Here is a 54251-nt window from a genome sequence, read left to right on the forward strand (position 1 = left end):
TCTCACGCCTTTCGACCAAAAAGTCCGGCCATTTCGATGTTCCAGTCGATGGCGTCAGCTTCACCGTCAAGGCCGGCGAAATTTTCGGCATTGCCGGCGTCGCTGGCAATGGCCAGAACGCCTTGCTCGATGCGCTCTCTGGCGAAGTTCTGGGCGAGGACAAGGATGCCATCACCATTGATGGTTTCCCACTCGGCCTGCTCGACACCACCGGCCGGCGCAAGCACGGCCTCTGTGCCGTGCCGGAGGAGCGTAATGGCCATGCCGCAGTGGGCGATTTCAGTCTTTCAGATAATTCCATCCTGACCGCCCGCAACCGGCTCCACATGGTCATGCTCGGGCTGATCAATTCAGGCGCGGCCAAGACCTATACCGGCAAAGTGATCGCCGATTTTGCCGTGAAGGCGCTGGGGCCCGGGTCCACCGCAGGCTCGCTCTCGGGCGGCAATCTGCAAAAATTCATCATGGGTCGCGAAATCCTGCAGCGTCCCACCGTGCTGGTGGTCAGCCAGCCGACCTGGGGCGTCGATGCGGGCGCCGCCGCCGCCATCCATCAGGCACTGGTGGATCTCGCGGCCGAGGGCTCGGCCATCGTCGTCATCAGCCAGGACCTCGATGAGCTTCTGGCGCTATGCGACACGCTGGCGGTGATCAATGCCGGGCAATTGTCGCAGGCGCAAAAGGTCGGTGAAATATCGGTGGAAGAGATTGGCCTGCTGATGGGTGGTGTGCACGGAACCAGCGAGGCGCATGATGCAATTCCGGCTTGAAAAACGCGCTGAACCCAGCCGCTTCATGCTCTATGCCACGCCGGTCGGCGCGGTGATCCTGACCATGATCGTGGGCGCCATCATCTTCTCGCTGATCGGCTATGACGGCATCGGCGCGGTGCGCGAAGTGTTCCTGACGCCGCTGACCAATGCCTATAAATGGCAGGACCTCGGCATCAAGGCTGCGCCGCTCATCATCATCGGCACGGGCCTGTCCATCGCCTACCGCGCCAACGTGTGGAATATCGGCGCCGAAGGGCAGTTCGTGGTTGGCGCACTGGCTGGCACCTGGGTGGCGCTTGCCACCTACACCATGAGCGGCCCATGGATCCTGCCGCTGATGATCCTGGCCGGCGTGGTCGGTGGCGCGCTCTATGCGGCCATACCCGCGCTGCTCAAGACGCGCCTCAACGTCAATGAAATCCTGACCAGCCTGATGCTGACCTATGCGTCGATCCAGCTGATCTATTATCTGATCCGCACCGTGTGGAAGGACCCGATGGGCATCGGATTTCCGCAGACGCGGCGGTTTGCCGCCTCGGCACAACTGCCGACCGTCATCCCCCACACCATCGTCCATCTGGGCGTGCCTATCGCCATCGTCGTCGCCTTGGTTGCGTGGTTCATCATGTCGCGCTCGGTGTTCGGCTATCGCATGCGCGTCGTGGGCGCCGCGCCCCATGCCGCGCGCTATGGCGGGTTTTCCGAGAACAAGACCATCTGGCTCGCCATGCTGGTCAGCGGCGGTCTCGCCGGCCTCGCGGGCGTGCTCGAAGTTGCCGGGCCGTTCCAGCGCATGGTGCCGGGCTTTGCTACCGGCTATGGCTTCACCGCCATCATCGTGGCCTTTCTCGGCCGCCTCAATCCGCTCGGGGTAATTTTCGCCGGCATTGTGCTGGCCATCACCTTCGTTGGCGGCGAAGTGGCGCAAACCACCATCAAGCTGCCCGATGCCGCCACCGGCATCTTCCAGGCCATGGTGCTGTTCTTCCTGCTGGCCGGGGATATCCTGGTGCGCTATCGCATCCGCCGTGTCGTCACGACGCAAGCGGGAGCCATATGATGGAGATGCTCATCCCCATCATCGTTACCCTGGTCGGGGCAGCGACGCCGATCCTGATCGCCGCGCTGGGTGAACTCGTCGCCGAAAAAAGCGGCGTGCTCAATCTGGGCGTCGAAGGCATGATGCTGGTCGGCGCCATCGCCGGGTTCGTGGCGCAGTTCTATACCGGCAATCCCTATCTGGCCCTGCTCTGCGGCGCCTTTGCCGGCGCGGCGGTATCGCTGATCTTCGCGTTTCTCACGCTCAGCCTCTCGGCCAATCAGACCGCAACCGGCTTGGCGCTGACGATTTTCGGCACCGGCCTTTCGGCTCTGGCTGGGGCGCCGTACTCGGCCAAACCCATCGCGCTGATGGCGCCGCTGTTCCCTGATATGCTTGCCCGCGATCCGTTCTGGCGAGTGCTGTTCGGCTATTCATTCCCCGTCTATTTTTCGTTCATCATGGTGGCCGCCATATGGTGGTTCCTCAAGCGTACCCGCACCGGCCTGATCCTGCGCGCCGTCGGCGAGAACGATCATTCCGCCCATTCCATCGGTTATTCGGTGGTCGGTGTGCGCTACGCCGCGGTCGTCTTCGGCGGCGCCATGGCGGGCATTGCGGGGGCCTGTTTCCCGCTGCTGCTCACCCCGCAATGGGCCGAAAGCATGACTGCCGGCCGCGGCTGGATCGCGGTGGCGCTGGTGGTGTTCGCCTCCTGGCGGCCGCTTCGCCTGCTGGCGGGCGCCTATCTGTTCGGCCTCGTCATGACCATGGAGCTTTATGCCAAGGCCGGCGGCGGTGTCCTGGCGATCATTCCATCCGAGTTGTGGGCCGCTCTGCCTTACCTCGCCACCATCGTCGTACTGGTGCTGATTTCGCTCCGGCGCGACGCCTCCACCAATGCTCCGGCCTGCCTCGGCAAGCCGTTCATGCCTGCCAATTGAGGGGCCTCAATGCTTCTCGATCAACCAAGAAAAGTCATTCAGGAGAGACACATGACCCTATCCCGCCGCGACATTCTCAAGATCGGTGGCGCCGCCGCCGCACTGCCTTTGCTCGGGGGCACCGCCTTTGCCCAGGAGAAGCTTAAAGTCGGCTTCATCTATGTCGGCACCATCAACGACAATGGCTATAACTATGGCCACAACCAGGGCCGCATCTTCCTGCAGGACGCGCTCGGCGATGCCGTCGAGACCACCTATGTGGAAAATGTGCCTGAAGGCCCCGATTGCGAGCGCGTGCTGCGCGAACTGGCCCAGCAGGGCAACAAGCTGATTTTCGCCACCAGCTTCGGCTTCGGCGACGCGGTCATCAAGGTCGCAGCCGAATTCCCGGACGTAAAGTTTGAGCATGCTACCGGCTATATGAAGGCAGACAATGTCGGCCTCTACAATGCGCGCTTCTATGAGGGCCGCGCCGTCTGCGGCACCATTGCCGGCCACCTGTCCAAGACCGGCAAGGCCGCCTATATCGGCTCCTTTCCGATCCCCGAAGTCGTCATGGGCATCAACGCTCTGGCGCTGTCGGGCCGTCGCATCAATCCCGCCTTCACCGTCAAGCCGGTCTATATCTCGACCTGGAACGACCCTGCCAAGGAAGGCGATGCCGCCCGCGCGCTGATCGACCAGGGCGTCGACATCATCGCCCAGCACACCGATGGTCCCGCTGCCCTCCAGGTCGCGCAGGAACGCGGCATCGTCGGCGGCTTCGGCCAGGGCGCCGATATGAGCGCCTTCGCTCCCGAAGCCCAGTTGACCGCGATCATCGATCATTGGGGCCCGCATTACGTCAATTCCGCCAAGGCGGTGATTGCCGGCACCTGGACCGCAGGCGACACGTGGGAAGGCCTCAAGGAAGAGGTCGTTCAGATGGGCGCCTACAACAAGAAGATTCCGGCCGACGTCGTTGCCGATGCCGAGAAAATCCGCACCGGTCAGATCGATGGCTCGTTCAAGATCTTCACCGGCCCGATCAAGGACAATACCGGCACCGAGCGCGTCGCCGCTGGCGTCGCGATGACCGATGCCGAGCTGCTGAGCATGGACTGGTACGTCGAAGGCGTCGAACAGCCAGTCTGATCCTAAGCTATGTAAATTGGAGAGGGGCGGGCTTTGTCCCGCCTCTTTTCACGAGCGGCGTTTGTCGCTTACCCTCGGCATGTAACTAGGCGGGCGGCGATGGGCGATTTCGTCATACTTTATGAGTGGCTGAGCTTTGCGGTGCGGTGGACCCATGTCATCACCGCCATCGCCTGGATCGGCTCATCATTCTATTTCATCGCGCTCGATCTGGGCCTGCGCAAGACCCCGAGCCTGCCGCCCCTGGCGCATGGCGAAGAGTGGCAGGTGCATGGCGGCGGCTTCTACCACATCCAGAAATACCTGGTGGCACCAGACTTTTTGCCCGAGCACCTGACCTGGTTCAAATGGGAAAGCTACGCCACCTGGCTGTCGGGCTTTTGGCTCCTGGCGCTGATCTATTACGTCGGCGCGGACATTTACCTGATCGACCGCAACGTGCTGGACGTACCGCAATGGGCGGGCATCCTGATTTCCATCGGCTCGATTCTGCTCGGCTGGGTGGTCTATAACCGCCTTTGCAAATCGCCCATCGGTCAGAGCCAGAACGGGCTGATGCTGGTGTTGTTCGCTATCCTGACGGCGATGGCATGGGGCTATACCCAACTGTTCACCGGCCGCGCGGCCATGCTGCATATGGGCGTGTTCACCGCTACGATCATGGCGGCGAACGTGGCGATGATCATCATCCCCAACCAGACCATCGTGGTGGCCGATCTCAAAGCGGGCCGCGTGCCCGACGCCAAATACGGCAAGATCGCCAAGCAGCGCAGCCTGCACAACAATTACCTGACGCTGCCGGTGATCTTCTTCATGCTCTCTAGTCACTATCCGCTGGCCTTCGCCACGCAGTGGAACTGGATCATTGCCAGCCTGATCTTCCTCGTCGGCGTGGTGATCCGGCATTATTTCAACACCCGCCATGCGCGCAAAGGCAATCCGCACTGGACGTGGCTCGTCGCCGTGGTGCTGTTCCTGCTGATTGCCTGGCTGTCGACCGGGCCGAAAATTCCGGGCTCGGCGGGAGATCTGGTCGCCTCGCGGGCGGCGGAACCGTTCATGGCCGCCGCCCATTTCAAGCAAGCCAGCCTGACTGTGCAGACCCGCTGCGCCATGTGCCATACGGCGGAACCGGCCTGGGACGGCATCTACGAGGCGCCCAAGAACGTCATCCTCGACAATGACATCGCCATCGCCAACCACGCCAAGGACATTGCCATCCAGGCCGGCTATGCGCATGCCATGCCCCCGGGCAATGTCAGCGAAATCACGCCCGAGGAACGCGCGCTGCTGGTGGAGTGGTATCGCGAAGGCTCCGCGCTATGATGCGGACGATCCTGCGCGGGCGGGTGCTGACCTTCGTGTCGGAGCCGCAAGGGCTCGATGACGCGGCAAGCTATCGCTATCTCGAAGACGGCGCCGTGGTGATTGCCGATGGCAAAATCGTGGCGCTGGAGGACTTTTCCGCCATCGACATCGGCGACGCACAGGTCATCGACCATCGTCCCCACCTGATCCTGCCCGGCTTCATCGACACACATCTGCACTACGTGCAGAGCCAGATGATTGCCTCCTATGCGGGTTCGCTGCTGGAATGGCTCAACAGCTACACCTTCGTCGAGGAGCAAAAGTTCAGCCAGCAGGGCCATGCCGGCTCGGTCGCCTCGGCGTTTTACGATGAGCTGATCCGCAACGGTACGACCACCGCTGTGGCCTATTGCTCCAGCCATCCGCGTAGCGTCGACGCCTATTTCGCTGAGGCCGAAAAGCGCAACATGCTGATGGTCGGCGGCAAGGTGATGATGGACCGCAACGCGCCCGAAGCACTCTGCGACACGGCGCAATCGAGCTATGACGACACAAAGATGCTGATCGCGCGCTGGCATGGCCGGGCGCGCGGGCTCTATGCCATCTCGCCGCGCTTCGCCATCACCTCTACGCCCGAGCAGATGGCGATGGCCCGCGCCCTCGTGGCCGAACATCCCGAATGCTACGTGCAAACCCACCTCAGCGAAAACGACGCCGAGATCAAATTTTCGATGGAGCTCTATCCGGACGCCGCGGACTATACCGGCATCTATGAGGATTTTGGCATCCTCGGTCCCAAGACCCTGATCGGCCACTGCATTCACCTCAACCACCGCGAAACGCGTGTACTGGCCGAAACCAGGTCCGTCGCCGTATTCTGCCCGACCTCCAACCTGTTCCTGGGCAGCGGGCTGTTCGATCGCGAACGATTGATGATGGCCGGCGTGCGCATCGGCATTGCCACCGATATCGGCGGCGGCACCAGTTATTCGATGTTGCGCACGCTGGACGAGGGTTACAAGATTTCCCAGTTGCGCGGGCAGCGGCTGACGCCGTTCAACTCGTTCTACATGATGACGCTGGGCAATGCCCGGGCCCTGTCGCTGGAGGGGTCGATCGGCACCATCGCACCCGGCTGTGCCGCGGACCTTGTGGTGCTCAATGCTAACGCCACGCCCGCCATGGCCCTGCGGATGGCAACTGTGACGGCGCTTTACGAAGAGCTGTTCCTGCTGCAGACACTCGGCGATGACCGCTCGATCGCGGAGGTCTATGTGGCTGGCGCAAGGGCAAAGTCTACTTTAGGCGGGTTGTGACACTTAAGCGCATGACTTAAGTCTCGTCAGTCCGCACAAAAAGGAAGCAGCAATGAGCGATTACCTGATGAAAGCCGGCCTGTCGGTGCACCCGCTATTGGTCGATTTCGTCGAAAAGGAAGCGCTCCCTGGCCTGCCGGTAACGGCCGAACAGTTCTGGGACGGCTTTGCGGCCCTGGTGGCCGAGCACGGCCCAACCAATGCGGCCTTATTGGCCAAGCGCGACGACCTCCAGGGCAAGATCGACGATTGGCACCGCCGCTACGGTCCGGTCGTCAATAACCCTCAGGGCTATGAATTCTTCCTCCGCGACATTGGCTATCTGGTTGCTGAACCAGCGGATTTTGTCATCGAGACCACCGGGCTGGATGCGGAAATCACTGCGCTGTGCGGCCCCCAACTGGTGGTGCCGGTCAACAATGCTCGCTACGCGCTAAACGCTGCCAATGCTCGCTGGGGTAGCCTCTACGATGCCTTCTACGGCACCGACGTGATCAGCCGCGAAGGCGATCTGGCGGTCGGCAAGGGCTTCAATGCAGCCCGCGGGCAGGCTGTGGTCGCCAAGGCCGCGGAATTCCTCGATGCAGCGTTTCCGCTGGAAACCGGCAGTCATCGCGATGTCACCTTCTATCATGTCGAGAAAGACGGCGAGCGGCGCCACTTCGTGGTCGACACGAGCGCAGGCCGCACGCGGCTTAAGGACGCGGAGGCCTTCGCCGGCTATGGCGGCACGGAGGACAAGGGCGAAATTGTCCTCCGCCACCATGGCTTGCATGTGGTTCTGGTGATCGATCCATCTAGCGCCATCGGCGCCATGCACAAGGCGGGCCTCAGCGATGTCATCGTCGAAGCCGCACTGACCACGATCCAGGATTGCGAAGACTCCGTCGCCGCCGTCGATGCCGAGGATAAGGTCGGTGTCTACCGCAACTGGCTGGGCCTGATGAACGGCACGCTGGCGGACACTTTCGAAAAAAGTGGCAAGACCGTCACCCGCACGCTCAAGGCCGACCGGACCTACAAGGACGTCGACGGCAAGCCACTGGTGCTCAAGGGCCGTTCCCTGCTGCTGGTGCGCAATGTTGGGCATTTGATGACCACGGACGCGGTGCGCGATGCGGCCGGCAAGCCGATCGGCGAAGGGCTGATGGATGCGGCCGTCACGGTGCTCTGCGCCATGCACGACAAGCTCAACAGCCGCACCGGCGCGGTCTATATCGTCAAGCCGAAGATGCACGGCCCCGAGGAAGTCGCCTTCGCCTGCGCGATATTCGCCTCGGTCGAAAAGATGCTGGGGCTGAAGCCACTCACCGTCAAGATCGGCATCATGGACGAGGAACGCCGCACCTCGGCCAACCTCAAGGCCGCCATCCATGCGGCGCGCGAGCGGGTGTTCTTCATCAATACCGGTTTTCTCGACCGTACCGGCGACGAAATCCATACCTCGATGGAAGCCGGCCCGGTGCTGCGCAAGGACGAGATCAAGTCCGAGCGCTGGATCCAGGCCTATGAAGACCGCAACGTCTTGATCGGACTGGCCTGCGGCCTGTCGGGTCGGGCGCAGATCGGCAAGGGCATGTGGGCGCGGCCGGATGACATGGCCGCAATGATGAGCGCCAAGATTGGTCATCCCAATGCCGGCGCCAACACCGCCTGGGTGCCGTCCCCAACTGCCGCGACCCTGCATGCGCTGCACTATCATCAGGTCGATGTGTTCGAGGCCCAGCAGCGCCGCCATAACGAGGCGACCCCGGTCCTGGCCGAGCTGTTCTCGATGCCGATCCAGGTGCCGTTTTCGCTCAGCCGCGATGAAATCACCCGTGAGCTGGAAAACAATGCCCAGGGTATTCTGGGCTATGTGGTGCGCTGGGTGCAGCAGGGTATCGGCTGCTCCAAGGTGCCGGATATCAACGATGTCGGGCTGATGGAAGATCGCGCCACCTGCCGGATTTCCTCGCAGGCGGTGGCCAACTGGTTGCGCCATGGCCTGGTCAGCAAGGACGAGGTGATCGCCACCTTCGAGCGGATGGCTTCGGTGGTCGACGCGCAGAATGCCGGCGATCCGCTCTATCGCTCGATGGCGGAGAATTTCCAGTCGGTGGCCTTCAACGCCGCCCTAGATCTCGCGCTGCGCGGGGCCGACCAGCCGGCCGGCTATACCGAGCCGATCCTGCATGAACGCCGCCGCATGGTGAAGGCTCGTGAAGCGGCGCGGAGCTGAGCTGCCATAAAAGCGCTGCAACCGGGACTATCGATGCGGCATGGCTGCGCGCATTGCCGAGATGAAACTACCGCTACCCAGGTTCGACGGGCGCCTGCCCGCCGGGACGGAGTTGGTCGCCTCGGCGTTGCTGCATGCCATTTTGCTGGCCTTGGTGTTGCATCAGGCTAGGGCGTTGCCCGACGCGCCGCCCGAGCACAGCATTGCGATCGATCTCGTCACCGCGGCGCAATATGCGGCGGCCACCGCAATACCCGCAATCGTGACCGCTCCGGTCAGCAGGGCAAGCGTGGCACAACCGCCGCCCGAGGCGTTGCCAGTGACGCCTCAACCTCCGGCGCAGCCCACCAGCGTCGCGCCCTCGGGCATGGTGCATCCAACCCAGTTGCTCGGTGCCAGCGTTCTGGCGGAGCCGGCGAGCAGGGAAGTCCGCGAGACGCTGCCGCTGCTGGGCGGGGACGAGCGGAAAGTCCAGCTGTGCAATATCGAGGCGCTGGCGCAGATACATGCCGCCGATCCCAGGCTGGATCCGGATATTCTGGTCGCCTATGCGATGGCCGATATGGATGTCACCTCGGACGGCGTCACCGCGGATGGCGGTGCATTCCGCAGCCAAAAGCAGTGGTATGGCTTCAAGTTCCGCTGCGCGGTTGCCGCCGATCTGAAATCGGTCACCGACTTCTCGTTTGCAATTGGGGAGCCGATTCCCAAAAGCGAATGGGAAGGCCACGATTTGACGGCTGACGATCAGGACATGGACTAGCCGACGCTGAAGCCCGGCAGCGCGATTGCCGTCTGGTGCTGGGGATCGTGAAAAATCTCGATATCATTGGCGACCAGCGTCGTCGCCGTGCCGACTGGCTCGTTGGTTCCCAGATTGCGAGCATAGCGCGGATGCGCGCCCGATGAGACTTGCAGGCGCAGGCGATGACCGGCGAGGAAGGTGTGGGCGGTGGCGTGCAGCGTGAAGTCCAGCCGCCAGGTGCCATCGGCCTCGACGGGCGTTGTCGGGGTCACGCGGATCAGGCCATCGCAGATATTGGTCGAAACGCCGTCCGACGACACGTCGCAGAGCCGGAGGAAAAAATCCACGTTGGGCACGCTGGCGCGCGCGTAGAGCGTGACGCTGGTTTGGCCGATAATCGTCACCGGCGCGTCGAGTGGCTCCGACGTGTAGCTGAGCACATCCGCCCGGCTTTCGCGGCTGGCATTGTCGACGGGACCGGCGCCGGTGAAGGCAAACATGGCGCCGCCGATATTGGGCGTCGGATCGGCGGGGTCGTAGACGTAACGGTCGGGTTCGCTCGCCGCTGCCGCAGATATCGCCAGGACGCCGCCGGGATGCAGGTGCCAAGTTTGCGGCGTCGCCGGCCCAGGCGGGAAGGCATCATAGTCGCGCCATTCATCCAGACCCGAAATGTGAATGCGCACCGGCTTTTCGCGGAGTTCGGCACTGTCGCCGAGCAATTTGGCGCGCATCCACAGCAGGGTTTCGCGCAGGTTGTCTCGCTGCAACTCGTCGGAGATGTGGGTCCACGTACCCACTGTGAGGTACGGCTGATGGCCGACGTCGACGAGGCGCTGATAGTCGGACAGCAACTGGTCGACCATGAAATCATACCAGCCGGACATGAAATGCACCGGTGGCGTGCTGGCGGTCAGGCGGTGGCGATGGTCGATCGCCTCCCAGAACACATCATTGCCGATGGATTCCTTGAACCAGCGACGCCAGAACGGCACGACCTTGCCGACCGCCGCAATATCAGCCTCAACCAGCGGCAGCACCATTGATGCCCTGGCGGTCGTGCGCTCGACGCCCCCGGAAAACATGGTGGCGGCCATCTTGAGCGGCCGCTCGCGCAGGCCGTCGATTACTTGCAACCACGAGAGCCAGAGCCCGAGGTGGAAGGCGCCCGCCGGGAACACCACCGATCGGAAATCGGCGCTGGTGACCTTGGTGGCCATGGCGGCAATCGGGGGCAGGGCGTCGCAAATGGCCCATTGCGCGTAACCCAGATAGCTGGGGCCGGACAGGCCCAGGCGGCCGTCATACCAAGGCTGCGCCTTGATCCATTCCAGCGTCGCCAACCCGTCGGCGCGCTCGTTGACCAGCGGATCGAACTCGCCGCCGGACTTTTCGGTGCCGCGGCAGGCCTGTAGCACCACGTTGAAGCCGCGCTCGGCATAGGCCTCGGCAATGCCGCCAAAACCCCTGCGGCCATAGGGCAGGCGCATCAGGATTGTCGGGTGCTTGTCCTTGGTACGCGGGGCGAAATGATCGGTCATCAGGATGATGCCGTCGTCCATGGTCAACGCGATATTGCGGTTCTTCTGCACCCCGTTGAGGCGGGGCGGCAGGTTGTCGATATAGGCCAGATAAAGGCTTTGCAGGCTCATGGATCAATCCACGAAGTCGAACTTGTCGACATCGAACAGCCCGCGATCGGTCATCTTGAGATGCGGGATGACGGGTAGGGCGAGGAACGCCACCTGCAGGAAAGGTTCGGGCAAGACGCAGCCCAGCGATTTGGCCGCGTCGCGCAACAGATGAAGTGCGTGGGACACGGTCTCGAAGGGTTCGAGACTCATCAGCCCTGCCAGCGGCAGCGCCAGTTCGGCGGTGATCTTGCCCTCCTCGGCGACGGCGAAGCCACCGCCCAGTTCGATCAGGCGGTTCACCGCCAACGCCATATCGTCGTCACTGGCGCCGACCACGGTGATATTGTGGCTATCATGGCCGACGCTGGAGGCGATGGCGCCGCGCTTGAGCCCGAAGCCGGTGACGAAGCTGCGCCCAACATTGCCGTTGCGGCCATGGCGCTCGATCACCGCCACCTTGATGACGTCGGCGGCGAGATCTGGTTGCAGGCCCTGCTCGGTCACGGCAAGGGTCGCGCTTTCGCGGAAGGTCAGGATCAGGCCGGGCTTGACCCCGATCACGGTGGTGCGGTTCTGGCCAGGCTTGGCCGGCGTGACGAAGGTCTCGGGCGTGACCGGCGTTGCCTTCATCGACGACAGGCCGACTGGTGCGACGGGGAGGCGGGCAGCAAACAGTTCGGGCCGAACCAGCCGACCGGCGGCGATCACCTCGGAAACGCGGCAATCTTCAAGGCTATCGAGCAGCGCGATATCGGCGCGCCATCCAGGAGCGACGAGGCCGCGATCGCGCAGGCCGAAAATGCGGGCGGCCGAGTGGGAGGCCGCACGATAAACGTGATGCAGCGGCCGTCCCATGGCGATGAGGCGGCGGATCGAGCTATCGAGATGGCCTTCCTCGGCGATATCGAGCGGGTTGCGGTCATCGGTGCAGAGGGCAACGAAGCTTGAGGTGTTTTCGTCAAGGATTTCGGCCAGTGCGGCGAGGTCCTTGGAGACCGAGCCCTCGCGGATCAGGATGGCCATGCCCTTGGCAAGCTTTTCGCGCGCTTCGGCGGCGGTCGTCGCCTCGTGATCGGTGCGGATGGCGGCCGCGAGATAACCGTTCAGCGCCTGGCCCAGCAGCAGCGGCGCATGGCCATCGATATGGCCGTCCTGAAACGCCACCAGCTTGGCGATGATGCCCGGATCGGCGCTCAGCACGCCGGGGAAGTTCATCATTTCCGCGAGCCCGATCACCTTGGGGTGAGCGCGGAACGGCTCCAGATCGGCAATTTCCAGCGCCGCGCCGGAAGTCTCGAAAGCGGTGGCCGGTACGCAGGAGGATAGGTTCACGCGCACATCCATCACCGTCTGCTCGGCGCAGTCGAGGAAATAGCGAATGCCCTCGGCGCCCAGCACATTGGCGATTTCATGCGGGTCGCAGATCGCAGTGGTGACGCCATGCGGCAGCACGCAGCGGTCGAACTCATAGGGCGTGACGAGCGAGGATTCGATATGCAGATGCGTGTCGATGAAGCCCGGCACGGCGAAGCGACCGGCGCCGTCGATGGTCACCTTGCCGTGATACTCGGCATGCGTGCCGACGATGCGGTCATCGACAATGGCGATGTCCGTCGTGGTCACTGCCCCCGTGATGACATCGAGCAAACGCACGTTCTTGATCACCAGATCCGCCTCGGCCTTGCCTTGGCCGGCCATAATCATGCGGGTGAGTGCGGCGGAAGTGGTCATGAATGGCCTTCGTGTTGCGTGCTTGACCGTCGACCCGCCCACCTTTGCCGTCAAGCCCTTAGCTGGAACCGCGACGGCTTGGCACACGTTGAGGACGCACGTTCAATACGGGAGCCCGGCATGGAAACCTACGATCCGCACAAGAATACGACAGACGTACGTCAGGCCAGCCCGCGCAAGATGAATTTGCGGGTGCTGGTGTTCTCGCTGGTCGGGGCCGTCGTGCTGCTTGGCATTGTGTATGCCATCTACACCGGTACCCAGCCGAACCCGACGTAGGCCGCCATGGTCCGGCTGGTCAAAGTGGGGCGCGACGATCTGACGATCTCGCGGCGGCGCAAGGGCAAGGGGTTCTCCTATGTTGGGGCAGACGGCGCGGTCATTGCCGACGCCGAGAACAAGGCGCGCATTCGCTCACTCGGAATTCCTCCGGCCTGGGACAAGGTCCATATCGCGGTGCACCCGCGCGCCCATATCCAGGCGCTGGGCACCGATGAAGCCGGCAGGGCGCAATATATCTATCACCCCGATTGGGAGGCTAAGCGCACTGGCAAGAAGCAGGCGCGGCTCGGCTTGCTGACTTCGGCATTGCCGCGGCTGCGGCGCAAGGTGCAGGCTGATCTCGGCGCGGAAACCGGCTCCAAGGCATTGGCTCTGGCCATTGCGGTCGACCTGATCGACCGTACCGCCATGCGGGTCGGGCGCGAGAAATATCTCGCCACCAGCGGCACGCGCGGCGCGGGGACGCTGTTTGCGCGCGATGTGCGGATCAATGGCGACGAAGTCTGCCTGGGCTTTGACGCCAAGGGCGGCAAGCGCGCAGACTACTGCGTTACCGATGCGGTGCTGGCTGATGCCGTCAATCGGATCAAGACCTTGAGCGGCAAGCGGCTGCTCGTCTATCGCGATGCCGATGGCAAAGTTCGCCCGATCCGGACCAGTACGATCAACGAATATCTGCGCGAATTGGCGGGCGTCGATATCTCTGCCAAGGATTTCCGCACCCTGCATGCCAGCGCGATGGCGGGCGAGGCCTTGGCCCGACTGGAGACGGGGACCTCGATATCGGCCCGCCGCCGACAGATGGCGCAGGTGACGCGGGAGGTTGCGGACGTGCTGCGCAACACGCCAACCATCTGCCGCAAATCCTATATCGCACCGTGCCTGTTCAAGCTCTTCGACGAGGGCAAGCTGCAATCCCTCTGGGAGGCGGCCGGGCGGGGCAAGACCGGCCTGCGGCAGCGCGAACAGCGGCTGCAGAGTGTGCTGGCGGCAATGGCCTAGGCAGCTTTGGTGCGGCCCTTGCGGTCGAGCGCATTGGCGGGGTCTGCGAAGATTTCCTCGATTTTTGTCGGCAGTACCGCCGCCGAGAACAGAAAACCCTGCAGCGTGTTGCAGCCCATTATGCCAAGCATATCGGCCTGCTCGGCGGTTTCCACGCCCTCCGCCGTGACGCTGATGTCCATGGCATGGGCCAGGGTGACGATGGCCTGGGCAATCGCCACCGAGACGTGGCCGGGCGCCAATTGATTGACGAAGGACCGATCGATCTTGATGCGATCCACCGGATAACGCTTGAGATAGCTCAGCGACGAATAGCCGGTGCCAAAATCGTCGAGCGCAATATGGATGCCCGAGGCGCGCAGCGTCTGCAAATTCTGGGCGGAGATATGTTCGTCGTCGAGCAGGATGCTCTCGGTGATTTCCAGTTCCAGGTCAGTCGGTCGCATGCCCGTCTGGCGCAGGATGTCGAAGACCAGCATGGCGAATTTGGGATTGCGCAACTGGGTCGGCGAGATGTTGACGGCGATGTCGCGCCCCGGTGCCTTGGCGCCCAGCTCACAGGCGCGGCGCAGCACGAATTCGCCCAGTACCTCGATCAGGCCGGTGTTTTCAGCAACGGGGATGAAGCGAGCTGGAGAAATCTGGCCGTATTTGGGATGGTTCCAGCGGGCCAGGGCTTCGGCGCCGGTGACCTTGCGGTTCTGCTGGTCGACCAGGGGCTGGAATACGACCGAAAGCTGATCTGTCTGCTTGAGCGCGTCGCGCAGTTCGGCCTCGATGGTGTGCTGCAACTGCAGCAGCTCGTTCATGTGCTCCTGGTAGACGACGGCACGGTTGCGGCCGGCGGACTTGGCCTCATAGAGCGCGATATCGGCCTTGCGGATCAGCTCGTGCGGTTCTGCGCTGCCACCGGTCGCGTGCACGATGCCGATACTGACGCCGACGAAAGCCTTGAAATGATTGAGCTCGAAGGCTTGGCCGATAGCGTCGATAATGCGGTTGGAGAGCGCGATGGCATTGATCTGCCGCTCGCGCGATACCGCCAGAATGCCGAACTCGTCGCCTCCAAGTCGGGCGATCAGCATGTCGTCGCCCACGGTGGCGCGCAGCCGCTGGCCAACCGTGCGGATCAGCTCGTCCCCGGCCTGATGCCCCAGCGTGTCGTTGATCTGCTTGAAACGGTCGAGATCGAGCATCAGCAGGCTCAAATAGGCCCCCGCGGTCTGCCGTTCCGTCAGGGTCTGTGCCAGCCGCACGTCGAAACTGCTGCGGTTGGGCAGGCCGGTCAGCCGGTCATGGGCCGCCTGATATTCGGCGTGGATGCGGCCCGCCTCAAGTGCAGATGATGAGCGTCGCAATTGGCGCAGCAGCAGGAACACCACGATGACGGCGATGAGGAAAGCCAGAGCGAAGGCCGGCGCGGTGTGACGCAGCAAGGTCTGGCCCGGCCGGTCTCGCGTCCACTCGAAAAAGGCGATGAACCGTCCTGCGCTGTTGAGCAAAGGGTATACGGCCTTGCCCGGATCGCCGCTGTCGGTCAGCGAAAAGCGGGCATTTTCGAACAGATATTGGTCAGTCAGGCGCTCGGCAAAGGCGCCGTCGAGAAACAGGATATCGGCCAGCAGGGGTTCGCTGCCTGGCTCCTGCACCAGATCCCGTGTGTCGGAAACGATCGGCATGATGCTGACGATGGCCGGCATATTGTCGACAACGGCGAATTCGACGACCGCGGGCGGAACCGTTTTCCGGCCCAGATTATACTGGGTCATGCCGCCCGCCGCGATCAATTGCCGGATACGCATGACGAGCGGGCCGACGGCGGCGGCGACCTGACCATAATGGTCGACCGGCGCGGCGGCGCCGTTTTCCATGACATAGATGGGCTGATTGCCGCCATCGAGCACGACCGAGCGGCTGTGACCGAAGAAATCATGCATCCAGATACCAAGATTGGTATCGACCCAGTCCAGATCGGGCGACAGCTTGGTGGCAAACAGGGCATCGTCCCAGACGGCGACGCTTTCCTGGTCGTGGCTGACCTGGTCGCGCTGGGCCGCGAGCACATGCGCCACCATCCTGGTTTGCCGCTCCACGGCGCGCTCATCGATATTGGCGGTCGACCACAGAGTGAATCCCAGCACCGCCGCGGCCGTCACCACCATCGTCAAGATGACGGGCAACAGCACGCTTGTAGAGAACTGCCAGCAATGCGCCGTCGTCGGTTGGGAGAACATCAAGCAGCCAGTGTGAGCCCTTAGGCACAAGCCCTAACGCCGGCACACTTGCAGACTGGTTACCAAGCCGGGGATTTTGGAGATAAAGCGCTGTCGTCAGGCATTTTCCTTGATGAATGGGCCAGCGACGATATTGCGGCCCCGCTCACGGCGCGGGGGATGTGGCGAACCTTGATCGTCGGAAGAGTGGGTACCAGAACGGAGATTCCCGGCTTCGCGGCAATGGTGGGGTGGGATACAAGATCCTGTCACGATGCCAACCCTGCCAGAATTTACGGATGATCCCCATGACCAAAGTGCGCGCCCTTGTCCTTGAACGCCAGCACGAGCTGGCCATGCGCGATATCGAGCTGCCGATGGAGGTCGGGCCGGGCATGGTCAAGATCACCATCCACACCGTCGGCGTCTGCGGTTCCGATGTGCATTACTATACCCATGGCAAGATCGGGCCGTTCGTCGTCAATGCGCCCATGGTGCTGGGACACGAAGCGGCGGGCACGATTGTCGAAGTCGGTTCGGGCGTGACCCATCTCAAGGTCGGTGATCGCGTCTGCATGGAGCCGGGTATTCCCGATCCCAATTCGCGGGCCAGCCGGCTGGGCATGTACAATATCGATCCTGCGGTGAGCTTCTGGGCGACGCCACCGATCCATGGTGTGCTGACGCCCGAAGTGGTGCATCCGGCCAATTACACCTTCAGGCTGCCCGACAATGTGAGCTTTGCCGAAGGCGCGATGGTCGAGCCATTCGCCGTGGGCATGCAGGCGGCCACCAAGGCCAGGATCACGCCCGGCGATACCGCCGTGGTGCTCGGCGCCGGGCCGATCGGCACCATGGTGGCGATTGCGGCGCTGGCCGGCGGCTGTGCGCGGGTGATTGTCGCCGATCTGGCGCAGCCCAAGCTCGATATTGCGGCGCGTTATCAAGGCGTCATTCCGGTCAATATCCGCGACAAGAACATCGTCGAGGAGGTTCGTCGGCTGACCGAGGGCTGGGGCGCCGATGTGGTGTTCGAGTGCTCGGGCTCGCCCCATGCGTGGAAGACCATCATGGATCTGCCACGGCCAGGCGGCACCATCGTGGTGGTCGGCCTGCCGGTCGATCCGGTGGCTGTCGATATCGCGGCTGCGTCCACCAAGGAATTGCGGATCGAGAACGTGTTCCGCTACGCCCATCAATATGACCGCGCAATCGCGCTGTTTGCCTCGGGCCGGGTGGATTTGAAGCCGCTGATTTCGGCGACTTTCGATTTCGAGGATTCGATTGCCGCCTTCGACCGGGCCGTGGAAGCGCGGCCGACCGACGTGAAACTGCAAATCAAGGTAGCGAAGTAAATGGATCTGGGTTTGCGCGACAAGGTCGCAATCATTACGGGCGGCACTGTGGGTATCGGGCTGGCGGTTGCCGAAGGGCTGGCCGCCGAGGGCGTCAACCTCGTACTGGTCGGCCGTGACAAGACACGGGCCGATGACGAGGCGGCGCGGGTGGCCAGCGCCTACGGCATTATCGCCACGGCGATTGGTGCCGATGTGGCGACGGCTGAAGGCTGCGGGGCGGTGATCGCCGGCACCAAGAAGGCATTCGGCGGCGCCGATATCCTGATCAACAATGCGGGTACCGGCTCCAACGAGACGATCCAGGATGCCGACGACGCCAAGTGGCAGTATTATTGGGATCTGCATGTGATGGCCGCGGTGCGGCTGGCACGGGGCGTGGTGCCGATGATGAAGCAGCGTGGCGGTGGATCGGTGATCCACAATGCCTCCATCTGCGCCGTGCAGCCGCTGTGGTACGAGCCGATCTACAACACCACAAAGGCCGCCTTGATGATGTTTTCCAAGACCTTGGCCAACGAGGTAGTGGGCGACAATATCCGTGTCAACACCATCAATCCGGGCCTGATCCGCACCCCTGACTGGGTCAAGACCGCCAAGCAGATCGCCGGTGAGGACGGTTTTGAGGCCCATCTGCAAGGCGTGGCCGACGAAGCGGGCGGCATGAAGCGGTTCGGCTCGCCGGAGGAGTTGGCGAATTTCTTCGTGTTCCTCTGCTCCGACAAGGCCAGCTACTCGACTGGCAGCACTTATTTCGTCGATGGCGGTTGGCTCAAGACCGTCTGATCGCCGGAACCTTGCCCGGCAAATCGTGTTGACGCTCGAAGCGTCAGCACGAGGATAGTGGCAATGGATGTCGGCAATGAATTCGGTTTGGTCGCGACGTATCTACCCCAGCATATCATCGCCATAAGGCTGTTCATGGCGGCCATTTTTGGCGCCATGATCGGCTTCGAACGCGAGCTCAACACCGGCGGCGCCGGTCTGCGGACGCATATCCTGATCTCCGTTGCGGGGGCGCTGTTCACCATCCTGGCGTTCGAGATTTTTCACACCCTGGAAGGCAGCGAAACGCCGGCCGATCCGATTCGTGCTGTCGAGGCGGTGACCGCCGGTATCGCGTTTCTCGGGGCGGGCGCCATCTTCCGCAGTGGCGGCAGCGTGCAGGGCCTGACCACGGGAGCGGGGATGTGGTTGGCCGGTGCGGTCGGGATTGCCACTGCGCTCGGCTATTACGTCGTGGCGTTTGGGGTGGCGCTGTTTGCCGTATTGGTGCTGGCGACGCTGCGCGTCCTGGCGCATGGCGTTATCTCGAGCGAACCCGACAAGCCAAAGAAATAAGACCCTGAAGGGTCACGGGGAGAAGTGAAAATTCCCGGCATCGGCGCTGAGGGCTAGCGCGCTGCCGATTTCACTTCTCCCCTCGTGCGGACGCGACCGGGAGGAGTCGCGCCGCGCTCCCGTGAGCGGCCCCTTGGGAGGCCGCTACAGCTCGCGATCCGGTGGGCGGATCAGCGAGGAAGGAGTGGCGGAGAGGATACTTGGGAATGCACGCCCGGGCCGAAACCCGGTCTTGCAGCATCGCTCTCCACCGAGGCATGTAACCTGTGGACGCAGGGACTACATGCCAACCGCATCAAGGCGCTGACTGCGCGCCCAGAAACTGACGATATTGGCCGCTTCGCGCCGATAGGCGTCGCGTTCGGCGTGGCGGGTGAAAACCGCGGTGACGCCTGCGTCGTGCAGGTCAGCGGTATGCTGCCGGTCCGGCCGTTGCGCCATGACGGCGACGGGAATGTCGAGCTTGCCGGCTACAGTGGCCAGCACGGCGACGAATTCAAGGTTGGCGGCGCTATGGGCCTTGAGGTCCACGATCACCAAGGTCGGGCAGGCGTCGGCGCTGGCCAGCGACGGGAACAGCCGGGACGCGGCATCGGCAGCGTCGGTGAAGGTAACGATTCTGGGCGCGCCGTGGGCCAGCAGCATCCGGGTCAGCAGGTGCGCTGAATGCGCATCGTCATCGACGAGCGCAAAATAGGGCGTGTTATCCACAACCGTGTTCATTCAAATCCTCGTGCCGCCGCATCTGGCGAGGTTGGCATGACAAAGGCAAAATCACCCCCCGCTCATGCGGAGAGTGCTGGCCGGATTGGGTCTAAACGGGATTTCAGCGGGGCCTAGCCGCAGAAATTCTATGTCGCATCAAGTGCAGCGACACCCGGCCTATGATCCGCATCGATCGTTGTGGCTAGGGAAAGTAAGGTTACTCGCAGGTAACTCGGCTTGCGTTTTACATGTAAAGCGGCAGTAATGGGGTAGGAGGTCCGCTGTGCCTGCCGTCACCCCAGATCGTCAGACCGTGCTCGCCGCCCTGGACCGTGTCCTGGGTTGGCCTGAAATCGCCCGTTCGCCGCAGCTTGGCCGGTTTCTCGATTATATCGTGCGGCAAACGCTGGATGGCGACGAGCAGGCCATCAAGGCCTATTCCATTGCCGTGGATGTGTTCGGTCGTGCCGCCGATTTCGATCCGCAGGTTGACCCTATCGTGCGCGTCCAGGCCCGGCGGTTGCGCAGCCTGCTGGAGCAATACTACGCCGCGGCGGGCGTTGCCGATCCGGTGCGGATCACCCTGCCGGTGGGGCGATATGTGCCGGTGTTCGAGTCTATCGGGATCGACGAAGCTACGGCGATCGAGACCTCCGAGGCATTGCCGCCCGTGCCTTCCGGGCGCGAGCGCGGGCACATCACGCTGTCCTGGTTCAGCCTGTTGATCGTCACGCTGGGCATTGCGGCGCTGGCCTATGCGCTCTCCACCTGGGAGCCCCGGCTGGGGCATTCGAGCGTTGCAGCGCTGCGCGGGCCAAGCATCACCATCATGGAGTTCCAAGACTTGTCCGGCGATGGCAGCCGGCCGGTCGTGGCGGGCCTCGCGCTGGAACTAGTGACGGACCTCAATGCCTTCGAAGACATCGATGCGCGTTACGGCGGCGGCGAATCCATGGCCGTGCCGGTGGCCGCCGCGCCCAGCGATTTCGTGCTGACCGGCATCGTCCGCCGCGCCGAACAGGCGGTGCAATATAGCGCAATCCTGACCGAAACGGCCTCGGGCGCGGTGGTGTGGAGCCGCACGATTCCGGTCAGCGAGCAGCGGTCGATGCAGCCGGAAGCGTTGGACGAGATATCGCAGGCGCTGAGCCTGGTGCTGGGCAGTCCACGCGGTCCGCTGCATCTGGCGGCGCGCAAGGCGCTCAGTGGGGGACTGCCCGCGGGCGCCGTGGCAACGCTCTATTTGTGCCACGTGCTGTTCGACCTCTACCGCGAGACCGGGACCGCAACTAGCGGCGCCAACGCTGCGAGCTGCTATGCGGGCCTATCCGAGACCGATCGGCAGGAGCCTTCGGCGCTCGCCGCGCAAGCCAGCCTGACCGGGGAAGGCATGGTGGCTGCCGGTGCGTCGGGGCTCGATCCCGCCGATCGCATGCGTATCGCCCAGGCCAGTCTGCAACGGGCGACGGCATCGGCGCCGCTGAGCGCATTTGTCTGGGAGCAGCAGGGGCGCTGGTTCGAACTGCAGGGCCAGTTCAAGGCCGCCGGCGCTGCCTATGCGTCCTCGATCCAGCTTAATCCCGCCAATGCCGACGCCCTGGCGGCGGCAGCCCGGTTGACGGCATTGCAGGGCAATTTGGCAGAGGCTGGGCCGCTGGCCGCCAAGGCCGTTTCGGGGACGCCAGTGCCGCCGCCGTGGTATTTCGTGGTGCCCACATTACTGGCGTTGCGCGATCAGCATTTCCCAATGGCGATTTCCAATGCCCAGACCTACGCCATCGCCGATCCTGAACTGGGCTCCGTGCTGGCGGTGGTGGCTGCATCGGCGGGCGGCAATGCGGGGGTGGTCAACCGCTATTTGCCACAAGTGCTGGAAGTCGCGGCGTTTCGGGCCGCCGGCATCCTACCGCGCCTGCGCGAACGGATCGGCGATGTCGCCTTGCTGGAAGAGATCGGCAATGGCCTGGCCACGGCCGGCGTGCCGCAACGGGCGCTCACCGCGCCGTTCTAGTGCATGGCCGAATGCGAGAACAGGTTGATCACCAGCACGCCGGCCAGGATTAGTCCCATGCCGATCAGGGCGGGCAGGTCGAGCATCTGCTTGTAGACGATGAAAGCGATGATCGAGACCAGCACGATGCCGACGCCTGACCAGATCGCGTAGGCCACGCCGACCGGAATGGTCTGCAGTGCCAGCGAGAAGAAGTAAAAGGTGATGCCGTAACCCACGACGACTACCAGCGTCGGGACGAGCTGGGTGAACCCCTGCGATGCGCGCAGGAAGGAGGTGGCGATCACTTCGCCCACAATGGCGATGGTCAGGAACAGGGCGCCCATCAGAGCGCGCCCGGCGCGAAAATGCTCTCGGCCAGAGCCACAAACATCTTGCCGCGTTCCTCGAAGTTCTTGAACTGGTTGTAGGACGGCGCGCCCGGCGACAGGATGACCGCATCGAACTGGTCGCGGCGCTGACAAAGGCTGTGCATGGCGGTCTCGAGATCGGGCTGTTCCAGCACCACGATCTGTGGCGCGATCTTGCGTGTGGCATCCGCAAGGCGTCCACCCGTAACCGGCAGACACGTCACCACAGTGACGCCGTAACCGGTCAGCAAGGTCGCCAGTTCGGCATAATCCTGCTGCCGCTCGTGGCCGCCGGCGATCAGCGCCAGGCGCTGGCCCTTATAGGCGGCGAGGGCGGCCTTGGTGGCCTCAGGGGTGGTCGAGATCGAGTCGTTGACGAAGATCATGCCGCCAAAGCGATGCTCTTCGAGCCGATGGGGCAGGGGCTTGAAGGCCACGATGCCGTCGACGACGCCCTGCAGTGTCGCACCCGCCGCCAGGGCGATCTGGGCGGCAAGATGGGCATTGTCGCGGTTGTGGCTGCCCTTGAGGCGCGAGCCGACGGCGGCCTTGTCGATGGCGGCCAACTCCTCACGCGTGAGTTCCCGCAGCAGGCGGCGATGGTCGCGCACCGCCTGGGCGACCATGGCATTGCCCTTGGCCCCCGCGCCCAAGGCGACCGCGAAGCTGCCGTCGCGGTCGATCAGATGCAGCTTGTCGTGGTAGTAGCGCTCGACCGAGCCGTGCCAATCGACATGTTCGGGGTAAAGATTGGTCAGCGCCGCGATATCGGGCAAGAAGTTCATGTCGGCGGTCTGGTAGCTCGACAATTCGAAGATCACGACTGGATGGCGGTCGGCGATTTCCAGCGGCGCGAGGCCGACATTGCCGGCCAGACCCGCGTCGATATGGGAGCGCGTCAGCATCAGATGGACCAGCGTTGCGGTGGTCGACTTGCCCTTGGTACCGGTGATGGCGATGACGGTGCGCCCGTCCCGATAGGCGCCACCCCATAGATTGAGGTTGGAGGTCACCGGAATGCCGGCATCCTGCGCCAGCGCGAAGATTGGCTTGTAGCGCGACACGCCCGGGCTTTTCACGATCAGGCCAAAGCGGTGCCCTGCGAGAGCTGCTTTCAGGTCCTCGGGCGCAATGACTTCGGCGTCCTCGATATCGGCTTCTCCGCTATCGACGGTGACGAAAACCTTGAGGTCCGGCTGGCGGGCCTTGAGGAAGGCGCGCGTCGATTTGGCCTCGCGGCCGGCGCCATAGAGCAGGATGGGCTCTTCAAACCGCATAGGCGGCCACCTTGGCGGCCAGATCGGGTGGAATGTGGTGTTTGTGGCTATCGATCAGGCAATCGGCCAAAGCAGCCTGCAGTGCCGGTTCGCCATATTGGGCAAACAGATCCGCCTTGATCGCCTTGACCACCGCATCCTGATGCCAGTCGGCATGGCGAGTCAGCGAATAAAAGCACGCCGCGGCTTCAAGGATTTCGCCGACGCATTCCCAGGGCTTTTGCCCGGCCAGGCCCGACAGCTCGCGGAACGAGCGTTCGTTGGCCAGGTTCTCCAACAGGTTCTGCCCAAAGATCGCCAGCAGGCGGTCCTTGGCCATGAACGGCGCGAAGATCAGGAACACGAAATGGCATTTCGGGCATTCGCCGCACCAGAGTGGGCCATCATGCCCAGCGAGCCGGAAATTGCGGTTGCAGCTCGAAAACACGTGGTCGAACTTGGTTTCGCGGGTGAAGAACGAGGCAATCCGCGCTTCCGAGTAGGGGCGCAACAGCGAGAAATATTGCAGCGTGCCACCGGTGGCATTGGCCAGCACGTCAGCAATCAACCGCTCGAAACTCAGCGACTTGGAATATTGATGATTGGTCTCGCGACCATCGAACACCACATTGCCCTCACTGGCCGAGCGCTCATTGGACAGCACGATGCGGTTGTAGCCGAACAGCACAGCGCAGAGTGAGCCGATCATCGAGTTGATCGCTGTCGAGGGCACATGGCCGTTGTAATAACCCGGCTCCGAGCCGAGCCGGATCATCTCCTTGTCGAGCGTACGGGTCACATAGACCGGCGGCTTGCCGATCTTGCCGACCGAGGTCAGGATCGGACCCTTGGGATTAACGGCGAAGGGTGTGAAGTCGACGCCGACATGGCTCAACAGATCAACGCTGACGAGCGAATCCTTGCCGCCGCCGATGGGCAACAAAGCGCGGTCGGGCAGGGGAAATGCCGGCAGCGTCACGGTGTCCTGTGGGGCCGAAACGCTGAGCCGGCCAAACCGCATCAGGTTGTTGCGGGCGTAAAATTCGCCCAGGCCATTTTCGTAGACATCGATGACGAAGGCGCGCTCCGCCTCGGTCAGCGGGATATTGGGGGCGCAGATTTCCAGCGGCGCGGTCAGCTTGAAATAGCTGACCCCCAGCACGATCGCGGTCAGGTCGAGCAATTTACGAAAGGCCGGGCTCTCGGTTGCAGTCGCGTCGGCGCCGTGCGGCAGCTCCAGCACTTCGACGAAACGCTTGTCGTGCAGGCCATAGGTGAATTGGGCAATCCCGGTAGTGGAGTCGAATTGCGGGCGCTCGATGAGGAATTGTGCGTTCAAGCCGGGGTTACTGCCTTGAATGGTGGGGCCGCGAAGCAGCGGTGTCGTCATCTATATAGGAATTGCAAACATAGCGGGAGTGCGGCGGAGATCAGGATATCCGCATCTGCATGCGCATGACGATATCGTGGCCCAGCCGCTGGAAGCCGAATTCCCGCATGGTGCAGGTCCAGGCGTTGCCGGCTTTTTCGATGCGGAACAGATTGTAGCGGGCCGGGTCATCCAGTGTGCCACCCTGGGCCGCACTGGCCGCCGCAACGCCGACCACCGGCACTTCATGGCCCTTGCCCGGAATCGAGTGGATCGAGGAGCGGTGGGTATGCCCATGCAGCACCAGCTCGGCGCCATGCTCGGCGATGACCTTGCGGAATAGCCGGTGCCCCTTGAGCCCGAAGGAGGGGTGCTGCAGTTCCGCATTGGGGGGATGGTGGATCATGACGACGCGGAACATGCCCGCCTCGCCCAGCGCGGTCAGGATGCGGGCCAGCCGTTCGGCCTGCTGGTCGTCGAACCGCCCGATGGCGAGGAAGGGCCGGGTTGGAACCGCGCTGGAGCAGGAAACGATCGCCATGTCGCCAATTCGGCGCACGAAGGGAAAGGCCGAGGCGTCCAGCGTCTCGCCCTTCATGTAATCGCCCCAGATTTCCTGTGCCGACTCCAGCGCGCCGGGCACGTAGGCGTCGTGATTGCCTGGGCAGACGGCGACCTTGCCGCTGGGACCCAGCGCCTCGAGCCAGCGGCCGGCGCGCTCGATTTCGAAGCGCAGCGCCAGATTGACCAGATCGCCGGTCACTGCAGTGAAATCGACACTCTGCGCCTGCATGTGGCCGACGAGGCTGGCCAGCGTCTCGCTGTTCAGCTCTTCATTGCGTCGCATTTTCCAGTTGAGATAGCCGGTCAGCCGCTTTCCCAGCAGGTCGCGGAAACCAACCTCGGGCATGGGCGACAAATGGATATCTGAAATATGGGCGAGAGTGATCATTGCGGGCGTAATGCCAGAAGGCTGGCGCCAAGAAAATGGTCAATTCGCGCCGGCGTCAATTTTGTGGAAGCTAAACCTCTGCTAGGCATGAGGGAGATCGGGAGCAGACCATGCAGATGAATCGCTGGCAGACCATGCGGGCCGCACTCTTCCTGGGCCTCAAGGGGACCGCCCATCGCATGACGCTGGGCGCTCGGGTCATGCTGATCGATGGCGATAAAGTCTTGTTGATCCGACATACCTATGTGCCCGGCTGGCAGTTTCCCGGCGGCGGCGTCGATCCCGGCGAGACCATCGAGGCAGCGGCCCGGCGCGAATTGCTCGAGGAAAGCGGCTATCGCGCTAGCGGGCCGCTCGAACTGTTCGGCATCTATCACAACAAGATCGCAACCAATCGCGATCACGTAGCTCTCTATGTGGGGCGTCAATTCGAGCAACAATTCGAGTTCCGGCCCAATCGCGAGATTGCGGAGGCGGCCTGGTTCGACAAGGCCGCGCTCCCTGAAAAGATCACCCCCGCAACCTCCCAACGCATCGACGAGGTCTTTGACCACGCTCCGCGCCGGGACGTTTGGGGCTATTAGGGTAACTTACGAGAGGAACGGCAGTTCCGGTCCGATTGGAATGATGCGGGTGGGATTGATGCCGGTGTGGCTCCAATAGTAGTGCGTGCGGATATGGTCGAGATCGACCGTTTCCTTGACGCCGGGCAACTCGTAGAGCGCCTTGAGATAGTGCGAGATGTTCTTGTAGTCGGCGATGCGCTGCCGGTTGCACTTGAAGTGGCCGACATAGACCGCGTCGAACCGCACCAGCGTGGTGAACAGGCGCCAATCGGCTTCGGTGATGGTGTCGCCGGTCAAATAGGCAGTCTCGCCAAGCAGGCCTTCGACCCAATCGAGCGCATCGAACAGCTTAGCGACGGCTTCGTCATAGGCCGCCTGGCTGGTGGCGAAGCCGGCCTTGTAGACGCCGTTGTTGATATCGTCGTAGATGCGGGCATTGATCGGATCGATCGTGGCGCGCAGGTCTTCGGGATAGAAATCGTCGGTATTGCCGGTCAATTCGTTGAACGCCGAATTGAACATGCGGATGATTTCCGAGCTCTCGTTGCTCACAATGGTGCCGCGCTGCTTGTCCCACAGCACCGGCACGGTGACGCGGCCGGTATAGTGCGGATCGGCCTGGGTATAGACCTGCCACAGCGTGTCCTTGCCGAACAGCGCGTCGCCGGTCGAGCCTTCGTCCTTGTTGAAGCTCCAGCCGGTTTCGTCGGGCATTTTGGGCGATACGACCGACACCGAGATCAGGCTTTCCAGGTTCTTGAGCTTGCGCAAGATCAGCGTGCGGTGCGCCCAGGGGCAGGCCAGCGAGACATAGAGATGATAACGCCCGGCTTCAGCGGGGAAGCCGCCTTCGCCCGAGGGGCCGGCGCTACCGTCGGCGGTGATCCAGTTACGGTAGCCGGATTGGCCGCGCACGAATTTTCCGCCGGTCTTTTTGGTGTCGTACCATTCGGTCGACCAGTTTCCGTCAATCAATTGTCCCACGATCGGGCACCTTTCGTCGTCTTATAGTCCGAATTACAGCGTCTGCTGACACGGATGGGTTGGCTCACTTGTGTCACAGATAGTGCATGGGCGGCACGCCGATAATGTCATGCGGCAGCAACGCATTGTTGTCAGTTTGGTACCCAGCGGCGACGGCGGCGGAAAAACTTTTAGCGATGCGGACGTTTTTGTTTACGTGGGGTCATCATGGTGCTAATGCGGAAATCAGGCGTGGAGGCGCCCAGGATGGTAAAGGTTTTGCTGGTGACACGACGACCCTGATGGGTCCTTGAACGGCGCTCTTTCGGAGCCGCCGAATTGTCCTTTGCACGCCATTTCTGGATCAGTCTCATGACCGTTGTTCCCCTGCCTTCGGCTGCGGCCGCTGCTGTGCCTTTCCCCGGTGTCCTGACCGTTCGTCCCGCCACGCAAGCCGACGACGCGTTCATCGACGATCTGCAGGCGCTCGCCTTCGGCCCCGGCCGTTTCGCCCGCACGGCCTTCCGGGTGCGCGAGCGGTTTCCGATCGATACCAGCCTGTCGCTGGTTGCCGAAGTCGATGGCGTAGCCTGCGGTTCGGTCTGGATGACCCCAATCAGCGTCGGTGGTCTCAATGGCTATCTGCTGGGTCCGCTGGCCACCCATCCCAATTTCCGCAAGCGCGGCGCCGGCAAGCTGCTGGCGCTCGAAGTCAGCAAGCGGGCGCTGGCGCGTGGCGAGGGCTCGTTCGTGCTGCTGGTGGGCGACCAGGACTATTATTGCCCGCTGGGCTGGGAAATCACCACGCCCGGTGCCATCCAGTTCCCCGGTCCGGTCGACGTCACCCGCGTGCTGCTCCTTGCCGAGGACAAGACCCTCGCCACCGCGCTCAGCGGCTCGATCGCGGCATTCAAGCCGGTTTGAGATAAGACACTTGAGGTTTGACAACCCTGCATTCTCTCCAGAGGATGCAGGGTTCATATTTGTCGCCTAAAGTCGTCTCGAAAAATCCAGTTGGGTGCGCCGTGTCTGCTGACGACGCTATTATCGATCGCATTGCCTCGCGTCTGCTCTCGGCGCCGCCAGCCTTGGCGGAGGCGCGTAATCTGGTGCCCGACTGGACGCCGCCGCAGCCGTTTGACCGGCCCCCGGTAGCGGCTGCGGTGCTGATCGCTATCGTGGCGCGGCCCGAAGGCCGCACGGTGCTCTACACGGAGCGGTCGCCCGACCTGCGCTCGCATTCGGGGCAGGTGGCGTTCCCCGGCGGCAAAGTCGATCCAGACGACCTCGATGCCGCCGACGCCGCCCTGCGCGAAGCCTATGAAGAAGTTGCGATGGAGCGGGCCGATGCAACGGTGCTGGGCTACATGCCGACCTATTTCACCGGCACCAATTACCTGATCACGCCCGTAGTGGCCACGGTCACTCCCAGCCGACCCTTCGTGCCCAATCCGGGCGAGGTGCACTCGGTGTTCGAAGTGCCGCTGGCGCGGATTCTCAACGCCGCGAGCTACGGCCAATTCCGCTTCGAACGCGGCGGCCAGCGCGGTCAGACCTGGCAGATCGACCACGATGGCCACCGTATTTGGGGCATTACCGCCAACCTGACCCGCCTGTTCCGCGATCTGGCCTACGAAGAGGACGCCGCATGAGCGCGCTGGCCACCGCCGAAGCGCGGCTGCGCGAGGCGGCGTGGCTCAAGCGCGCCGAGACGCAGGCCATCTTTGCCGTCCTCGATGGCGCTGCGGGGCGCACCCGTGCCGTTGGCGGCGTGGTGCGCGATACGCTGCTGGATCGCCACCGGGACAACCCCGATATCGACTTCGCCACCGAATTGCTGCCCACCGAGGTGATCGAGCGCGCCAGGGCCGCCGGCATTGCCTCCTATCCGACCGGGATCGATCACGGCACCATCACGCTCCGCCTGGGCGAGGTCGTGGCTGAGGTGACGACGCTGCGGCGCGATGTCGAGACCGATGGACGCCATGCCCATGTTGCCTTCGGCACCGATTGGACCGAGGACGCCCAGCGGCGCGATTTCACCCTCAATGCGATTTACGCCGAGCCATCGGGCGCCTTGTTCGATCCGCTAGGTGGGTTGGACGATTGCCTCGCCGGACATGTACGGTTCATTGGCGAGGCGGCCCAGCGCATCGCCGAGGATGGCTTGCGGGTGTTCCGGTTCTTCCGCTTTTCCGCCAGCCACGGCAGCGAGACCTTTGATCCTGCGGGACTAGCTGCCTGTGCGGCAGCCGTCGGACATCTTGGCCATTTGTCGGCAGAGCGCGTTGGTGCCGAGATGACGCGCATGCTGTCCCTGCCGCAGATCGCCGCCACCCTGCGCGCCATGACGCGTATTGGCCTGGAGCCGATCGATGAGGACACGCTAGCGCTGCTCAAGACCTATGAGCGCCAAGCCGGCAGGCCGCAATTTCACGGTCGTCTGGCGTTAATTCTGGAGCATCAGCAGGCCGACGCCGTACAGCAGCGCTGGCGCCTGTCCAATGCAGATATCGATATAGCTCTGGCGATCAAAGCCACCAGCGAATTACTACGCGCCTTCAAGGTCAACGAAGCGGTCTATCGCTTCGGCGATTATCTGGGCGGCGCCATTGATGTCGCGGCAGTATTGGCTGGGTGGGGGGAGGCCGGCAAGGTTGCAATCACCGAGCAGGTCGACGCCATAGATCCGCCGAAATTCCCCGTCGGCGGCAGGGATTTGCTTGCTCTAGGCATGCGCCCAGGCCCGGATCTGGGCAACGTCCTGGACCGCCTGGAAGCCCAATGGGTCGAGAGTGGCTTTACCCTCGACCGCCCTGCTTTACTGGAACTGGCGAAAGCCTGACTAGTGTTTGACCGGCTTGGCGTCGGTATCAACAATGCGTTCTTTGATCCGCTCCACCATATCCGGGCGAATCTCGGTTTCGCCGTGCAGATTTCGCAGGTTTTCCACCGCGCGGCGCACAACTTCGGCTTCGTTATCGCCTTCGGTATGCCAGGTCGAGCCAGGGATCAAAGTGCCAGAATCAAAACGCTTCATTGCATCCTCCTAGATTTGGATTGCGCAAATCAAACGTCTCGCGACGGGGAGGGTTCCCCTATTCGTCGGCAAACTCGCCGAGCTGGTTGAGGCCTTCAAGCCAGGTGCCGCCATCGTCACGCACCACTTCGCGGGCGATGACACCGCTCTCGGCTGCAATGGCGTCGGCCAAATCGCGAGCATGCGTTACCACCCAGACCTGACTGCGCTCCGCCGCCTTGACGATGAGCCGCGCCAGCATCGGTAGCAGATTTGGGTGCAGGCTGTTCTCGGGCTCGTTCAGGGCGATGAAGGGCGGCAGCCGATAGGAGAGCAACGCCCCTGCCAGAGCGAGAAACTGCAGTGTCCCATCAGAAAGTTCGTGCGGCGCAAACACCCGCTTGGGCATCTCGGCATATCGCATGCCAAACGTGGCGAACTCGCTCACTTCGGGAATGACCAGTTCTGCGCCCGGAAACGCGTCTTCGACTGCTCTGTCGAGGTCGATCCGGTCGCCGCGAATATGGTGCAGCGTCGCAAGAACTGCACCCAGATTGCTCCCATCGGAGGCCAGCGACGGGGCGGTGACTGCCCGTGACGGCCGGCGCAAGGCCGAGTCGGCATCGGTGCGGAAGCCGTGGAAAAATCGCCAGGCAACCAGCGAGTCGCGCACCAGCGCAATTTCCGATCGTCCCGAAAGTGCAGCCAGGGCCGTCTCGCTGGCGAGCAGGTCGTCTGTGGCGAGTTCGCGCCGTCCAGCAGCGTCGCGCGCCCAAGCTACCCCGCTCTTGCGATCCATCAGGTTGACGGCCTTGCCACGTTGCTGCCAGTCCAGGCTTTCCGTCTTGATTTGCGCCTCGCTTGGAAAAGCGGCGGCGGCCTCGGGCGCGAAGGCGACCTCGAGTCGGTATGTCGGGTCGAAACTGCCATCCCCGAGGTCGGCGAAGCTTGCGGCCAGCCGCAGGCTATTGCCTTCGCCTTTGCGATAGCCGTCGGTGCGATACATGGGATCGAACCCGCCGTCGGGGCCTAGATTTTTGCCGCCGGCCCAAAAGATCGAAGCCAGGCCGCCCTCGCGCGCAATTTCGCCGGCTAGCGTACCATTTGCCGCTGCCTGCAGCAGTTCGAGCGAACGGTAGAGGTTGGTTTTGCCGACGCCATTGCCGCCCACCAGCACCGTCAATTGCCGCACCGGGAACCGGATCTTGCGGATCGAGCGATAGCCGATGATTTCAACGGCGGAGAGCGTCATGTCAGGGCCACCGGACTTCCGGCGGCATGGAGGAGAGGATCGAGTTCACATTGCCCCCGGTCTTGAGCCCAAACGTGGTGCCGCGATCATAGAGCAGGTTGAACTCGACGTAACGCCCCCGGCGCACCAATTGCTCGTTGCGGTCGGCTTCGGTCCAGGGCGTTTCGAAATTGCGGCGGACCAGTTCGGGATAAATCCCCAGAAACGCCTCGCCAACCGCCTTGGTGAAGTCAAAATCGGCGTTCCAGTCGCCCGAATTATGGTGGTCGTAGAAGATGCCGCCGGTGCCGCGATGCTCATTGCGGTGGGGCAGGAAGAAATACTCGTCGCACCACTCTTTATAGCGCTGGTAGTCGACGCCCGGCCGGCTCTCGCAGGCCGCACGCATCGCTGCGTGAAAATCGGCTGTATCCGGGTCGTCCTGGCTCCGGCGCCGGTCGAGCACCGGCGTCAGGTCGGCGCCGCCGCCGAACCATTGCTTGCCGGTAACGATCATGCGCGTGTTCATGTGCACTGCCGGCACATGCGGGTTCCAGGGATGCACGATCAGCGAAATGCCCGAGCTCCAGAACTGCGCGCCTTCCTCGGTGCCGGGCATCTGCTTGGCGAAATCGGCTGAGAATTCGCCATGGACGGTCGAGATATGGACCCCGGCCTTTTCGAAGACCCGGCCGTGCAGCATGCTCATTTCGCCGCCGCCGCCCGCCGCGCGGTCCCATGGGCTCCGCTCAAACTGGCCGGGCGCGCGATCGGCCTGCGGCCCCTGCACGTCGGTCTCGATGGCCTCGAAGCTGGCGCAGATGCGGTCGCGCAGGGCGCGGAACCAGGCCTGCGCGGTGAGCTTTTTGGTGTCCATGTCTTGGTCTGGTGTCGTCATTTAAGGTCTGCAAATCCATCGGTCTGGCGTTTGGCTTCGCCCACAATGAGGGTTGCCGCAAGCGCCACATTGATCGAGCGCAGGTTTTCGCGCATCGGAATGCGCACCCGAAGGTCGCAGATTTCGGCCACGGCGTCAGGCACTCCGGCGCTTTCGCGGCCCACCATGATGATGTCATCCCCGCGATAATCGGCCGCATAGGCGGACTGGCTGGCCTTGGTGGTCAGCAGCACAAGGCGGCGTCCGGCAGCCCGGCGCCACTCGTCGAACGCCGTAAAGCCGGTATGTTCGACCACCACGGCCTGGTCGAGATAATCGAGGCCCGCACGGCGCAGCGTCTTGGCCGAAAAAATAAAACCGGTCGGATGAATGACATGCACGCTCACGGCGATACAGGCACCGAGCCGGATCAGCGTGCCGGTATTTTGAGCGATATCGGGTTGATAGAGGGCCAGATCGACCGGCATCGGCATACCTTCCTCGTGGTGCGGGGAAGGGCGTTGAGGCGCTTGCCGCTGGGGAAATTGGGTATAGTGTCGCAGTTGTCTCATGTCACTGGCTGGCGCTCTGGACAAGTGCTTGTGACAGTGCAAAAAGAACCGCAACTGACGTGGCCGCTTGAGGGCGGATGGCGACCGATTCCGCGTATGCGCGTGTGGGCCCGCCGACTGCCGGCGCGTCTTAGGTGTATCGGACGGGGATCGTAACCTTGGCTACGCAAGCAGAACATCACGGGACACGGCGAGACTTTCTCCTCGTTGCTACCGCCGCGGTTGGGGGCGTTGGCGTCGTTGCCACGGTCTGGCCATTGATCAACCAAATGAATCCGGATGCTTCGACGTTGGCCCTGGCCAGCATCGAATTCGATCTGTCCGCGATCGAGGAGGGTCAGTCGGTTACCATCCTGTGGCGCGGGCTTCCCGTGTTCGTGCGGCATCGCACGCAGAAGGAAATCGACGAGGCCAAGGCCGTGCCTTTGGCCGACCTCAAGGACCCCGCGACCGACGAGGAGCGCACCAAGCCCGGCCACGAACAGTGGCTCATCATGATCGCCAACTGTACCCACCTCGGCTGCGTGCCGGTGGGCGAGTCGGGCGAATATGACGGCTGGTTCTGCCCCTGCCACGGCTCGGTCTACGACACTGCGGGCCGTATCCGCAAAGGGCCGGCGCCCAAGAATCTGGTGCTGCCGCCTTATGACTTCATCAGCGATACGCTGGTCCAGATCGGTTAATGGGGGCTCCGATGTCAGAACATTCGACGTATACGCCCGGGACCGGTATCGAGAAGTGGCTCGATGAACGTCTGCCGATCATCAGGTTCTCCAAAGAGCACCTGATGGACTTCCCGACGCCCAAGAACCTCAACTACTGGTGGACCTTCGGCGCGATCCTGGCGATCATGCTGGTGGTGCAGATCGTCACCGGCGTCATTCTTGCCATGCACTACACCCCCAATGTCGCGATGGCGTTCGACTCGGTCGAGCACATCAAGCGCGACGTCAATGGCGGCCGCATCATCCAGGCCGTTCACTCGGTCGGCGCCTCGATGTTCTTCGCCGCAGTCTATGTCCACATTTTCCGCGGCATGTATTTCGGCTCCTACAAGGCACCCCGCGAAATCCTGTGGATTCTGGGCGTGCTGATCTTCGTGCTGATGATGGCAACCGCCTTCATGGGCTATGTGCTGCCATGGGGCCAGATGAGCTTCTGGGCCGCCACCGTGATCACCAATATCTTCGGCGCCATCCCGGTGCTGGGCAATCCGATCCTCGAACTGCTGCGCGGCGGTTTCTCGGTGGGCAATCCGACGCTCAACCGCTTCTTCTCGCTGCATTACCTGCTGCCGTTCGTGATCGCTGCGGTCGTCGTGCTGCACATCTGGGCGCTGCACGTGCCCGGCAACAACAATCCGATCGGCGTCGACGTGAAGTCGAGCCGCGATACCGTGCCCTTCCATCCGTACTATACGATGAAGGATCTCTACGGCGTCGTGCTGTTCGCCATCCCGTTTGCCTGGTTCGTGTTCTTCGCGCCGGACATCCTGGGCCATCCCGATAACTACGTCATGGCCAATAGCCAGGTGACGCCGGCCCATATCGTGCCCGAATGGTACTTCCTGCCCTTCTACGCGATCCTGCGCGCCATCGACTTCAACATCCTGTTCATCAACTCGCAGCTCGGCGGCGTGATCTTCTTCGGCGGATCGATCGTCATCCTGTTCTTCCTGCCCTGGCTCGATACCTCCAAGGTTCGTTCGGGCACGTTCCGGCCGATGTTCAAGTGGTTCTACTGGCTGTTCGTGATCAACTTCCTGGCGCTGGCCTATCTGGGCGCGGCGCCGGCGGAAGGCGTCTACGTCATCCTGGCCAAGATCTGCACGGCCTACTACTTCGCGCATTTCATCATCATCCTGCCCGTCCTCTCGCGCATCGAAAAGCCCCGGCCGCTGCCGGCCAGCATTTCGGAGAGCGTGCTCGGAAAGGCACATGCGTGATGGGCGGGATCGTATCGATGTTCAAGACCAAGACTATCCTCGCCGCCGTCGCGCTTGTCGCCGCCTTCGCCGCTCCCGCCTTTGCGCAGGACCACAGCGGGCCGCATATTGAAAAGCAGAGCTGGAGCTTTGGCGGCCTGTTCGGCACCTATGACCAGAACCAGTTGCAGCGCGGCTTCCAGGTGTTCCGCGAAGTCTGCTCCAACTGCCATGGCGCGCGCCTGATCGCCTTCCGCACCCTGGCCGAGGAGGGTGGTCCCCACTTCTCCGAAGGCCAGGTCAAGGCGCTGGCTGCCGAGTACAACATTGCCGATCCCACCGCCGAGGGCGGCACCCGCAAGGGCGTCGCTGCCGATCGTTGGCCATCGCCCTTCGCTACCGACCAGGATGCCCGTGATGCCAATGGCGGCGCGCTGCCGCCGGACTTCTCGGTGCTGGCCAAGGCCCGTGGCGTCACCGACGCTTTCCCCTGGTGGATCACCAACTACTTCACCGGCTATTCCGAAGGCGGCCCGGATTACATCCACGCCCTGATGAACGGCTATCACGAAGAAGTTCCGGAAAACGCACCGCACAATGCCGACGGCACGCCGTTCGCATTGCCCGAGGGCAAGTATTACAACGACTATTTCCCCGGCCACGCCATTAGCATGCCGCCGCCGCTTTCGGACGGTCAGGTCACCTACGTGCCCGGCGAAGACGGCGTGACGGTTCCCGAGACGACGAACCAGTATTCCGAGGACGTGTCCGCATTCATGATGTGGATGGCCGAGCCGGGGCTGGTATCGCGCAAGGAAACCGGCTTCAAGGTGCTGCTGTTCCTCATCCTGTTCGCAGGGCTGATGTACGCCACCAAGCGCAAGATCTGGCAGGGTATCGAGCACTAAGGGCACTACCGCCCGGCTCATCGCCACGCATTTTCAAAGGGCCCCACGCGGGCCCTTTGTCTTGCGCCAGCCGATCACAAAGCTTTGCCCCCTTGCCATCGTGGCTCAAGACCGCAATATGTTGCCTGAGCAAATCACCGCGCGCCGAGGGGAGCCGCCATGTCCGCCATTCGCATCGCTGTTACCGTCGTCAGTGCCGCCATCACTGCCAGCCGCCATCCGGTGGTGCGGGCCGGGGTCAATGCCGTGGTCAACAACCCGCAGGCGCGCGAGACGGCCATTGCCGCCACTCGCAACGCGGCCTATGGCGCCGGCGTCATCGCCCGCCACCTCATCGGCCGCCGCATCCGCTAATTACTCTCACCACAGGCGCCCCATGTCGCTAGACCCTTCCAAGCTCGACCTGAAATCGCTTGTGCGCACCATCCCGGATTATCCCAAGAAGGGGATATTATTCCGCGATATCACTACGCTGATCGAGCACCCGCAGGGCTTCAAGGAAAGCATCGAGCGCATCGCCGCGGCCCATCGCGGGCTGGGCGTGACCCATGTCGCCGGCATCGAGGCGCGCGGCTTCATCTTCGGCGCGGGCGTGGCGATTGCGCTCGGCGTTGGCTTCGTGCCGATCCGCAAGAAGGGCAAGCTGCCCGGCGAGACCATCGGGCAGAACTACGCGCTGGAATATGGCGTCGACACCATCGAGATTCATGCCGACGTGCTCGATAAGGGCGATGTCGTGCTGCTGGTCGATGACCTGATCGCCACCGGCGGTACCGCCATTGCGGCCGTGGGCCTGCTGCGGCGCACCGGGGCTTCGGTCAATCACGCCGCCTTCGTCATCGATCTGCCCGATCTCGGCGGCGCCGCCAAGCTGCGGGCCGAAAACGTCGCGATCCACTCGCTGATCGCTTTTGAAGGGCACTGAGCAGGTCGCTCGCTTTCCGAATTGCTTTCTATCTCTCTTTCTTCCCTCTCTCCTACCGTTCTTCCCCCGGACTTGATCCGGGGGCCACTGACCGCTTGTGCCATGCTGGCGGAGGCCCGCGGGTCAGGCCCGCGGGAAGGGGCGGTGGGGATGGATCAGAGAAAACGCCGAAGCTAATCGCTACCAGCCACTGTGGCCGTCCATTTCGAGCATGCTGCTTCTCCCCTTTCTTCCCCCGGAGTTGATCCGGGGGGCACTGGCCGCCTGTGTCGTGCTGATGGTGGCCCGCGGGTCAAGCCCGCGGGAAGGGCAGTGGTTGGGGTTTGATCAAACCAAGCCAAACCTGCAGCTACCCCTCACCAGCTATTACGGCCGTCCATCTTTTCAACCGTCACGCTCGACCAGTCGAAATCGTCGATCAGTCGAAGGTTGATGGCGTAGATCTGCTTGGTGGGAAAGGCGTTGGGATTGCTGGCGTCCTTGGGTGTGCCATCGTTGTTGTACAGCGAGCCCCAGTCCGGCGACACGCCCCAGGTTTGGATGCCGCACTTGGCGCAGAAGTGGTGCTCGTTGCCCATGCCGCTGACCGAATAGAATTTGCCCTGCGTGTCCGAGACCATGTTCAGCTCGCCCGGCTGGTAATAGCCCCAGATCGCGCCGGTGCGGCCGCAAAACGTGCAGTTGCATTCGCCGGCCCGGGCGGGCGGATGCGGCAGTTCGATTTTGGTGGCGCCGCAATGGCAGGTGGCGATCAGGGGCATGGCGGGTCTCCTCGTTGACCCGATCATAATGCCAAGGCGTGCTGACAGGATAGGTCAGCAGCGAGTAGCGAGGATAAGTCCCGCTGAAGTCAGTGAGCGAGGCAGAGCATGACGATGGCGTCTTTGGTTTCGAGCTGCAGCGCGACGCCCGCATTGGGATCGGGCACGATACGGCCGGCCTCGATGCCCTTGGCGGTCTTGAGGGGGCCATCGGTAAAGCCGACGCCATCCTGGTAGCCGGAAACAGTGCCGGTGCCCGAAGCGGTATCGCCGAAGGTGGCGGAGGCGAAGCCATAGACATCGCCATAGATGGTCAGCACGCCGGCATGGTTGGTGGTGGAGTCACGGCAGCCCCAATTGCCCACATAGCTTTGGGCATAGGCGGGAGTGGCCAGAAGAGCGGCGGCGGTGATGATCAGGGCGATTCGGCGCATGGGCAGAGAGTGCAGGGGCTCTGCGGCGCTTTCAAGGGGCGAGCGTGATTGCGGTGATGCAATCGCGCGGTTTGTCGCGCAGTGAAGCAGAAAAGCCCGCAGGGCCCCGGCTAGGCTCCGCGCAGCTTGAGGAAGCTGGCGAAAACGGCGCGGTACACCAGTTCCCCCTGCTGGTTGGTGGCAGTGATCTCGTTGCTCAACACGCCCCAGCCGGGAATCGAATTGGAGACGCGTTTGCCCAGCGTGGTTAGGCTATAGGTCAGCGTGTCGCCGGGACGGACCGGGGCCTTGAACTCGATCTTGTCGCCGCCGGGGGAGGGGCCGCCGACACCCGGCTCCTCGCCAGCGGCACGCAGGCGATCGGCCTCGGCGAACAGCGCATCGACCATCAGGCGCTGGCCCACCATGGCGGTCTGTGCACCGGAGGCGACGAGACCGCCGAAGGGGCCGAGCTTGGCGGCTTCCGGGTCGACGTGGAAATATTGCGGATCGTAGATTTTCGCATAAGCGATGATCGCGTCCCGGGTGAAGGTGTGGTCGCCCAGCGGGAAGACCTCGCCCGCGTTGATATCCTCGAACCAGCGGGTCATGACTTGGCTCCTTCGCGGTCGGAGGGGCTATCATAGGGCATTTCGTGCATCGGCACGGTCGCGGGATGGCGCACCGCGATCAGGTTGGCCAATTGCATGGTCATGATGCTTTCGCCGCGCTGGTTGCGCACGTCGAGATCGATGGTGATGATCCCGCTGGCCGGCCGCGACTTGCTGCGGCGAAGCGCCGAAATGGTCGCGGTGCCCGAAATGGTATCGTCGACCATGGTCGGCCGCTTCCATTTGAGATCGGTGAAGCCGAGCCCGCCTTCCGAGGCGATGGTGTTGAGAAACCCAGCGCTGAGCCGCGCCAGCGTCAGGCCCAGCGTCTGCCAGCCGCTGGAAGCCAGGCCCCGCAACAGCGAGGCATTGGCAGCCGCTTCATCGAGATGGAAGGGCAGCGGGTCGAACTCGCGGGCGAAGTCGAAGATCATCTGCTTGGTGACCGTGGTCGGCGCGAGATCGATCACTTCGCCAACAGCGAGGTCTTCGTAATGACGGCGATTGGCGGTTATCGGATTGGGCATGAGGCTTACCTATACGTCAACCGGATATGGCATGAAGTGGGGGCGCGATCAAGGTTCTGCGGCCTATTCCTTGGGTCCACCATGTCGATACCCGTCCCGGTGCCCATGGGCATGGTATCGCCCAATGTCCCCACGGGCATAAGTGGCGAGCATCAGGTGAAGTGCTGAGGCGGACAGTGGCGACGGATTAGGACCTTCGGTGGAGGCTGGCATGGTCAACAAATGGTGTCGCCATGCGGGAAGTCTACTATCGGGTGAACCAGATTTCGGAGGCGCCGCAATGGGGCGCCATGGTGCGGATCTGGTGGGAAGCAGAGTTGCCGACGGCGTATGTGTCGGCCCCGAACGAGGAAACCTCATCGGTGCCCGATGATCCGGATTTGACGCTGTTTCGCGCCGGACTATTGCGGGCGCAGCACGATCTGCTCGGCGTGTTTGTCTGGCTCGAGGACGATGCGCTGTGGAGGGAGGAGTGGGGCGACCTCGTGCAGTGAGCCGCCCCGCTCGATCTTACGTGTTGAACTTGAACAGCATCACATCGCCGTCCTTGACGACGTATTCCTTGCCTTCGTCGCGGGCCTTGCCGGCTTCCTTGGCGGGGACTTCGCCGCCCAGCGTGACGTAGTCGTCATAGGCAATGGTCTGGGCCCGGATGAAGCCGCGTTCGAAATCGGAATGGATCACGCCGGCCGCCGCGGGGGCCTTGTCGCCCTTGTGGATGGTCCAGGCGCGGGTTTCCTTGGGGCCGACGGTGAAATAGGTCTGCAGGCCCAAGAGCGCATAGGCTTCGCGGATCAGCCGGTTCAAGCCGGCTTCGTGCAGCCCAAGCGATTCCAGGTATTCGGCCTGGTCGGCATCAGGGAGCTGGGCGAGCTGGCTCTCGATTTCGGCCGAGATGATGACGACGCCGGCATCATGCTTATGGGCGTAATCTTCCACCAGCTTGCTCATGGCATTGCCGTGTTCGGCCGAGCCTTCATCGACATTGCAGACGTAGAGCGCGGGCTTGGAGGTCAGCAGCTGCAGTTCCTGGAAGGCTTTTTCTTCCTCAGGCAGGCGCTTGACGAAGCGGGCAGACTTGCCCTCGCGCAGCAGCACCAGCGCCTTTTCAACCAGCTCCAGGGTGAGCTTGGCTTCCTTGTCGCCCTGCTGGGCCTTCTTTTCGAGGCCCTTGTAGCGCTTTTCCAGGCTCTCAAGGTCGGCCAGCATCAGTTCGGTTTCGACCACTTCGGCATCGGCCAGCGGATCGACCTTGTTAGCGACATGGATGATGTTGCCATCCTCAAAGCAGCGCAGCACATAGGCGATGGCGTCGCATTCGCGGATATTGGCGAGGAACTGGTTGCCCAGGCCTTCGCCCTTGGACGCACCCTTCACCAGCCCGGCGATATCGACGAAGCTCATGCGCGCGGGCAGGATGTTCACCGATTTGCCGATGGCGGCCAGCTTCTGCAGGCGATTATCGGGCACCGGGACGTCCCCGACATTGGGCTCGATGGTGCAGAACGGAAAATTCGCCGCGGCCGCGGCGGCGGTGCGGGTGACCGCATTGAAAAGGGTCGACTTGCCGACATTCGGCAGGCCGACAATGCCCATCTTGAAACCCATGGGAAACTCCGGATTGTGTTGGCCTCCACATGGTTGGAATGCGCGGATAAGTCAATGCGCGGGCGTGGTTTGACGACGCATGGGTAGGAGCCCTGCGGTCGGCGGGTAGACTGCGGCATGCGGCGAGATGTTTGGGAGCGGGAAGAAGAGGGGAACGTGGATGGGTTTGGATGGGCAGGTGCTGCTCCGCGCATTCCCACCCACCGTTCTTCCCGCGGGCTTGACCCGCGGGGCCCTCACCGCAAGCGCTGAGTAGAGTGCGTGCTGCTAGAGGCCTGCGGGTCAAGCCCGCGGGAAGAACGGGTGGGTGGGGGCATAATGCGGAACTGCGAAGTCGCTCGTTAGTCGCCCTTGAACAGCTTCTTGAGCATGGCGGCCATGGGGCCGGTTTCCGGCACTGCCACCTGCGGCTTCGGCTCGCGGGCCTGGCGGATATGGCTTTGGGCCTTGGGCGCGGGCTTTTCGGCCGGCTCGGCATCTGGCTTGGTGGCCAGCGCGATCTTGTTCATGAAACCGTTGTCGTCACCGGTCACCAGCAGTCCGGCATGCTTGGCGATGGCGTCGAGCAGGGGCGCCAGCCAGAGCTGGTCGGACTTGGCGAAATCGCCGAGAACATGGTGGATGACCATTTCCTTGGCGCCGGGATGGCCGATGCCGAGGCGGACGCGGCGATAGTCGACACCGAGCTGCGGATCGATCGAACGCAAGCCGTTATGGCCGCCATTGCCGCCGCCGATTTTGACCCGCACCTTGCCGGGGGCAAGATCGAGTTCGTCGTAGAGCACGGTGACGTCGATGGGGGCAATCTTGTAGAATTGGGCAACCTGCTGGACGCTGCTGCCCGACAGGTTCATCATCGTCTGCGGCTTGAGCAGCAGCACGCGCTCGCCGCCGATCTGGCCTTCAGCAAGAAGTCCAGCATGCTTGCTCTTCCAGGGGCCAAAACCGTATTCGCGATGGATAGCGTCGGCGGCCATGAAACCGATATTATGGCGGTTGTTGCGATATTGATCGCCAGCGTTGCCGAGGCCAACGAGCAGTTTCATCACGGGCTTTCCAAAACAGACGAGGCGACCCTAAGGCCGCCTCGATGCAATAGCAAAACGATATCAGCCGATTAGGCGGCTGGGGTCTCGCCTTCTTCAGCTTCGCCGCCTTCAGACGACTTCAGTGCCGAAGGGGCAACGATGGTCGCGATGGTGACGTCTTCTTCATGGCTGTGGTCGGTGACGCCGGCCGGCAGCTTGATCGAGGACAGATGGATGGTATCGCCAATATCGAGGCCGGTCAGATCAACGGTGATCTCCTCGGGGATATTGTCGGCATCGACGGTCAGATCGAGCGTGTGGTGGACAACGTTGAGCGTGCCGCCGCGCTTGATGCCGGGGCTGGCTTCTTCGTTGATGAAGTTCACATGCACCTGCACGTTCAGCTTGGTGCCCTTGCCGACGCGGAGGAAATCCACGTGGATGGCGAAATCCTTAACCGGATCAAGCTGGTAGTCGCGCGGGATAACCGAGTGCTTGGTGCCATCGACATCGAGTTCGATGACGTGGGACAAAAAGCCACCGGCATAGATGTACTTCATGGCGTCTTTGTAGGCGATCGAGATGGTGACGGGGGGCTTCTTGTCACCGTAGATAACAGCGGGAACGAGTCCCTGACGACGCAGTTCGCGAGCGGCCCCCTTGCCCACTCCCTCACGCGCCTGAGCCTTGAGCTCTTTGGTCGCAGCCATGGAAAAATCCATTCTGGTTGGTGTATGCGTCACTACAACAGCATACGCGCCCGTCCTCCAGGGGTGACGAGCGCTTCATGGCGCGGGTTCTAGCCTAATCGCACTGGTGGGGCAAGGGATTGTAAGGCCGGTGAGTGGCGACGGTGCAGTGAGAAATAGTCTTACCCCACGACGTCATTCCCGCGAACGCGGGAACCTACTCTTGCGGAGGGAGAGGTCACCGAAAAGAGAAGAATGGGTTCCCGCGTTCGCGGGAATGACGCCGCGGTGGGGGATGCGTCCTAGCCATCCCGGAGTGCCTCCAACCGCTTATGCAGGTATTGTCGCACTGCATCGTCCGACGACAGGCCGATGGCCAGCATCAAGGCTTCGTGGGCGTCGTCCTTGCGGCCGGCTTTGGCGGCGAGGTGGCCGCGGGCGGCCCAATACGGTTGGTAGTCGGCCATACGCTTGTCGGCGGCGAGGGCATCGAGCAAAGCCAGGGCGGCGTCGGGGCCCTCGAGTTCGGCATAGGCGGCGGCGCGGTTGAGGGCGACCACGGGAGACTGGGTCAGCCCATAGAGATGGTCGTAGAGCGCGACGATGGCGGGCCAGGTGGGGGCGTTGTCGCGGCGGCGGGCGACGTGGGCGGACTGGATGGCGGCCTCGATTTGATAGCGGCCGCTGGGACCGCCGGCATTGGCCTCGCGCAACAGGGTTTCGGCCATGTCGATCTGCCAATCGTCCCAGTGGGCGGTGTTCTGCTGGTCAAGCGGCACATAGGCGCCGTTGGGGTCGCGGCGAGCGGCGCGACGGGCCTCTGCATAGAGCATGAGGGCGAGCATGCCCTTGGCTTCGGGCTCCGCAGGCAGCAGGGAGACGACGAGCCGGCCGAGCCAGATGGCTTCATCGGCCAGTGGGGCGCCCGCGCCGTCTATCTCGCCCCAGCCCTTGGCATAGGCGGCGTAGATGGCTTCGAGCACGGCATCAAGCCGTTCGGGCAGGGCCTCGCGATCGGGGATGTTGAAGGGAATGCCGGCGTCCTTGATGCGCCCCTTGGCGCGTACCAGGCGCTGGCCCATCGTGGCGGGGGAAATCAAGAAGGCCGAGGCGATATCCTGGGCGGTGAGACCCAGAATGGTCTGCAGGATTAGCGGCGCGCGCATGCCACGCTCGATGGCCGGATGGGCACAGGCAAACATCAGCGCCAGGCGGCGGTCGGGGATATCATCTGGACTTTGGGCGGCGTCTTCGATTTCGTCGGCCATGAGCTGCAGATGTGCCTCCCCGGCGGTTCGTGTGTGGCGGCGCCGTACCGCGTCGGTCTGGCGGCGGCGCGCGACCGTGAGCAGCCAGGCATCGGGATTTTGCGGCACGCCCTCGGCGGGCCACATGCGCAGGGCCGTGGCGAAGGCTTCGGCCAGTGCATCTTCGGCACCCGCGACATCGCGGGTGCGGGCAGCAAGATAGGCGACGAGGCGGCCATAGCTTTCGCGGGCAACCCGTTCGGCGGTCTGGCTGGCCTCGTCGCGGCTCATGCCTACTTCCAGGCCTTGATCGGGCGCACTTCGATAGTGCCGTATTGCGCGCTGGGGCAACGGGCGGCCCAATCGAGGGCTGCGTCGAGGTCGGGCACGTCGACGATAAAGTAGCCGGCGAACTGCTCCTTGGTATCCGCATAGGGGCCGTCAATGACGGTCTTTTTGCCGGCATTGACGCGGACGCTGGTGGCTTTGCTGGAGGGTTCGAGGCCTTCGCCGGAGGTCATGCCGGCCTTGGCCATGGCTTCGTTGAAGGCGGCATACTCGCCCCAGAGCGAGGGCGGGGCGGCGGCGAGGGCTGCTTCGTCGTGGTGGATCAGGCACATGTAACGCATGTCAGGTCTCTCGGTTTTTCTCCGGGGCACCATGCCCCGACATGGTGATGTCGGGGCGGGTACGATCATCTCTACATTTTGCTGAAAGAAAATTCTTCAGCGGGTCGGCCAGACCGGGCGGACCTCGATGGTGCCGTTGCGGGCGGCGGGGCAGCGAGCGGCCCAGGCAATGGCCTGGTCCATGTCGGCCACGTCGATCACATAATAGCCGCCCAACTGTTCCTTGGTTTCGGCATAGGGACCATCGAGCACTTCGGTCTTGTCGCCGGCAACGCGGATGGTGACGGCTTCGGTGGTTGGGCGCAGGCGTTCGCCGGCCCGGATAATGCCGGCTTTGGCCATAGCTTCGTTAAAGGCCGCGTAGTCGGGGCTCATGCTGGCACCGGCCGGCGTCGCGGCGTTCATCTTGACTTCGTCGCCGTGGATCAAAAGCATGTATTGCATCGTCGTTCTCCCATCAAAGCCGGAGCATCATGCTCCGATACTGCAATGTCGGGAAGGCACGGGGCATTTCGACCGGGGTTGGAATTATTCGCGCGAATATTCGTTGTAGGGACGGATTTCGATTTTGCCCCAGGTGGCGGCGGGGCATTGGGCGGCCCAGGACACCGCGGCGTCCATGTTGGGGCAATCGATGATGTAATAGCCGCCGAACTGCTCCTTGGTCTCGGCATAGGGGCCGTCATGGACCTTGAGCTCACCATCTTCGAGATTGATGGTCTTGGCGGCTGTGGTCGGCTGGAGTGGCGCGGTGGAGACGAAGACGCCGGCCTTGGTCAGTGTCGCCTCATAGGCGTACATCGTGTCCATGAACTTGTTCATTTGAGCAGGCGGTATCTGCGCGCCGGCCTTCTCGTCGGCATAGAGCATCAGCAGATATTTCATGGTGCGTTCCTTTCATGACCCGGCATAGAGGGGCATGACAATGTCGCGCGAGGAAGGCGGATTTCGACAGGGAACGAGGATTTTGTGGCGTGGCGACTTAGTCCAGCAGGCTGGATACGCTCTGCTCGCTGGCGGTCCGCGCGATAGCTTCGCCGATCAGGGGGGCGATGGTGATGCGGCGGATGTTGGAGGCCGTCTGGACCAGATCGGTTTCCTCGATCGAGTCGGTGATCACCAGCTCCTTGAGCTTGGATGCGGCGATGCGTTCGGCGGCGCCGTTGGAGAGCACGCCATGGGTGATGTAGGCGGAGACTTCGAGCGCACCGGCCTTGAGCAGGGCTTCGGCAGCGTTGATGAGCGTGCCGCCGCTATCGACGATGTCGTCGATCAGAATGCAGTGTTTGCCGGAGACGTCGCCGATGATGTTCATCACCTCGGATACGCCGGCGCGCGGGCGGCGCTTATCAACGATGGCCAGATCGGCGCCGATGCGCTGCGCGGTTGCGCGCGCGCGGGCCACGCCGCCGACGTCGGGCGAGACGATCATGACCTTGGCTGTGTCGTAATTGTCCTTGATGTCGCGGACCATCACCGGGGCGGAATAGAGATTGTCGGTGGGGATATCGAAGAAGCCCTGAATCTGGGCGGCATGCAGGTCAAGCGTAATGACGCGATTGACGCCGGCTTCGGTGATCAGATTGGACACGAGCTTGGCGGAAATGGGCGTGCGCGAGACTGATTTGCGATCCTGCCTCGCATAGCCGAAATAGGGCAGCACGGCGGTGATGCGGCGGGCCGAGGAGCGGCGCAACGCGTCGGTCAGGATCAGCAATTCCATCAGGTTGTCATTGGCCGGGAAGCTGGTCGATTGCAGGATGAACACATCCTCGCCACGGACGTTTTCGTGGACTTCGACGTAAATTTCCTTATCGGCGAAGCGCTTGACCGTGCAGTCGGTTAGCGGGAGTTCCAGGTAACTGGCGACGGATTCGGCGAGGGCACGGTTGGAATTGCCGGTGACCAGCTTCATTGCACGATCCTGTCTCAACAACACCCGCTTGAGCGGGAGTTACCAGTTTCGTGGGTTCTTTAGCCCGTGCGTTGCGGGTACGCAATGTGACAAATGGATGAGAGGTGAATAAGGCCTATGCGCGGCCGATAATCGAGATTTGTCGGCCGGTTGTGGTGCCCTGGTGGGTGGCATAGCGGTGGGAGAAATAGCGGTCCGGCGAGCCATAGGTGCAGGAGCCGACGCGATCGACAGAATCGACCCCGGATTGATTGAGCTGTTCGGTGACGAAAGCCGGCAAGTCGAAATGCGGCTTGCCACCGGGCGGGGTGACGAAGAAGCGTTCGCCGGCGGAGTGGAGCTTGAGGAAATCGGCGCGGAACTGCTCGCCGACTTCGTAATTGGGGGCGGTCACGGTGGGGCCGAAGGCGGCGGTGATGCGCCCGGGCTGCGCGCCGAGCTGGACCATGGCCTGAACTGTGTTGCCGATGATGCCATCGACCGCGCCGCGCCAGCCGGCATGGGCGGCGGCAATAATGCCGGCATCGGGATCGGCGAAGAGTATCGGGGTGCAGTCGGCGGTGAGGATGCCGAGGCTTATGGTGGTCAGGTTGGTGACCATGGCGTCGGCTTCGACCGCGACGTCCTCATTGGGCTGCTCGGTGAGGATGCGGACGATGCTGGAATGGGTTTGTTTGACGAGGCAGAGATTGGGGCGGACATAGCCCAGAGCAGCTGCGGCGTGCCGGCGGTTGAAGGCGACCGTCTCGGGATCATCGCCCAGGCTGATCGACATGTTGTTGCTGGCGAACGCACCGGTGGATTTGCCACCATTGCGGCCGAAGAAACCGTGATGGATGCCTGGCAGGGCCGCGAGCATCGGGCTGGTTTCGAACGGCGCGCTCATGCGGAGAAGGCCGGTGGAACCAGGCCGGGGCTGGCGGCGCAGAAGGCCTTGAACAAGGTGCCCATCTGATCGGGGGCGGCGAGGCGCTTGCGGGCGGCGGCGACATCGGCGGCGGAGCCTGGATTGGCGACGCTGAGAGCCTTGGCGCGGTCGCCAAGGCCGAGACGGTCGAGGAACCGGCCTTGCGATACAAGCGGCTGGACAGCGAGGCCGGCCTTTTTGGCGGCGATGCCGAGGGCGTCGAAGTCGACATGGGCGGAGAGATCGGTGTCGCCGGGGGATTCGAGGACGTCCGCATAGGCGTGGCGGCGGACGCCTTGCAGGGTTTCGCCGGTTTGGGTCGTGGCATAGCCGTAGTCGATGGCGAGGATGGCGCCGCCCTGGGTGGAGATGGTGCCGGCGAGACGCGTCATGACTTCGGAGCCGGCAAAGGCGACTTCATAGATTGAGTTGGGTGGCGCATCGGCGACGGCGTCCGGCATCACGCTGGGCGGCAGCGGCGTGGGGGAGAGGCCGAAAGCACGCTTGCCGTCGATGAGGCCGACCATCCGTTCGTGCCAGCCCTGATCGGTGCGGACGAACTGGCGGATCGGCAGGGCATCGAAGAATTCGTTGGCGACAACCAGCAGCGGGCCGGGGCCGACCTTGTCGAAGCCGTCGATCCATTTGGGATCATAGGCTTCGAGGCGTGCATTCTGTTCGGCCATCAGGGACGGGTTGGTTTCGAACAGGCGCAAGCCAAGCGCGTCGCGAAAGCCCTCGGCGCGGCAGGCGACGCGCAGCATATCAGCCATCAGCGTGCCGCGGCCGGGGCCGAGTTCGAGCAGGGTGAACTCTTTCGGCTGGCCCATCTGCTGCCACAGATTGACGAAGAAGAAGCCGAGCAGTTCGCCGAACATCTGGGAGATTTCGGGCGCGGTGATGAAATCGCCCTTGGCGCCAAGCGGGTCGGCGCCTTTGTAATAGCCCTTGTGGGGGTGTGTGAGGGACAGGCCCATATAGGTCGCGACCGACATCGGGCCGGTGGTGCGGATCTGCATGTCGATGAGTTCGGGAAGGCTCTGACTATCGGGCACGGCGGGACCGCATGGCATAGGCGACGAGGGCAAGGCCGCCGGCGACGAAGGGGACGGACAGGACCATGCCCATGGTGAGCCACCCACCATAGAGGTAGCCGATCTGCACGTCGGGGAGGCGGACGAACTCGACGGCAATGCGTGCCAAGCCGTAGCCAATGCCGAAAATGCCGGCGACGAGGCCGGGCCTGCGCAGGGCGAAGAAGACGTGGGTGGCGATACGGATGATGAGGAACAGCAGCAGGCCTTCGAGCGCGGCCTCGTAGAGCTGGCTGGGATGGCGCGGGACTTGCTGGGGATCGGTGGGGAAAACCACGCCCCAGGGCAGGGTGGTGGGCGCGCCGTAAAGCTCGGCATTGATGAAATTGGCGATGCGGACGAGGAAGATGCCGATTGTGCTGACCGCGGCAATCATGTCCAGCGAGGACAGCCAATTGCCGCCCTTGGAGCTGGTGAACAGAATGGCCGCCAGCATCAGGCCGATAGCGCCGCCATGGAAGGACATGCCGCCATCGAGCGTGTTGATGATCTCGAGCGGATTGGCCAGATACATCGGCAGATTGTAAAACAGCACATAGCCGATGCGCCCGCCGATAACGATCGACAGCATGGTCCAGAAGGCAAAGTCCCAGATTTCCTCTGGCTTGAACGGGGGCGCATTATCGGCCCAGAGCGAGCGGCGGGCGAGCAGGCCGCGGGCGTATAGCGCGCCGAGGCCGGTGCCGAACAGGTAGCCCAGGGCATACCAGCGGACGGCCAGCGGGCCGACGGAAAACGCAATCGGGTCGATATTGGGGAATTGCAAGGTCGGCTCCGCGGTGATTGGCCGGACCATTGCCGCTTCGCCCGCTCTGGTCAAGTCGGTGCGGCTCGCCTACATATCTGGGCGAAGCAGTTCAGCAGAACCAGACGAGAGGCGAACGCCATGGCACAGAGCAGCAGGATTTTCGACGATATCGGCCGGGTGATGAACGAGGCCGCCGGCGTTGCGGGCGGTGTGCGCCGCGAAGTGGAAACTGCGGTCAAGTCGCAGGCCCAGCGTTTCGTTGCCGACATGGACCTGGTCAAGCGCGAGGACTTTGACGCGCTGCGCGAGTTGGTGCAGGTGCAGGGCGAAGAAATCGATGCGTTGCGCAAGGAAATCGCGGCGCTGAGCGCCAAGCCCAAGACTAAATAAGAGTGCGGCTGGCCGTTATCTCGGACGTGCATGGTAACCGGCTGGCGCTCGACGCTGTGCTGGCCGATATTGCGTTGCAAGGCGTCGATGGGATCGTTTGCCTGGGTGACCATGTCAGTGGGCCGCTCGATCCCGCGGGGGCGGCGGATCGGCTGATGGCGCTGGATGGCCCGGTGATCCGGGGCAATCACGATCGCTGGGTGATTGCAACGGACCGGCAGGCCGACCGGGTCGATCAGTTTGCGGCGGCTCAGTTGAGCGCCGGGCAGAAGAGCTGGCTTGCGGACTTGCCGGCGACGGCTGTGTGGGGCGGCGAGGTTTTCCTTTGCCACGGCACGCCGCATAGCGACGAAACCGCGTGGCTGGACAATTTCTGGCATGACCGCGTGACGACGCTGCCGAGCGAAGCCAGCGTCGCGGCCCACGCCGACGGGATAGACTATCCGGTGCTGTTGTGCGGTCACACTCATATGGCGCGGTCGGTGCGGTTGCGGGACGGTCGGCTGATTTTCAATCCGGGCAGCGTCGGGCTGCAACTGGTTCATGGCTCGCCCGATGCGCGCTATGGGCTGCTGGAGCGGCGCCAGGGGCGATGGCTGAGCCGGATCAATGTTGTGCCGTACGATACCGAAGCTGCGGCCGAGCAGGCGCGCGCAAACGGGTTTGCCAGTTGGGTCGAGGCGATCACGACCGGGTGGGCTGGCCCGGAAGGCATGTTCTGAGGCATTTCATGCCGGCTGCGCCGTCGCCGATGCGCCACGGACACACTCGGGCGCAAAGTCCCTGTGGCTGGCGGGTGTTAACGAGTTGTTAACGATAGCGGTCCGATCATCCACAAGAGATTGCCGTCCCTGACGGACCGGTCGTCCCCTGAATCAGTGGGGCGGTGTAGGGTCAAATCATCAGGACGATTCGTAAGCCTAAAGTGCGTGCGGCCAGTGAACCTGAGTACTTTTCCGGCCCACGTGGCCGCCCCTTCACGCGTTGCCAAGCCAGGAAACGTTTATGTCTCTGCTTCAGGTCGAGCCCGATCGCATCGTTCACCCGGTGGACATCATCGAGCATATCGCTTCGATCAACGACTGGACTTTTGAGCGTCAGGACGCCGACGAGATTTCGATTTCGGTGCGCGGGGGCTGGAGCGACTATCACGTCTCGTTCAACTGGATGCAGGACCTTGAATCGCTGCATATCGCCTGCGCGTTCGACCTCAAGGTGCCCGAAGGGCGGCGCGGTGAAATCAAGCAGTTGATCTCGCTGATCAACGAGCAGTTGTGGATCGGCCATTTCGACATCTGGAACAAGGAAGGCGTGGTGCTGTTCCGCAATTCGCACCTGCTGACCGGTGGGGCGGAGGTGTCGCCGCAGCAATGCGAGGCGCTGCTTCGCTCAGCCACCGACAGTTGCGACCTCTATTACCAGGCGTTCCAGTTCGTGGTGTGGGCGGGCAAGACGGCGGCCGATGCGCTGAGCCATGTGATGTTCGAAACCGTAGGCGAAGCGTGAGCGTATCGCTTGCCACTATCGGCCCGGTCATGCTGGTGGGCGCCGGCAAGATGGGGCTGGCGCTGGCGCAGGGCTGGCTCGATGCCGGGCTGGCGAGCAGCAATCTGATCCTGGTCGATCCGATGGCTGGCGAGGCCGCCAAGCAACTTGCCGAGGATTATGGGCTGCAGCTTTATGCCGAGGCCGTTGGGCTGCGACCGAATGTGCTGGTGCTGGCGGTCAAGCCGCAGATCATCGATGCGGTCATGACGTCGTTGCAGCCCGCAATCGGGCCGCAGACGCTGGTCGTTTCCATCGCTGCGGGCATCAATATCGCGCGGTTGCAGCGCGGGTTGGACACTGATCGTATCGTGCGCACCATGCCGAACACACCGGCGCAAATTGGCAAAGGCATTACCGGCGCAGTCGCGGGAGCGGGTGTCGAGGGCAATGACCGATTGGCCGCTGACGCGCTGTTGGCTGCTGCCGGGCAGGTGGTGTGGTTCGAAGCCGAAAGTGATCTGGATGCGGTGACCGCGGTTTCGGGATCGGGTCCGGCCTATGTGTTCAATCTCGTTGAGGCTTTGGCCGCGGCGGGCGAACAGCAGGGGTTATCGCCTGCCGTCGCCATGCGCCTGGCGAGACAGACAGTGATCGGTTCGGCGGCGCTGATGGAGGCCGATCCGGCACCGGCAGCCACCCTGCGCCAGAATGTGACCTCGCCGAACGGCACGACGGCCGCAGCGCTGGCCGTGTTGATGGGCGAGGACGGATTGACGCCCTTGATGGCGCGTGCGGTGGCGGCAGCGCGGCAACGCAGCGAAGAACTGGGACAGGCTTAGCGGCGCGCGCTGCGCAAGTGATCAAGCTGCTGGGCGATGCTGTGCACCCAGCCTTCGGCTTCGAAATCGCCGGCTTGGGCAAAAACCTCCGCGACGCCATCGATGGTCATCAGGCCCGTGAACAGGTCCTCGGACGCATTGGTCTGCTCATATTGGGTCAGCATGACAATGGACAGATTGGCGCGCGTTCGCGCCCAAGCCAGCGGCTTAACGGTTTTTTGGCAGCGATCGAGTGCCTTGCCCAGCAGGGACTGCGCTCGCGCCAGATAATTGAGGCGTTTTGGACCCGGCTGTTCGGTCTGGGCAATCAAGCAGAACAACGCGCCCAGGCTGGCTTGAATTTCAGAATAATAGGCATCGCTTGCATCGAAATCCGGATCTGCCAGGATCGATTGGTATTCCAGCGCCGCCAGTACGAACTGTTCGCGGCCATTATTGACCAGCCCGGCGGTAACCGTCTGCTCAGCATGGTCCAGACGGCGTCGAAGATTAGCCGGTGGCCGCAAATCGGCAGCGTCCTGGTCCAATAACATCCAGAAATCCCCGTAACGTCGATAGAGACGTCCCCAAGGAATACTAGGCATATGTGCGTATGCCACTCAAGCGGGAGAATTTGGCCGCCAGCCAACATTCTGGTGCTGGACGGCAGGCCCGTCATGCAGGCCGGCTATTTGAGCGCGATCGGCGTCGCGTATCCCGTTTCTTGATGATGCGGGCTAAAGACCGTCGGTGAGGTTGAGCCGGTCGAGGACCGCGCGGTCGCCTGGCTCAACCATCCCGACCATGAAGCGGCGAACGATCCGTCCGGAATCCGGGGGGAGGCTGGCGATGGCGGCATCGATCCGGTTGGCTTGGGTTTCCGACAAAACAGCAAAAAACTGCTTGCCCTTTTCGGTGGCGTGCAGCAGGCGTTGACGCCGGTCATTGTGGCCGGTCTTTTGCTCGATATAGCCGTTGTCGATCAATTGCCGCAGCACGCGAGCCAGGCTCTGCTTGGTGATCTTGAGGATATCGAGCAGGTCGGCCACCGGCATGCCTGGCCGCAGGTTGACGAAATACAGCACCCGGTGGTGCGCGCGTCCAAACCCTTGCCGCTCCAGCAAAGCATCGGCATCGCCGACGAAATCGCGATAGGCAAAAAAGAACAGGCCCATGACGTCGAGCGGCATGGCGGCAGTCAGCGATACGTCAATATTTATGTCAGCCTTGTTGACATTGTTTTGGTTCGCTGCCATTGTCTTCCTATCGGGAACGCCAATGTTTCTTATCCCAAAGCCGTTGAGGTTTGCCAAGGGCTTGGGGCTGATGCATGATCGGCGCAATCGGGCTTGCGCTCAAGGCGAAGCCAATTTTTAATATTTGAAAGAGGATCTCATGGCTGGCGTGCCCATGGACCAGCGTGAAGGCTGGATCTGGTTTGATGGCGAATTTGTGCCGTGGAAAGATGCAAAAATCCACGTGCTGACGCATGGTCTGCATTATGCCAGCAGCGTCTTCGAAGGCGAACGCGCGTATGGCGGCGAGATTTTCAAGCTGCGCGAGCATACCAACCGGTTGATTCAATCGGGCAAGACGCTCGATTTCACCATTCCGTATTCGGCCGACCAGATCGACCAGGCCTGCCGCGACGTGCTGGCCAAGAATGGCCTGACCGACGGTTATATCCGCCCCGTCGCATGGCGCGGTTCGGAAGAGCTGAGCGTGCCGGCGCGCAATAACACGGTTCATCTGGCGATCGCCGCCTGGGTGTGGCCCAGCTATTTCACCATCGAAGAACGCCTCAAGGGCATTCGGCTGGAATGGAGCAAGTGGAAGCGTCCGTCGCCGGAGACCATTCCGTCCTCGGCCAAGGCCGCGGGTCTTTATATGATCTGCACGCTCTCCAAGGACGCGGCGATGGCCAATGGCTATGCGGATGCGCTGATGCTGGACTATCGCGGCTATGTCGCAGAGGCGACCGGCGCCAATGTGTTCTTCATCAAGGGGAAGGACATCGTTACGCCGACCCCGGATTGCTTCCTCAACGGCATCACGCGGCAGACGCTGATCGATCTGGCGCGCCGCAATGGCTATACGGTCACCGAGCGGCACATGAAGCCGGAAGAGCTGAGCAATTTCGATGAGTGCTTCCTGACCGGCACGGCCGCGGAGGTCACCCCGGTTTCCGAAATCGGCGAATACCGGTTCAAGCCAGCTGAAGCCTGCCGGACCCTGATCGACGCTTATACGGCCGAGGTTCAGCCCAAGCTGGCGGCAGCGGAATAAGACCGCAGAAATCGAGACCAACCCCGCCCATGTGGCGGGGTTTTTCGTTTTGGGGTCAGGCTTTGATCGGCGCTGGCTGGGCGCCAGCGAGGGTCTCGCGCACCAGCCCGACCGTATAGCCGCGCGTGTTGTGGGCACGGGCGACATAGGCGGGATTTTGCATCAGGGCCCGGTGCAGTGTCGGTAGATTGTAAAACGGCACGCTCGGATAGAGGTGGTGCTCAAGGTGGTAGTTCACGTTGTGCGGGGCGAAGAACGCGCGCTCCCAGAAGAACGGCATGACACTGCGGGTGCTGCCCAGTTCGTGGCTGTAGTCCATGCTGCCGAAATGCTCGGCGACACTGCGGATGTGCATGAGCAGGAAGAAGGTCGTAAGATAGGGCACGAGCCAATAGAGCAGGAAGCCCATCCAGGTGCCGGTGAGGG

General features: G+C 62.8%; 61 protein-coding genes (2 of these 61 cut by a window edge). 29 read left to right on the forward strand and 32 right to left on the reverse strand.

Annotation, left to right across the window (positions count from 1 at the left end):
* From ABIB57_RS10815 to ABIB57_RS10850, 8 genes are all read left to right on the forward strand, one after another.
* A protein-coding gene (locus tag ABIB57_RS10815) for an ABC transporter ATP-binding protein (protein WP_354040706.1) crosses the window boundary here: on the forward strand, nucleotides 1-770 show its final stretch. The gene continues 775 nt to the left of window position 1, outside the view; the window shows 770 of its 1545 coding nt (coding positions 776-1545); its start codon lies off the left edge, out of view; it ends in the stop codon at nucleotides 768-770.
* The gene (locus ABIB57_RS10820) at nucleotides 751-1833 is read left to right on the forward strand and encodes an ABC transporter permease (protein ID WP_354040707.1); all 1083 of its coding nucleotides are present in this window, start codon (nucleotides 751-753) and stop codon (nucleotides 1831-1833) included. Before ABIB57_RS10815 ends, ABIB57_RS10820 begins: the two co-directional genes overlap by 20 nt.
* A complete protein-coding gene (locus ABIB57_RS10825; protein ID WP_354040708.1) occupies nucleotides 1830-2756 on the forward strand; it encodes an ABC transporter permease in 927 nt (308 codons plus the stop codon). Before ABIB57_RS10820 ends, ABIB57_RS10825 begins: the two co-directional genes overlap by 4 nt.
* Nucleotides 2757-2807: 51 nt before the next feature.
* Complete coding sequence (locus tag ABIB57_RS10830) at nucleotides 2808-3890, forward strand: BMP family ABC transporter substrate-binding protein (RefSeq protein WP_354040709.1); 1083 nt, start codon at nucleotides 2808-2810, stop codon at nucleotides 3888-3890.
* A 99-nt stretch (nucleotides 3891-3989) separates the two neighbouring features.
* Complete coding sequence (locus ABIB57_RS10835) at nucleotides 3990-5216, forward strand: urate hydroxylase PuuD (protein WP_354040710.1); 1227 nt, start codon at nucleotides 3990-3992, stop codon at nucleotides 5214-5216.
* The gene (gene guaD / locus ABIB57_RS10840) at nucleotides 5213-6514 is read left to right on the forward strand and encodes a guanine deaminase (RefSeq protein ID WP_354040711.1); all 1302 of its coding nucleotides are present in this window, start codon (nucleotides 5213-5215) and stop codon (nucleotides 6512-6514) included. The genes ABIB57_RS10835 and guaD overlap by 4 nt, the downstream gene beginning before the upstream one ends.
* A 52-nt stretch (nucleotides 6515-6566) precedes the next feature.
* Nucleotides 6567-8735: a malate synthase G gene (locus ABIB57_RS10845; protein ID WP_354040712.1), complete on the forward strand. Its 2169-nt coding sequence runs from the start codon at nucleotides 6567-6569 to the stop codon at nucleotides 8733-8735.
* A 40-nt stretch (nucleotides 8736-8775) separates the two neighbouring features.
* Nucleotides 8776-9498 carry a DUF930 domain-containing protein gene (locus tag ABIB57_RS10850; RefSeq protein WP_354040713.1) on the forward strand — a complete coding sequence of 241 codons (723 nt, stop codon included), beginning with the start codon at nucleotides 8776-8778 and terminating at the stop codon, nucleotides 9496-9498.
* On the opposite strand, the gene ABIB57_RS10855 is transcribed toward ABIB57_RS10850, so the two are convergent.
* Together ABIB57_RS10855 and ade are read right to left on the reverse strand one after the other, a co-directional pair.
* On the reverse strand, nucleotides 9495-11132 hold the full coding sequence (locus tag ABIB57_RS10855; RefSeq protein WP_354040715.1) for a CocE/NonD family hydrolase: 1638 nt from the start codon (nucleotides 11130-11132) through the stop codon (nucleotides 9495-9497). The genes ABIB57_RS10850 and ABIB57_RS10855 overlap by 4 nt on opposite strands.
* Before the next feature lie 3 nt (nucleotides 11133-11135).
* Nucleotides 11136-12845 (reverse strand): adenine deaminase, encoded by a 1710-nt coding sequence (gene ade, locus ABIB57_RS10860; protein ID WP_354040716.1) that lies wholly within the window; start codon nucleotides 12843-12845, stop codon nucleotides 11136-11138.
* Nucleotides 12846-12965: 120 nt separating this feature from the next.
* On the opposite strand from ade, the gene ABIB57_RS10865 reads away from it, so the two are divergent.
* A complete protein-coding gene (locus tag ABIB57_RS10865) occupies nucleotides 12966-13124 on the forward strand; it encodes a hypothetical protein (protein WP_299732620.1) in 159 nt (52 codons plus the stop codon).
* A gap of 6 nt (nucleotides 13125-13130) precedes the next feature.
* Nucleotides 13131-14129, forward strand: a complete 999-nt coding sequence (locus tag ABIB57_RS10870; RefSeq protein WP_354040717.1) for a DNA topoisomerase IB — start codon at nucleotides 13131-13133, stop codon at nucleotides 14127-14129.
* Here ABIB57_RS10870 and ABIB57_RS10875 read toward each other — a convergent pair.
* Complete coding sequence (locus ABIB57_RS10875; RefSeq protein WP_354040719.1) at nucleotides 14126-16309, reverse strand: putative bifunctional diguanylate cyclase/phosphodiesterase; 2184 nt, start codon at nucleotides 16307-16309, stop codon at nucleotides 14126-14128. The two genes, ABIB57_RS10870 and ABIB57_RS10875, sit on opposite strands and share 4 nt — an antisense overlap.
* A 341-nt stretch (nucleotides 16310-16650) precedes the next feature.
* Here ABIB57_RS10875 and ABIB57_RS10880 point away from each other — a divergent pair, with 341 nt between their 5' ends.
* The 3 genes from ABIB57_RS10880 (at nucleotide 16651) to ABIB57_RS10890 (ending at nucleotide 19038) form a co-directional block, all read left to right on the forward strand.
* Nucleotides 16651-17697 (forward strand): NAD(P)-dependent alcohol dehydrogenase, encoded by a 1047-nt coding sequence (locus ABIB57_RS10880; RefSeq protein WP_354040720.1) that lies wholly within the window; start codon nucleotides 16651-16653, stop codon nucleotides 17695-17697.
* Nucleotides 17698-18483 carry an SDR family NAD(P)-dependent oxidoreductase gene (locus ABIB57_RS10885; RefSeq protein ID WP_354040722.1) on the forward strand — a complete coding sequence of 262 codons (786 nt, stop codon included), beginning with the start codon at nucleotides 17698-17700 and terminating at the stop codon, nucleotides 18481-18483.
* Between the two features lie 63 nt (nucleotides 18484-18546).
* Nucleotides 18547-19038 (forward strand): MgtC/SapB family protein, encoded by a 492-nt coding sequence (locus tag ABIB57_RS10890; protein WP_354040724.1) that lies wholly within the window; start codon nucleotides 18547-18549, stop codon nucleotides 19036-19038.
* A 279-nt stretch (nucleotides 19039-19317) separates the two neighbouring features.
* Here ABIB57_RS10890 and ABIB57_RS10895 read toward each other — a convergent pair whose 3' ends face one another.
* Nucleotides 19318-19761, reverse strand: coding sequence for an ANTAR domain-containing protein (locus tag ABIB57_RS10895; RefSeq protein ID WP_354040726.1), 444 nt, complete (start codon nucleotides 19759-19761; stop codon nucleotides 19318-19320).
* 265 nt (nucleotides 19762-20026) lie between these two features.
* Here ABIB57_RS10895 and ABIB57_RS10900 point away from each other — a divergent pair, with 265 nt between their 5' ends.
* Nucleotides 20027-21754 carry a hypothetical protein gene (locus ABIB57_RS10900; protein WP_354040727.1) on the forward strand — a complete coding sequence of 576 codons (1728 nt, stop codon included), beginning with the start codon at nucleotides 20027-20029 and terminating at the stop codon, nucleotides 21752-21754.
* Here the strand turns inward: ABIB57_RS10900 and ABIB57_RS10905 are convergent.
* From ABIB57_RS10905 to ABIB57_RS10920, 4 genes are all read right to left on the reverse strand, one after another.
* A complete protein-coding gene (locus tag ABIB57_RS10905) occupies nucleotides 21751-22083 on the reverse strand; it encodes a DMT family transporter (protein ID WP_354041350.1) in 333 nt (110 codons plus the stop codon). The genes ABIB57_RS10900 and ABIB57_RS10905 overlap by 4 nt on opposite strands.
* Nucleotides 22080-23381, reverse strand: a complete 1302-nt coding sequence (murD, locus tag ABIB57_RS10910) for a UDP-N-acetylmuramoyl-L-alanine--D-glutamate ligase (RefSeq protein ID WP_354040729.1) — start codon at nucleotides 23379-23381, stop codon at nucleotides 22080-22082. Before murD ends, ABIB57_RS10905 begins: the two co-directional genes overlap by 4 nt.
* Nucleotides 23371-24699 (reverse strand): MurL-like N-terminal domain-containing, encoded by a 1329-nt coding sequence (locus ABIB57_RS10915; RefSeq protein ID WP_354040731.1) that lies wholly within the window; start codon nucleotides 24697-24699, stop codon nucleotides 23371-23373. Before ABIB57_RS10915 ends, murD begins: the two co-directional genes overlap by 11 nt.
* Nucleotides 24700-24790: 91 nt before the next feature.
* Nucleotides 24791-25681: a metallophosphoesterase family protein gene (locus ABIB57_RS10920; protein WP_354040732.1), complete on the reverse strand. Its 891-nt coding sequence runs from the start codon at nucleotides 25679-25681 to the stop codon at nucleotides 24791-24793.
* Between the two features lie 110 nt (nucleotides 25682-25791).
* Here ABIB57_RS10920 and ABIB57_RS10925 point away from each other — a divergent pair, with 110 nt between their 5' ends.
* On the forward strand, nucleotides 25792-26265 hold the full coding sequence (locus tag ABIB57_RS10925) for an NUDIX domain-containing protein (RefSeq protein WP_354040734.1): 474 nt from the start codon (nucleotides 25792-25794) through the stop codon (nucleotides 26263-26265).
* Between the two features lie 6 nt (nucleotides 26266-26271).
* Here ABIB57_RS10925 and ABIB57_RS10930 read toward each other — a convergent pair whose 3' ends face one another.
* The gene (locus tag ABIB57_RS10930) at nucleotides 26272-27231 is read right to left on the reverse strand and encodes a glutathione S-transferase family protein (protein ID WP_354040736.1); all 960 of its coding nucleotides are present in this window, start codon (nucleotides 27229-27231) and stop codon (nucleotides 26272-26274) included.
* Nucleotides 27232-27401: 170 nt separating this feature from the next.
* Nucleotides 27402-27584 carry a hypothetical protein gene (locus ABIB57_RS10935; RefSeq protein WP_354040737.1) on the reverse strand — a complete coding sequence of 61 codons (183 nt, stop codon included), beginning with the start codon at nucleotides 27582-27584 and terminating at the stop codon, nucleotides 27402-27404.
* Between ABIB57_RS10935 and ABIB57_RS10940 the strand changes: the two genes are divergently transcribed.
* From ABIB57_RS10940 to ABIB57_RS10950, 3 genes are all read left to right on the forward strand, one after another.
* The gene (locus ABIB57_RS10940; protein ID WP_354040738.1) at nucleotides 27583-28134 is read left to right on the forward strand and encodes a GNAT family N-acetyltransferase; all 552 of its coding nucleotides are present in this window, start codon (nucleotides 27583-27585) and stop codon (nucleotides 28132-28134) included. The genes ABIB57_RS10935 and ABIB57_RS10940 overlap by 2 nt on opposite strands.
* 101 nt (nucleotides 28135-28235) lie before the next feature.
* Entirely contained in the window at nucleotides 28236-28862 is a 627-nt protein-coding gene (locus tag ABIB57_RS10945; RefSeq protein WP_354040740.1) for a CoA pyrophosphatase, read from the forward strand.
* Nucleotides 28859-30055 carry a CCA tRNA nucleotidyltransferase gene (locus ABIB57_RS10950; protein WP_354040742.1) on the forward strand — a complete coding sequence of 399 codons (1197 nt, stop codon included), beginning with the start codon at nucleotides 28859-28861 and terminating at the stop codon, nucleotides 30053-30055. The genes ABIB57_RS10945 and ABIB57_RS10950 overlap by 4 nt, the downstream gene beginning before the upstream one ends.
* Here ABIB57_RS10950 and ABIB57_RS10955 read toward each other — a convergent pair whose 3' ends face one another.
* From ABIB57_RS10955 to ABIB57_RS10970, 4 genes are read right to left on the reverse strand one after another with little or no spacing between them, the layout of a single operon-like run.
* Entirely contained in the window at nucleotides 30056-30250 is a 195-nt protein-coding gene (locus tag ABIB57_RS10955) for a DUF1059 domain-containing protein (RefSeq protein WP_354040743.1), read from the reverse strand.
* 58 nt (nucleotides 30251-30308) lie between these two features.
* Nucleotides 30309-31481 (reverse strand): AAA family ATPase, encoded by a 1173-nt coding sequence (locus tag ABIB57_RS10960; RefSeq protein ID WP_354040745.1) that lies wholly within the window; start codon nucleotides 31479-31481, stop codon nucleotides 30309-30311.
* 1 nt (nucleotide 31482) lies between these two features.
* Nucleotides 31483-32358: an oxygen-dependent coproporphyrinogen oxidase gene (gene hemF, locus ABIB57_RS10965; protein WP_354040747.1), complete on the reverse strand. Its 876-nt coding sequence runs from the start codon at nucleotides 32356-32358 to the stop codon at nucleotides 31483-31485.
* Nucleotides 32355-32831 (reverse strand): tRNA (cytidine(34)-2'-O)-methyltransferase, encoded by a 477-nt coding sequence (locus ABIB57_RS10970; RefSeq protein WP_354040749.1) that lies wholly within the window; start codon nucleotides 32829-32831, stop codon nucleotides 32355-32357. Before ABIB57_RS10970 ends, hemF begins: the two co-directional genes overlap by 4 nt.
* Before the next feature lie 236 nt (nucleotides 32832-33067).
* Between ABIB57_RS10970 and petA the strand changes: the two genes are divergently transcribed.
* The 5 genes from petA (at nucleotide 33068) to ABIB57_RS10995 (ending at nucleotide 36666) form a co-directional block, all read left to right on the forward strand.
* Nucleotides 33068-33592, forward strand: a complete 525-nt coding sequence (gene petA, locus ABIB57_RS10975) for a ubiquinol-cytochrome c reductase iron-sulfur subunit (RefSeq protein ID WP_354040750.1) — start codon at nucleotides 33068-33070, stop codon at nucleotides 33590-33592.
* A gap of 11 nt (nucleotides 33593-33603) precedes the next feature.
* Nucleotides 33604-34854, forward strand: a complete 1251-nt coding sequence (locus ABIB57_RS10980; protein ID WP_354040752.1) for a cytochrome b — start codon at nucleotides 33604-33606, stop codon at nucleotides 34852-34854.
* A gap of 17 nt (nucleotides 34855-34871) precedes the next feature.
* Nucleotides 34872-35741, forward strand: coding sequence for a cytochrome c1 (locus ABIB57_RS10985; protein ID WP_354040753.1), 870 nt, complete (start codon nucleotides 34872-34874; stop codon nucleotides 35739-35741).
* Nucleotides 35742-35900: 159 nt separating this feature from the next.
* A complete protein-coding gene (locus tag ABIB57_RS10990; protein ID WP_354040755.1) occupies nucleotides 35901-36095 on the forward strand; it encodes a hypothetical protein in 195 nt (64 codons plus the stop codon).
* 22 nt (nucleotides 36096-36117) lie between these two features.
* On the forward strand, nucleotides 36118-36666 hold the full coding sequence (locus ABIB57_RS10995) for an adenine phosphoribosyltransferase (protein ID WP_299732697.1): 549 nt from the start codon (nucleotides 36118-36120) through the stop codon (nucleotides 36664-36666).
* Between the two features lie 356 nt (nucleotides 36667-37022).
* On the opposite strand, the gene ABIB57_RS11000 is transcribed toward ABIB57_RS10995, so the two are convergent.
* The 4 genes from ABIB57_RS11000 to ABIB57_RS11015 all read right to left on the reverse strand — a co-directional run bounded on the left by ABIB57_RS11000 (nucleotide 37023) and on the right by ABIB57_RS11015 (nucleotide 38978).
* Nucleotides 37023-37427 (reverse strand): GFA family protein, encoded by a 405-nt coding sequence (locus tag ABIB57_RS11000; RefSeq protein WP_354040757.1) that lies wholly within the window; start codon nucleotides 37425-37427, stop codon nucleotides 37023-37025.
* An 89-nt stretch (nucleotides 37428-37516) separates the two neighbouring features.
* Entirely contained in the window at nucleotides 37517-37861 is a 345-nt protein-coding gene (locus ABIB57_RS11005) for a hypothetical protein (RefSeq protein ID WP_354040759.1), read from the reverse strand.
* 110 nt (nucleotides 37862-37971) lie between these two features.
* Nucleotides 37972-38451: a MaoC/PaaZ C-terminal domain-containing protein gene (locus ABIB57_RS11010; protein ID WP_354040761.1), complete on the reverse strand. Its 480-nt coding sequence runs from the start codon at nucleotides 38449-38451 to the stop codon at nucleotides 37972-37974.
* Complete coding sequence (locus ABIB57_RS11015) at nucleotides 38448-38978, reverse strand: MaoC/PaaZ C-terminal domain-containing protein (RefSeq protein WP_354040763.1); 531 nt, start codon at nucleotides 38976-38978, stop codon at nucleotides 38448-38450. The genes ABIB57_RS11010 and ABIB57_RS11015 overlap by 4 nt, the downstream gene beginning before the upstream one ends.
* A 233-nt stretch (nucleotides 38979-39211) precedes the next feature.
* Here ABIB57_RS11015 and ABIB57_RS11020 point away from each other — a divergent pair, with 233 nt between their 5' ends.
* A complete protein-coding gene (locus ABIB57_RS11020; RefSeq protein WP_354040765.1) occupies nucleotides 39212-39472 on the forward strand; it encodes a hypothetical protein in 261 nt (86 codons plus the stop codon).
* 16 nt (nucleotides 39473-39488) lie between these two features.
* On the opposite strand, the gene ychF is transcribed toward ABIB57_RS11020, so the two are convergent.
* From ychF to lgt, 11 genes are all read right to left on the reverse strand, one after another.
* Nucleotides 39489-40586: a redox-regulated ATPase YchF gene (ychF, locus tag ABIB57_RS11025; protein ID WP_354040766.1), complete on the reverse strand. Its 1098-nt coding sequence runs from the start codon at nucleotides 40584-40586 to the stop codon at nucleotides 39489-39491.
* 341 nt (nucleotides 40587-40927) lie between these two features.
* Nucleotides 40928-41632 carry an aminoacyl-tRNA hydrolase gene (gene pth, locus ABIB57_RS11030; RefSeq protein WP_354040768.1) on the reverse strand — a complete coding sequence of 235 codons (705 nt, stop codon included), beginning with the start codon at nucleotides 41630-41632 and terminating at the stop codon, nucleotides 40928-40930.
* Nucleotides 41633-41703: 71 nt separating this feature from the next.
* A complete protein-coding gene (locus ABIB57_RS11035) occupies nucleotides 41704-42324 on the reverse strand; it encodes a 50S ribosomal protein L25/general stress protein Ctc (RefSeq protein WP_354040770.1) in 621 nt (206 codons plus the stop codon).
* Nucleotides 42325-42605: 281 nt separating this feature from the next.
* Complete coding sequence (locus ABIB57_RS11040) at nucleotides 42606-43841, reverse strand: RNA polymerase sigma factor (RefSeq protein WP_354040772.1); 1236 nt, start codon at nucleotides 43839-43841, stop codon at nucleotides 42606-42608.
* Nucleotides 43842-43843: 2 nt separating this feature from the next.
* Nucleotides 43844-44179, reverse strand: coding sequence for a YciI family protein (locus ABIB57_RS11045; protein WP_354040774.1), 336 nt, complete (start codon nucleotides 44177-44179; stop codon nucleotides 43844-43846).
* A 96-nt stretch (nucleotides 44180-44275) separates the two neighbouring features.
* Nucleotides 44276-44623, reverse strand: a complete 348-nt coding sequence (locus ABIB57_RS11050; protein WP_354040775.1) for a YciI family protein — start codon at nucleotides 44621-44623, stop codon at nucleotides 44276-44278.
* A gap of 84 nt (nucleotides 44624-44707) precedes the next feature.
* Nucleotides 44708-45064 (reverse strand): YciI family protein, encoded by a 357-nt coding sequence (locus ABIB57_RS11055; RefSeq protein ID WP_354040777.1) that lies wholly within the window; start codon nucleotides 45062-45064, stop codon nucleotides 44708-44710.
* A 97-nt stretch (nucleotides 45065-45161) separates the two neighbouring features.
* The gene (locus ABIB57_RS11060; protein WP_354040779.1) at nucleotides 45162-46094 is read right to left on the reverse strand and encodes a ribose-phosphate pyrophosphokinase; all 933 of its coding nucleotides are present in this window, start codon (nucleotides 46092-46094) and stop codon (nucleotides 45162-45164) included.
* 115 nt (nucleotides 46095-46209) lie between these two features.
* The gene (gene pgeF, locus ABIB57_RS11065; protein ID WP_354040781.1) at nucleotides 46210-46980 is read right to left on the reverse strand and encodes a peptidoglycan editing factor PgeF; all 771 of its coding nucleotides are present in this window, start codon (nucleotides 46978-46980) and stop codon (nucleotides 46210-46212) included.
* Complete coding sequence (locus tag ABIB57_RS11070; RefSeq protein ID WP_354040783.1) at nucleotides 46977-48056, reverse strand: class I SAM-dependent methyltransferase; 1080 nt, start codon at nucleotides 48054-48056, stop codon at nucleotides 46977-46979. The genes pgeF and ABIB57_RS11070 overlap by 4 nt, the downstream gene beginning before the upstream one ends.
* Nucleotides 48046-48891 (reverse strand): prolipoprotein diacylglyceryl transferase, encoded by an 846-nt coding sequence (gene lgt, locus ABIB57_RS11075; protein WP_354040784.1) that lies wholly within the window; start codon nucleotides 48889-48891, stop codon nucleotides 48046-48048. The genes ABIB57_RS11070 and lgt overlap by 11 nt, the downstream gene beginning before the upstream one ends.
* Before the next feature lie 90 nt (nucleotides 48892-48981).
* Between lgt and ABIB57_RS11080 the strand changes: the two genes are divergently transcribed.
* From ABIB57_RS11080 to proC, 4 genes are all read left to right on the forward strand, one after another.
* Nucleotides 48982-49233, forward strand: coding sequence for an accessory factor UbiK family protein (locus ABIB57_RS11080; RefSeq protein ID WP_299732743.1), 252 nt, complete (start codon nucleotides 48982-48984; stop codon nucleotides 49231-49233).
* Nucleotides 49234-49235: 2 nt separating this feature from the next.
* Nucleotides 49236-49955 (forward strand): metallophosphoesterase family protein, encoded by a 720-nt coding sequence (locus ABIB57_RS11085; RefSeq protein WP_354040786.1) that lies wholly within the window; start codon nucleotides 49236-49238, stop codon nucleotides 49953-49955.
* Between the two features lie 283 nt (nucleotides 49956-50238).
* Nucleotides 50239-50739 carry a type III secretion system chaperone family protein gene (locus tag ABIB57_RS11090; RefSeq protein ID WP_299747129.1) on the forward strand — a complete coding sequence of 167 codons (501 nt, stop codon included), beginning with the start codon at nucleotides 50239-50241 and terminating at the stop codon, nucleotides 50737-50739.
* Between the two features lie 29 nt (nucleotides 50740-50768).
* Nucleotides 50769-51560 (forward strand): pyrroline-5-carboxylate reductase, encoded by a 792-nt coding sequence (proC, locus tag ABIB57_RS11095; protein WP_354041351.1) that lies wholly within the window; start codon nucleotides 50769-50771, stop codon nucleotides 51558-51560.
* Here proC and ABIB57_RS11100 read toward each other — a convergent pair.
* Together ABIB57_RS11100 and ABIB57_RS11105 are read right to left on the reverse strand one after the other, a co-directional pair.
* Nucleotides 51557-52093 (reverse strand): hypothetical protein, encoded by a 537-nt coding sequence (locus tag ABIB57_RS11100; protein WP_354040788.1) that lies wholly within the window; start codon nucleotides 52091-52093, stop codon nucleotides 51557-51559. The genes proC and ABIB57_RS11100 overlap by 4 nt on opposite strands.
* A gap of 183 nt (nucleotides 52094-52276) precedes the next feature.
* Entirely contained in the window at nucleotides 52277-52795 is a 519-nt protein-coding gene (locus tag ABIB57_RS11105) for a MarR family winged helix-turn-helix transcriptional regulator (RefSeq protein ID WP_502914376.1), read from the reverse strand.
* 139 nt (nucleotides 52796-52934) lie between these two features.
* Between ABIB57_RS11105 and ABIB57_RS11110 the strand changes: the two genes are divergently transcribed.
* On the forward strand, nucleotides 52935-53825 hold the full coding sequence (locus ABIB57_RS11110) for a branched-chain amino acid aminotransferase (protein WP_354040790.1): 891 nt from the start codon (nucleotides 52935-52937) through the stop codon (nucleotides 53823-53825).
* Nucleotides 53826-53880: 55 nt separating this feature from the next.
* Here ABIB57_RS11110 and ABIB57_RS11115 read toward each other — a convergent pair whose 3' ends face one another.
* Nucleotides 53881-54251 carry the 3' portion of a fatty acid desaturase family protein gene (locus ABIB57_RS11115; RefSeq protein ID WP_354040792.1) on the reverse strand. 565 nt of this gene lie beyond the right edge of the window, so only the last 371 of its 936 coding nucleotides appear in the window; the start codon falls outside the window, past its right edge; its stop codon occupies nucleotides 53881-53883.

The sequence above is a fragment of the Devosia sp. UYZn731 genome, from assembly GCF_040546795.1.
Lineage (GTDB): Bacteria > Pseudomonadota > Alphaproteobacteria > Rhizobiales > Devosiaceae > Devosia.

What these genes read in the sequence shown, in the direction of transcription:
- ade (WP_354040716.1), bottom strand. Translation starts at nt 12,845, where the DNA reads ATGACCACTTCCGCCGCACTCACCCGCATGATTATGGCCGGCCAAGGC.
- ABIB57_RS10995 (WP_299732697.1), top strand. Translation starts at nt 36,118, where the DNA reads ATGTCGCTAGACCCTTCCAAGCTCGACCTGAAATCGCTTGTGCGCACC.
- ABIB57_RS11080 (WP_299732743.1), top strand. Translation starts at nt 48,982, where the DNA reads ATGGCACAGAGCAGCAGGATTTTCGACGATATCGGCCGGGTGATGAAC.
- ABIB57_RS10925 (WP_354040734.1), top strand. Translation starts at nt 25,792, where the DNA reads ATGCAGATGAATCGCTGGCAGACCATGCGGGCCGCACTCTTCCTGGGC.
- guaD (WP_354040711.1), top strand. Translation starts at nt 5,213, where the DNA reads ATGATGCGGACGATCCTGCGCGGGCGGGTGCTGACCTTCGTGTCGGAG.
- ABIB57_RS11110 (WP_354040790.1), top strand. Translation starts at nt 52,935, where the DNA reads ATGGCTGGCGTGCCCATGGACCAGCGTGAAGGCTGGATCTGGTTTGAT.
- ABIB57_RS11055 (WP_354040777.1), bottom strand. Translation starts at nt 45,064, where the DNA reads ATGAAATATCTGCTGATGCTCTATGCCGACGAGAAGGCCGGCGCGCAG.
- pgeF (WP_354040781.1), bottom strand. Translation starts at nt 46,980, where the DNA reads ATGAGCGCGCCGTTCGAAACCAGCCCGATGCTCGCGGCCCTGCCAGGC.
- ABIB57_RS11035 (WP_354040770.1), bottom strand. Translation starts at nt 42,324, where the DNA reads ATGGCTGCGACCAAAGAGCTCAAGGCTCAGGCGCGTGAGGGAGTGGGC.
- ABIB57_RS10850 (WP_354040713.1), top strand. Translation starts at nt 8,776, where the DNA reads ATGGCTGCGCGCATTGCCGAGATGAAACTACCGCTACCCAGGTTCGAC.
- ABIB57_RS10970 (WP_354040749.1), bottom strand. Translation starts at nt 32,831, where the DNA reads ATGCCGATGCCGGTCGATCTGGCCCTCTATCAACCCGATATCGCTCAA.
- ABIB57_RS11010 (WP_354040761.1), bottom strand. Translation starts at nt 38,451, where the DNA reads ATGACCCGCTGGTTCGAGGATATCAACGCGGGCGAGGTCTTCCCGCTG.
- ABIB57_RS11000 (WP_354040757.1), bottom strand. Translation starts at nt 37,427, where the DNA reads ATGCCCCTGATCGCCACCTGCCATTGCGGCGCCACCAAAATCGAACTG.
- ABIB57_RS10990 (WP_354040755.1), top strand. Translation starts at nt 35,901, where the DNA reads ATGTCCGCCATTCGCATCGCTGTTACCGTCGTCAGTGCCGCCATCACT.
- ABIB57_RS11060 (WP_354040779.1), bottom strand. Translation starts at nt 46,094, where the DNA reads ATGAAGCTGGTCACCGGCAATTCCAACCGTGCCCTCGCCGAATCCGTC.
- ABIB57_RS10820 (WP_354040707.1), top strand. Translation starts at nt 751, where the DNA reads ATGATGCAATTCCGGCTTGAAAAACGCGCTGAACCCAGCCGCTTCATG.
- ABIB57_RS10885 (WP_354040722.1), top strand. Translation starts at nt 17,698, where the DNA reads ATGGATCTGGGTTTGCGCGACAAGGTCGCAATCATTACGGGCGGCACT.
- ABIB57_RS11090 (WP_299747129.1), top strand. Translation starts at nt 50,239, where the DNA reads ATGTCTCTGCTTCAGGTCGAGCCCGATCGCATCGTTCACCCGGTGGAC.
- ABIB57_RS11015 (WP_354040763.1), bottom strand. Translation starts at nt 38,978, where the DNA reads ATGCCCAATCCGATAACCGCCAATCGCCGTCATTACGAAGACCTCGCT.
- ABIB57_RS10830 (WP_354040709.1), top strand. Translation starts at nt 2,808, where the DNA reads ATGACCCTATCCCGCCGCGACATTCTCAAGATCGGTGGCGCCGCCGCC.
- pth (WP_354040768.1), bottom strand. Translation starts at nt 41,632, where the DNA reads ATGAAACTGCTCGTTGGCCTCGGCAACGCTGGCGATCAATATCGCAAC.
- ychF (WP_354040766.1), bottom strand. Translation starts at nt 40,586, where the DNA reads ATGGGTTTCAAGATGGGCATTGTCGGCCTGCCGAATGTCGGCAAGTCG.
- ABIB57_RS11040 (WP_354040772.1), bottom strand. Translation starts at nt 43,841, where the DNA reads ATGAGCCGCGACGAGGCCAGCCAGACCGCCGAACGGGTTGCCCGCGAA.
- ABIB57_RS10895 (WP_354040726.1), bottom strand. Translation starts at nt 19,761, where the DNA reads ATGAACACGGTTGTGGATAACACGCCCTATTTTGCGCTCGTCGATGAC.
- lgt (WP_354040784.1), bottom strand. Translation starts at nt 48,891, where the DNA reads ATGGTCCGGCCAATCACCGCGGAGCCGACCTTGCAATTCCCCAATATC.
- ABIB57_RS10935 (WP_354040737.1), bottom strand. Translation starts at nt 27,584, where the DNA reads ATGAGACTGATCCAGAAATGGCGTGCAAAGGACAATTCGGCGGCTCCG.
- ABIB57_RS11105 (WP_502914376.1), bottom strand. Translation starts at nt 52,795, where the DNA reads ATGGCAGCGAACCAAAACAATGTCAACAAGGCTGACATAAATATTGAC.
- ABIB57_RS11100 (WP_354040788.1), bottom strand. Translation starts at nt 52,093, where the DNA reads ATGTTATTGGACCAGGACGCTGCCGATTTGCGGCCACCGGCTAATCTT.
- ABIB57_RS10955 (WP_354040743.1), bottom strand. Translation starts at nt 30,250, where the DNA reads ATGAAGCGTTTTGATTCTGGCACTTTGATCCCTGGCTCGACCTGGCAT.
- ABIB57_RS10835 (WP_354040710.1), top strand. Translation starts at nt 3,990, where the DNA reads ATGGGCGATTTCGTCATACTTTATGAGTGGCTGAGCTTTGCGGTGCGG.
- ABIB57_RS10985 (WP_354040753.1), top strand. Translation starts at nt 34,872, where the DNA reads ATGTTCAAGACCAAGACTATCCTCGCCGCCGTCGCGCTTGTCGCCGCC.
- ABIB57_RS10940 (WP_354040738.1), top strand. Translation starts at nt 27,583, where the DNA reads ATGACCGTTGTTCCCCTGCCTTCGGCTGCGGCCGCTGCTGTGCCTTTC.
- ABIB57_RS10960 (WP_354040745.1), bottom strand. Translation starts at nt 31,481, where the DNA reads ATGACGCTCTCCGCCGTTGAAATCATCGGCTATCGCTCGATCCGCAAG.
- ABIB57_RS10845 (WP_354040712.1), top strand. Translation starts at nt 6,567, where the DNA reads ATGAGCGATTACCTGATGAAAGCCGGCCTGTCGGTGCACCCGCTATTG.
- murD (WP_354040729.1), bottom strand. Translation starts at nt 23,381, where the DNA reads ATGCGGTTTGAAGAGCCCATCCTGCTCTATGGCGCCGGCCGCGAGGCC.
- ABIB57_RS11020 (WP_354040765.1), top strand. Translation starts at nt 39,212, where the DNA reads ATGCGGGAAGTCTACTATCGGGTGAACCAGATTTCGGAGGCGCCGCAA.
- ABIB57_RS10825 (WP_354040708.1), top strand. Translation starts at nt 1,830, where the DNA reads ATGATGGAGATGCTCATCCCCATCATCGTTACCCTGGTCGGGGCAGCG.
- ABIB57_RS10870 (WP_354040717.1), top strand. Translation starts at nt 13,131, where the DNA reads ATGGTCCGGCTGGTCAAAGTGGGGCGCGACGATCTGACGATCTCGCGG.
- ABIB57_RS11045 (WP_354040774.1), bottom strand. Translation starts at nt 44,179, where the DNA reads ATGCGTTACATGTGCCTGATCCACCACGACGAAGCAGCCCTCGCCGCC.
- ABIB57_RS10920 (WP_354040732.1), bottom strand. Translation starts at nt 25,681, where the DNA reads ATGATCACTCTCGCCCATATTTCAGATATCCATTTGTCGCCCATGCCC.
- ABIB57_RS10980 (WP_354040752.1), top strand. Translation starts at nt 33,604, where the DNA reads ATGTCAGAACATTCGACGTATACGCCCGGGACCGGTATCGAGAAGTGG.
- ABIB57_RS11050 (WP_354040775.1), bottom strand. Translation starts at nt 44,623, where the DNA reads ATGCAATACATGCTTTTGATCCACGGCGACGAAGTCAAGATGAACGCC.
- ABIB57_RS10950 (WP_354040742.1), top strand. Translation starts at nt 28,859, where the DNA reads ATGAGCGCGCTGGCCACCGCCGAAGCGCGGCTGCGCGAGGCGGCGTGG.
- ABIB57_RS11005 (WP_354040759.1), bottom strand. Translation starts at nt 37,861, where the DNA reads ATGCGCCGAATCGCCCTGATCATCACCGCCGCCGCTCTTCTGGCCACT.
- ABIB57_RS10880 (WP_354040720.1), top strand. Translation starts at nt 16,651, where the DNA reads ATGACCAAAGTGCGCGCCCTTGTCCTTGAACGCCAGCACGAGCTGGCC.
- hemF (WP_354040747.1), bottom strand. Translation starts at nt 32,358, where the DNA reads ATGACGACACCAGACCAAGACATGGACACCAAAAAGCTCACCGCGCAG.
- ABIB57_RS10855 (WP_354040715.1), bottom strand. Translation starts at nt 11,132, where the DNA reads ATGAGCCTGCAAAGCCTTTATCTGGCCTATATCGACAACCTGCCGCCC.
- ABIB57_RS10865 (WP_299732620.1), top strand. Translation starts at nt 12,966, where the DNA reads ATGGAAACCTACGATCCGCACAAGAATACGACAGACGTACGTCAGGCC.
- proC (WP_354041351.1), top strand. Translation starts at nt 50,769, where the DNA reads ATGCTGGTGGGCGCCGGCAAGATGGGGCTGGCGCTGGCGCAGGGCTGG.
- ABIB57_RS10890 (WP_354040724.1), top strand. Translation starts at nt 18,547, where the DNA reads ATGGATGTCGGCAATGAATTCGGTTTGGTCGCGACGTATCTACCCCAG.